This window comes from Butyrivibrio sp. NC2002 (assembly GCF_000702265.1).
Lineage (GTDB): Bacteria > Bacillota > Clostridia > Lachnospirales > Lachnospiraceae > Butyrivibrio.
The window spans coordinates 790,162-847,832 of the sequence record NZ_KL370880.1 but is presented as its reverse complement, the minus strand read 5'-3'; the positions used below and the strand labels follow the sequence as shown (position 1 = coordinate 847,832).

The 57,671-nt window shown below is 41.3% G+C and carries 38 protein-coding genes, 2 tRNA genes and 1 pseudogene; 9 read left to right on the top strand and 32 right to left on the bottom strand.

The window, feature by feature from the left end; genetic code table 11:
* Positions 1-12 precede the first annotated feature (12 nt).
* From T543_RS10660 to T543_RS15335, 14 genes are all read right to left on the bottom strand, one after another.
* On the bottom strand, positions 13-1,875 hold the full coding sequence (locus tag T543_RS10660) for an AAA family ATPase (RefSeq protein WP_035768174.1): 1,863 nt from the start codon (positions 1,873-1,875) through the stop codon (positions 13-15).
* A gap of 145 nt (positions 1,876-2,020) precedes the next feature.
* A complete protein-coding gene (locus T543_RS10655; RefSeq protein ID WP_035768172.1) occupies positions 2,021-3,286 on the bottom strand; it encodes an MFS transporter in 1,266 nt (421 codons plus the stop codon).
* Between the two features lie 1,224 nt (positions 3,287-4,510).
* A tRNA-Glu gene (locus T543_RS10650) sits at positions 4,511-4,582 on the bottom strand.
* 156 nt (positions 4,583-4,738) lie between these two features.
* The gene (locus T543_RS10645) at positions 4,739-4,990 is read right to left on the bottom strand and encodes a lactococcin family bacteriocin (protein WP_035768170.1); all 252 of its coding nucleotides are present in this window, start codon (positions 4,988-4,990) and stop codon (positions 4,739-4,741) included.
* Between the two features lie 195 nt (positions 4,991-5,185).
* A complete protein-coding gene (locus T543_RS10640) occupies positions 5,186-9,733 on the bottom strand; it encodes a PolC-type DNA polymerase III (RefSeq protein WP_035768168.1) in 4,548 nt (1,515 codons plus the stop codon).
* Between the two features lie 42 nt (positions 9,734-9,775).
* Positions 9,776-10,834: a flavodoxin-dependent (E)-4-hydroxy-3-methylbut-2-enyl-diphosphate synthase gene (ispG, locus tag T543_RS10635; protein WP_035768167.1), complete on the bottom strand. Its 1,059-nt coding sequence runs from the start codon at positions 10,832-10,834 to the stop codon at positions 9,776-9,778.
* Between the two features lie 18 nt (positions 10,835-10,852).
* A complete protein-coding gene (gene rseP / locus T543_RS10630) occupies positions 10,853-11,905 on the bottom strand; it encodes an RIP metalloprotease RseP (protein WP_035768166.1) in 1,053 nt (350 codons plus the stop codon).
* Positions 11,906-11,941: 36 nt separating this feature from the next.
* On the bottom strand, positions 11,942-13,093 hold the full coding sequence (locus T543_RS10625; protein WP_035768165.1) for a 1-deoxy-D-xylulose-5-phosphate reductoisomerase: 1,152 nt from the start codon (positions 13,091-13,093) through the stop codon (positions 11,942-11,944).
* Positions 13,094-13,120: 27 nt separating this feature from the next.
* Complete coding sequence (locus tag T543_RS10620) at positions 13,121-13,948, bottom strand: phosphatidate cytidylyltransferase (RefSeq protein WP_035768164.1); 828 nt, start codon at positions 13,946-13,948, stop codon at positions 13,121-13,123.
* On the bottom strand, positions 13,945-14,679 hold the full coding sequence (locus T543_RS10615) for an isoprenyl transferase (RefSeq protein ID WP_035768163.1): 735 nt from the start codon (positions 14,677-14,679) through the stop codon (positions 13,945-13,947). Before T543_RS10615 ends, T543_RS10620 begins: the two co-directional genes overlap by 4 nt.
* A gap of 119 nt (positions 14,680-14,798) precedes the next feature.
* Complete coding sequence (gene frr, locus T543_RS10610) at positions 14,799-15,350, bottom strand: ribosome recycling factor (protein WP_035768162.1); 552 nt, start codon at positions 15,348-15,350, stop codon at positions 14,799-14,801.
* Positions 15,351-15,375: 25 nt separating this feature from the next.
* The gene (pyrH, locus tag T543_RS10605) at positions 15,376-16,068 is read right to left on the bottom strand and encodes a UMP kinase (RefSeq protein WP_035768161.1); all 693 of its coding nucleotides are present in this window, start codon (positions 16,066-16,068) and stop codon (positions 15,376-15,378) included.
* Positions 16,068-17,012: a polymer-forming cytoskeletal protein gene (locus tag T543_RS16285; protein ID WP_035768160.1), complete on the bottom strand. Its 945-nt coding sequence runs from the start codon at positions 17,010-17,012 to the stop codon at positions 16,068-16,070. Before T543_RS16285 ends, pyrH begins: the two co-directional genes overlap by 1 nt.
* A 23-nt stretch (positions 17,013-17,035) precedes the next feature.
* On the bottom strand, positions 17,036-18,088 hold the full coding sequence (locus tag T543_RS15335) for a polysaccharide deacetylase family protein (protein ID WP_051638703.1): 1,053 nt from the start codon (positions 18,086-18,088) through the stop codon (positions 17,036-17,038).
* A 191-nt stretch (positions 18,089-18,279) separates the two neighbouring features.
* Between T543_RS15335 and T543_RS10590 the strand changes: the two genes are divergently transcribed.
* Positions 18,280-18,933 (top strand): hypothetical protein, encoded by a 654-nt coding sequence (locus T543_RS10590; protein WP_035768159.1) that lies wholly within the window; start codon positions 18,280-18,282, stop codon positions 18,931-18,933.
* 27 nt (positions 18,934-18,960) lie between these two features.
* Here T543_RS10590 and truA read toward each other — a convergent pair whose 3' ends face one another.
* From truA to T543_RS10570, 4 genes are all read right to left on the bottom strand, one after another.
* Positions 18,961-19,713, bottom strand: coding sequence for a tRNA pseudouridine(38-40) synthase TruA (gene truA / locus T543_RS10585; RefSeq protein ID WP_035768158.1), 753 nt, complete (start codon positions 19,711-19,713; stop codon positions 18,961-18,963).
* An 87-nt stretch (positions 19,714-19,800) separates the two neighbouring features.
* Positions 19,801-20,406, bottom strand: a complete 606-nt coding sequence (thrH, locus tag T543_RS10580) for a bifunctional phosphoserine phosphatase/homoserine phosphotransferase ThrH (protein ID WP_035768157.1) — start codon at positions 20,404-20,406, stop codon at positions 19,801-19,803.
* Positions 20,407-20,458: 52 nt separating this feature from the next.
* Complete coding sequence (argS, locus tag T543_RS10575; protein WP_035768156.1) at positions 20,459-22,228, bottom strand: arginine--tRNA ligase; 1,770 nt, start codon at positions 22,226-22,228, stop codon at positions 20,459-20,461.
* Positions 22,229-22,331: 103 nt separating this feature from the next.
* Positions 22,332-22,994: an epoxyqueuosine reductase QueH gene (locus tag T543_RS10570; RefSeq protein WP_035768155.1), complete on the bottom strand. Its 663-nt coding sequence runs from the start codon at positions 22,992-22,994 to the stop codon at positions 22,332-22,334.
* A gap of 160 nt (positions 22,995-23,154) precedes the next feature.
* Here T543_RS10570 and T543_RS10565 point away from each other — a divergent pair, with 160 nt between their 5' ends.
* Positions 23,155-23,622 (top strand): GNAT family N-acetyltransferase, encoded by a 468-nt coding sequence (locus T543_RS10565; protein ID WP_035768154.1) that lies wholly within the window; start codon positions 23,155-23,157, stop codon positions 23,620-23,622.
* A 30-nt stretch (positions 23,623-23,652) separates the two neighbouring features.
* Here T543_RS10565 and T543_RS10560 read toward each other — a convergent pair whose 3' ends face one another.
* The 6 genes from T543_RS10560 to T543_RS10535 all read right to left on the bottom strand — a co-directional run bounded on the left by T543_RS10560 (position 23,653) and on the right by T543_RS10535 (position 34,782).
* Positions 23,653-24,777, bottom strand: coding sequence for a glycoside hydrolase family 25 protein (locus T543_RS10560; RefSeq protein ID WP_155843237.1), 1,125 nt, complete (start codon positions 24,775-24,777; stop codon positions 23,653-23,655).
* A gap of 233 nt (positions 24,778-25,010) precedes the next feature.
* Positions 25,011-28,370, bottom strand: a complete 3,360-nt coding sequence (gene carB, locus T543_RS10555; protein ID WP_035768153.1) for a carbamoyl-phosphate synthase large subunit — start codon at positions 28,368-28,370, stop codon at positions 25,011-25,013.
* Positions 28,371-28,418: 48 nt separating this feature from the next.
* Positions 28,419-29,621 (bottom strand): carbamoyl phosphate synthase small subunit, encoded by a 1,203-nt coding sequence (locus tag T543_RS10550; protein ID WP_035768152.1) that lies wholly within the window; start codon positions 29,619-29,621, stop codon positions 28,419-28,421.
* A 112-nt stretch (positions 29,622-29,733) separates the two neighbouring features.
* A complete protein-coding gene (locus T543_RS10545; protein ID WP_155843235.1) occupies positions 29,734-33,609 on the bottom strand; it encodes a phosphoribosylformylglycinamidine synthase in 3,876 nt (1,291 codons plus the stop codon).
* Between the two features lie 67 nt (positions 33,610-33,676).
* Positions 33,677-34,267: a TetR/AcrR family transcriptional regulator gene (locus T543_RS10540; RefSeq protein WP_035768150.1), complete on the bottom strand. Its 591-nt coding sequence runs from the start codon at positions 34,265-34,267 to the stop codon at positions 33,677-33,679.
* Between the two features lie 53 nt (positions 34,268-34,320).
* Entirely contained in the window at positions 34,321-34,782 is a 462-nt protein-coding gene (locus tag T543_RS10535) for a hypothetical protein (RefSeq protein ID WP_051638702.1), read from the bottom strand.
* Between the two features lie 177 nt (positions 34,783-34,959).
* Between T543_RS10535 and T543_RS10530 the strand changes: the two genes are divergently transcribed.
* Entirely contained in the window at positions 34,960-35,505 is a 546-nt protein-coding gene (locus tag T543_RS10530) for a VanZ family protein (protein ID WP_035768149.1), read from the top strand.
* Positions 35,506-35,507: 2 nt separating this feature from the next.
* Here the strand turns inward: T543_RS10530 and T543_RS10525 are convergent, their stop codons facing one another.
* Together T543_RS10525 and T543_RS10520 are read right to left on the bottom strand one after the other, a co-directional pair.
* On the bottom strand, positions 35,508-36,344 hold the full coding sequence (locus T543_RS10525) for an HAD family hydrolase (RefSeq protein ID WP_035768148.1): 837 nt from the start codon (positions 36,342-36,344) through the stop codon (positions 35,508-35,510).
* A gap of 49 nt (positions 36,345-36,393) precedes the next feature.
* Positions 36,394-38,175: an alpha-amylase family glycosyl hydrolase gene (locus T543_RS10520; RefSeq protein WP_035768147.1), complete on the bottom strand. Its 1,782-nt coding sequence runs from the start codon at positions 38,173-38,175 to the stop codon at positions 36,394-36,396.
* Between the two features lie 227 nt (positions 38,176-38,402).
* Between T543_RS10520 and amrA the strand changes: the two genes are divergently transcribed.
* Positions 38,403-39,854: an AmmeMemoRadiSam system protein A gene (gene amrA, locus T543_RS10515; protein WP_035768146.1), complete on the top strand. Its 1,452-nt coding sequence runs from the start codon at positions 38,403-38,405 to the stop codon at positions 39,852-39,854.
* A 429-nt stretch (positions 39,855-40,283) separates the two neighbouring features.
* Here the strand turns inward: amrA and T543_RS16670 are convergent, their stop codons facing one another.
* The 4 genes and pseudogenes from T543_RS16670 to T543_RS10500 all read right to left on the bottom strand — a co-directional run bounded on the left by T543_RS16670 (position 40,284) and on the right by T543_RS10500 (position 44,008).
* Positions 40,284-41,258 (bottom strand): NADAR family protein, encoded by a 975-nt coding sequence (locus tag T543_RS16670; protein ID WP_442856093.1) that lies wholly within the window; start codon positions 41,256-41,258, stop codon positions 40,284-40,286.
* A pseudogene (locus T543_RS16570) lies at positions 41,247-41,753 on the bottom strand (macro domain-containing protein); the annotation flags it as partial. The pseudogene T543_RS16570 and the gene T543_RS16670, both read right to left, overlap by 12 nt.
* Before the next feature lie 97 nt (positions 41,754-41,850).
* Positions 41,851-42,684: a leucine-rich repeat protein gene (locus T543_RS10505; RefSeq protein ID WP_035768145.1), complete on the bottom strand. Its 834-nt coding sequence runs from the start codon at positions 42,682-42,684 to the stop codon at positions 41,851-41,853.
* Positions 42,685-42,862: 178 nt separating this feature from the next.
* A complete protein-coding gene (locus tag T543_RS10500) occupies positions 42,863-44,008 on the bottom strand; it encodes a PP-loop family protein (RefSeq protein ID WP_035768144.1) in 1,146 nt (381 codons plus the stop codon).
* A gap of 238 nt (positions 44,009-44,246) precedes the next feature.
* On the opposite strand from T543_RS10500, the gene T543_RS15890 reads away from it, so the two are divergent.
* The 4 genes from T543_RS15890 (at position 44,247) to T543_RS16045 (ending at position 48,643) form a co-directional block, all read left to right on the top strand.
* Positions 44,247-44,318: transfer RNA gene (locus T543_RS15890), tRNA-Trp, on the top strand.
* A 413-nt stretch (positions 44,319-44,731) separates the two neighbouring features.
* On the top strand, positions 44,732-46,339 hold the full coding sequence (locus T543_RS10495) for a CAP domain-containing protein (RefSeq protein ID WP_035768143.1): 1,608 nt from the start codon (positions 44,732-44,734) through the stop codon (positions 46,337-46,339).
* 128 nt (positions 46,340-46,467) lie between these two features.
* Positions 46,468-47,190, top strand: coding sequence for a sigma factor (locus T543_RS15330; RefSeq protein WP_051638701.1), 723 nt, complete (start codon positions 46,468-46,470; stop codon positions 47,188-47,190).
* 19 nt (positions 47,191-47,209) lie between these two features.
* Positions 47,210-48,643 (top strand): anti-sigma-I factor RsgI family protein, encoded by a 1,434-nt coding sequence (locus tag T543_RS16045; protein ID WP_035768141.1) that lies wholly within the window; start codon positions 47,210-47,212, stop codon positions 48,641-48,643.
* A gap of 101 nt (positions 48,644-48,744) precedes the next feature.
* Here the strand turns inward: T543_RS16045 and T543_RS10480 are convergent, their stop codons facing one another.
* On the bottom strand, positions 48,745-49,722 hold the full coding sequence (locus T543_RS10480; RefSeq protein WP_051638700.1) for a tyrosine-type recombinase/integrase: 978 nt from the start codon (positions 49,720-49,722) through the stop codon (positions 48,745-48,747).
* 287 nt (positions 49,723-50,009) lie between these two features.
* Between T543_RS10480 and T543_RS15325 the strand changes: the two genes are divergently transcribed.
* Positions 50,010-53,690: a leucine-rich repeat protein gene (locus T543_RS15325; RefSeq protein ID WP_051638699.1), complete on the top strand. Its 3,681-nt coding sequence runs from the start codon at positions 50,010-50,012 to the stop codon at positions 53,688-53,690.
* 141 nt (positions 53,691-53,831) lie between these two features.
* Here the strand turns inward: T543_RS15325 and T543_RS15320 are convergent, their stop codons facing one another.
* Positions 53,832-57,632 (bottom strand): leucine-rich repeat domain-containing protein, encoded by a 3,801-nt coding sequence (locus tag T543_RS15320; RefSeq protein WP_051638698.1) that lies wholly within the window; start codon positions 57,630-57,632, stop codon positions 53,832-53,834.
* Between the last annotated feature and the right edge of the window lie 39 nt (positions 57,633-57,671).

Sequence of the window (57,671 nt, the reverse complement as noted above, 5' to 3'; positions counted from 1 at the left end):
GGGCACATTGTTTTATTCCGTTCTTATCTTTACTCTTTTTCCTGAGAATGCTATCCCGAATTTTATAATCTGAGTTACACCCTCCTCACACATTTCAGTATCGTAGCCTTTGTCATTTATCTGATCAAGAGCTTCTGAAGATAAGGCATCCAGTTCCTCATCATTCAGATCTTTATCCCATTTTAATTCCATGATCATCCCCGGGTATTTATTTTCCCTGGGGAACAGGCTGATATCATATCGTCCGTCGCCGGACTCTCTGTTGGACCTGATCCGATACTGGTTATCCATCAAAGCGATAAGCCCGAGAACCAGACCGTGATAAAACCCCTCCGCTCCGGCATCATAGAAGCTGATGCTCTTCTTTAAGTATTCTCCGATTCCGTCCTGCAGTTTCTTTGTATCCTGTGAAAAAAGACTCTCAGCGATCTTATTGGCTGTAGCTCTCCCCATTGCGCCGATCTGCATCAGATGCAACAGGATCTCACTCTTATATACTGCAGCTATCTCGCGGTTCGGTATCGAAACCTCACACAGCCATGCTCCATCGCCCTGAAGTTCCTTCTTTGGTGTCTTCAGATATCCGGCTACCAGAAGCAGACTGTATATATTCGCAGGATCTTCTGCAAGTGATCTGTACACCACGTTCTGATCGATCCTGGCAATCATACGCTCGCCCTGAAGAAGGGAATACAGTTTCTCCGTGATATCGCCCGTTGCAGCCTTCAGTACATCTTCCAGTACTTCGTTCTTTCCGGTGTTCACCCAGTATGCCTGCGGCAGGCATCCTCTTGACAAGTAATTGATCACTGACCACGGGTTATATATTTCCTTGTTCCCGAAGAGATATCCATCATACCAGTTCCGAAGTTCCTCCTCCTTATCGGATGCTCCATAATAAGCAAGCATTTCTCTCACTTCCGATTCAGTGAATCCAAAGAAACCATCGTACTCCTCGTCCATTACCGAATTAACCGTAAGATTGTTCAGACCACTGAAAATGCTCTCCTGCGCTATCCTTAATATACCGGTCAGGAATCCATATGACAGGTTACTGTTGTCCTTGAATGCTCCGGAAAAAAAGTTCCTCATGAATCCGATTATCTCATCATAGAATTCCTTCGAATACCCTTCCTGGATCGGAGTATCATACTCATCAATAATGATGATCGGGGCTTTTTTGTAATGAGCTGCAAGCATTTTGGAAAGCCTTTGAAGAGAAGCCGAAAGCTCTACTTCATTCGCCTGTCCGTTTAATACTTTCTCAAAATAGTCTTTCTCATACTTTTCGAGTTTATCACTATTTTGCAGTTCAGAATGTCTTCCAAATTCTTCCTGCAGCAGCCCGGAGATCTTTGCAAACGTTGCTTCCCAGGAATCATATTTGACATCTTTAAATGTAAGAAATATCACAGGATACTTCCCCTGATGCTTTCTGTACTCATCCCCGCACTTCCAGATCTCTTTGTCGGTAAAATACCTGCTTGTATCTTCATCAGATATTTCAAAGAAAACCCGAAGCATATCCATATTCAGGGTCTTTCCGAAACGTCTTGGTCTTGTAAATAATGAGACAAAAGCTTTACGATCAAGAAACTCTTTGATCAGGAGTGTCTTGTCCACATAATAGTATTCTGACTGTGCACGGATATAATCCGATATTCCTACCGGAAGTGGTTTTTTTTCATTCTCTACTCCCGACTTGATATATCGTCCTGTAACGATACGCTTATCAGCCGGACGCTTTGCATCATCCGGTATCTGCCATCTTTTACCCACCTTAACAGCTCCGGGAATCATACCTTCCTTGCAGAATTCCGTCACTCTACGCTCCGATATTCCCCATACCACAGCCATTTGCTTGCAGGATTTCATATGAACATGCCCCCTTTGCATCTATCATCTCCTACAGTATAAACATTATTCGGAAGGATGTCAACGTACATTTGATATCCTTCCGAATATATTTCCGAACAAAGTCATCTTTATTTGGTTGCTCTAAGGCGACAGCCCCATATCATTACATATTCCTATTATAAATTTTTTCTACGTGTTTTTTATTTCCTCCAATAAGTATCAGCGCTGCTGCAACTCCCATAACCTCAAATAATAAGACTATTTCCCTTTGTCCCATAAACATACTAAGTACACCTGCCGAAAGCTCTGCTACCAAAGCACCTGATGTACTAAGCACCTGAAAAGCTCCATTAAATCTGCCCTTCTTTTCATCAGGCACATAGCTCTGGGTGGACGAAATTCTGATAGTGTAGCTTGTAACACCAAGAACTCCCACCATGAAGCTAAGTAGCATAGCTATATAAAATGGCAGATACAGGTAAGCTCCTTCAAATATTCCTATCATCACATAAACGAAAAGTGCAATTGAGTACTTATGCCTTGCAGGTAGCCTGTGTCTGTAGTGATACATTCCTCCAACAGCCCTTCCAATAAAGCTCATACCAAAAATTCCAATGAATATATATTCTCCATAATCATAATTGCTCTTAAAATACGGAAGTCCTATAACATTCATGGCTCCGCCTGCCATTGCACTGAACAGAAAATAAATAGCAATCGCCCTAAGACCTTTTTCAGAAACAAGATATTCAAAGCCTTCTCTTATATCCGTTAAAACTCTTGCAATTTTTCCAAGATCCTCATCGGTTGTCTCCGCTCTTTGTTTTTCAATATATTGTTCTTTAGTCTGTATCTGCATCTCCAGAGATGCAGCTATAAAAAAGCATATGCCATTTATTATCATAAGCGGTGCAATTCCCACAAGGTTATAGAAAAATGTTGCAACAGGCACCATAACTTGCGAGAGCGTTTCAAGTACACTTGCAATTGAATACGCCTTGGAATAATTTCCTTTTGTTATAAGAAGTGGATAGAAGCTGTCATAAGCTACCATGTATACGCTGCTGATACACCCCAAAAAGAACGTAAGCACTGCAAACATCGGAAAATTAAAGAGCCCCTTCCATATTGCAAGCGCCACTATGATGTATATCACTGACATTACAAAGTCCAAAGTATATATCATCTTTTTTCTTGAAAATCTGTCCAGTATCGCACCGGATATTATAGGCATTATCAGCTGCGGTATCGTATACATTGACAGGTAAATCGCATATAGCATTGTGGATCCGGTGTAGTCCAGCACCATCAGACTCATGGCAAATCCCGCCATACTATTTCCAAACATGGACACCACACTTCCAAGTGTGATTATAGTAAAATCCCTGGTCCACAAGGGATTTGAATTTGTATCTTTTTCTTTTTTCATATCTTCCTCCAGTAATCATATCAAGTTTCTCTGCGCAAATTAAAAAGTCTATTCTTGTGTACACAAAAATAGACTCATACTAAATTCCTATATGAACAGAACAGAATAACGTACGATAATCTAATTTAAGAGTACACAAACATAGCTCGGATATCTCGGCCAAGCTACTCTTAAGCGCATTTATTTCTGTCATGCATACTTTACAGCAAATCAGAAAATGCCTAATGCATCTTTTCGCGCTTAATCATTAAAGTGTTTCTCAAATCAAATTATCAAATGCTCATCGTTTCTCCCCTGTTAATTTTCTACATCTTGTATGCTATCACAGGGTTAGATGTATTACAACATTATTTTGCCCTATTACAAATTGGACACTTTATCTCATATTTTTATTCTTTAAAAATCTGATAAATCAACTCGGTTACATCCTCTTGCCTTGGGAAGCATAATAAATGACTAATACAGGGAATCCCTTGATGATTTGATAATCCTGCCACTTATATTTCGCAATTATTAATTATTTTTAATTTTGCGAAACGAGAAAGAGCAGTTATCTTGTCGTAAAAGGTGACAACTTACCATAGACCATCTAGCGAAAGCGAAAAGAAAGTTGCATTAATAAAAGCCTTGCGTAAGCAAGGCTTTTATTAATGATAAGAGGATAATGGACGTAATATATGAGTGTGCAGCGATCTTTCAGAAGCTGTTCGATATAAATGGCTATGACAATGTCACTGTGTCATAGCCATTTTTTGAATTATTTAAACAAAAAATTTAGAATGAAGGGCGTCCAATAAACCGTCTTGTGAATAGAGCAATATACAATATTTCGACATACAATTATCGTTGTAATTCAGCCATCTATCTGTATAATAATCTTTGGTGGTGCAGCCCTTCGACTTTTTGAGAATCGAAAGGAGTTGCCTATGGTATCATGGTCAGACTTGATCCAATTTGGATTGCTGATCGTAGCAATCATAGGACTCACTTACAAAATATCTAAGATGAAGTGAGTAAAATAGCTGCCCCTCCCGCAAAGATTGGCAGCTATTTTAGTCTACAATTATACGCGAGGGGTTTGCACCACCTCTTAGATATTTTGATTCTAACGCTTATTCAAGCATTTTTCAACAAAAAATATTATCTTGATAGCGTATGAAAATAAAAAACTCCGAAATGCTGATAGCATCTGGAGTCATAGGGTTGGGCTGTTTACACAGTCAGTAGCTCGTAGCGGAATCGAACCGCTGATTCTGCCGTGAGAGGGCAGCGTCTTAGCCGCTTGACCAACGAGCCATTTAGTTTTTGTTTGTCGCCTTTCGTTTGGCGACTTGATTATATTATTACATCTTTATAATTAATGCAAGCACTTTTTTTTAAAAATTTTGATTTTTTTTAAAAAACTTAAATATCCACCTCTCATTGCGAAAGGTGGATACTGTTTTTACTCGTTTAAACCCACTGTCCATCAGGGTTTACGGACACATTTGAAATTGTAGTGCTTTTTACTCTTGTAGGTGAACCAAGCTTATCAGCAGTTACTTTTTTATCTCCACTCATCAGGAGATTAGAAACCTTCTTTTTGGTCTTCCCTGAATAAAGAGTATTTTGTGTTGTCATAAGTTCATCATCAACGTATAACTGCGAACCACCACTAACCTCATTAAGTTCTTCATCCGATAGAATTTTTTCATTATTGCTCATAACTATCCGCCCTCCTATGTAATTACCATCTTGCAATACATATTTAATTGCCACAGTAATTTATGGTAATTATACTACTATGAATAAATATATTGTACCCCTGTGAATATTAAATAACTATTAACAGTAACCTATCTGTTTGCGCATTAAAAAAGACCTGTCACTTGAATAATTTCAAATGACAGATCTCTAAATTTATTTCATAAAATCAAAGATACTTATCTGGTTGGATTCCGGTATATCTCCCAAAAGTCCCATATCAGCCATTTTATCTACAACTGCCTGAGGGCATTTTGTTCGCTGTTTGAAGTCATCCTTGGAGATGAACGGGCCATCTTTACACGCTTCCACGATCTGATCCGCAGCTTTTTCACCAAGGCCGTCTATACTTACGAGACTAGGCATTATCTTGTCTCCAAATACCTGGAAGGATCTGGATGCAGCCTTGAAGATGTCAATAGGCATCACTTCTATTCCGCGCTCATACATCTCCTCAGCAAGTCTCATGGCTGCAAGTTCGTTCTGCTCAGCATTGGTCATCTCATCGCCTTTTTCCCTGTAGGAATTCATGTACATCTTGAGTGTACCTTCGCCCTGGAACATGTGCTCATAGTTAAGTGCCTTCGCTCTTATGGAGAACCATGCAGCATAAAAAGCCTGCGGCACATATACTTTGAAGTAAGCTATACGCCATGCCATCATAACGTAAGCAGCTGCGTGAGCTTTAGGGAACATATACTTGATCTTCTCACAGGACCAGATATACCAGTCGGGAACATCATGCTCCTTCATATCAGCCTTCCATGTTTCCCAGTTACCTTCCTTGCCTTTAGCAACCTTACCCTTACGTACTGCCTCCATGATCTTGAAGGATTCTGACTTATCAAGTCCCTTCTGGATAAGATAGATCATGATATCATCACGGCAGCAGATACAGGTATCGATCGTAGCTTTTCCTTCCTGGATAAGTGTCTGCGCATTTCCAAGCCAAACGTCGGTACCATGCGAAAGTCCTGAAATTCGTATCAGATGCGACAGTGATGTAGGCTGCGCATCGATAACCATCTGCATAGCAAAGTCCGTTCCAAACTCGGGAAGTCCCAGACATCCCAGCTTTGTTCCGCCTATCTGGTCAGGTGTAATATTAAGCGACTTGGTACTCATGAAAAGTTCCATTACATTTTTATCATCCAAAGGAACTGTCTTGGGATCAAGCCCGGTACAATCCTGAAGGAATCTTATCATGGTAGGATCATCGTGTCCCAGAATATCAAGTTTTAGCAGATTGTGGTCGATCGAGTGATAATCGTAATGGGTCGTGATCGTCGCCGTTGTCATATCATTAGCAGGATGCTGAACAGGTGTAAAGGAGTTAATGTCCTCTCCAACAGGAAGAACTATGATTCCTCCGGGGTGCTGACCTGTACCTCTTCTGATACCTATACAGCCCTGTGTTATTCTGTCTATCTCGCATCTTCTCTTGGAAGTTCCGATACCGTCAAAATACTTTTTAACAAATCCGTATGCAGTCTTATCCGCAAGACCTGCTATAGTTCCTGCTCTGAAGGTCTGACCGTATCCAAAAATAACCTCTGTGTACTTGTGGGCCTTCGACTGATACTCACCTGAGAAGTTAAGGTCGATATCAGGCTCTTTGTCTCCCTTAAATCCAAGGAATGTTTCGAAAGGAATATCAAATCCGTCCTTGTTCATCATGGTTCCGCACTTAGGGCATCTCTTGTCGGGCATATCACATCCGGAATTACCAGCGTATGCTTTTACCTCATCGGAATCAAAATCACTGTATTTACAATGAGGGCAAACGTAATGCGGCGATAACGAATTAACCTCTGTGATACCTGATGCAAATGCAACAAAAGAAGAACCTACAGATCCACGGGAACCAACCAGATACCCGTCTTCCACAGATTTCCAAACAAGCTTCTGGGCAATGATATACATAACCGCGAAACCGTTCTTTATGATTGAATTAAGCTCTCTCTCAAGTCGCTCGCTAACTATTTCCGGAAGTTCCTCGCCATATATTTCATGAGCTTTGTCATAGCAGATACGTGTAAGGATTCCATCACTGTCTTCAATGACAGGAGGACATTTATCGGGTCTGACCGGTGATATACTGTCGCACCTTTTCAAAATGTCCCTTGTATTATCGACAACTACTTCCTTTGCCTTAGCAGCTCCAAGGTAGTCAAATTCCTTGAGCATCTCAGCAGTTGTTCTTACAAACAAAGGCGCAGGCTCCTCATCTGCCATGCCCTTTCCTGCCATGATGATCGTTCTGTATATCTCATCCTCCGGATTCAAGAAATGAGCATCACAGGTTGCTACAACCGGTTTATTATACTGTTCTCCGAGTTTAACGATCCTTTTATTTACTTCTCTGATATCATCATCCGAATTAATATCCTCGTATTTTTCTGAGTCCACCATGAAGTGGTTGTTTGCAACAGGCTGTATTTCCAGATAGTCATAGAAATTGACAATCTTTGCAATCTCCTCTTCATCACGTCCTTCGATAACAGCTCCGTAGAGTTCTCCCATACAGCAAGCAGAACCTATGATAAGCCCCTCCCTGTATTTTATGAGTTCACTCTTGGGGATCCTGGGAAATCTGCTGAAGTAATCAACGTGTGACTTACTTATAAGTGTGTACAGATTGACTCTTCCTACTGTGTTTTTGGCAAGAATGATCACATGATGAGTTCTTAAATGCTTGACTATATCAGGATTTGATGCACCAAGAGCATTCACCTTCGTCAGGTCATCAGCCCCGGCTTCTTCAATCATTGGAAGAAACTTAAGGAATATCTTTGCCGTACATTCAGCATCATCAACCGCTCTGTGGTGGTGTTCATTTACAACTCCGAGAGTTTTGCACAAAGCATCCAGGTTATGCTTAGCCTGTCTAGGGAAAAATGCTCTTGAAAGTCCCATGGTATCAACGGTAGTATAATCCACGTCGATCCCCAGCTGCCTGCAATTCTCATTTATAAAGCTGATATCAAATCCCACGTTATGTCCAACAAGCACACATCCCTTACAGAACTCAACAAATCTGGGGATTATCTCATCCCTTGTAGGACATCCGATAACCATGTCGTCAGTAATACTTGTAAGTTTTGTGATCCTGAAAGGTATCGGCTCCTTAGGGTCTATGAACTCTGAAAATCTGTCTGTTATTATGCCGTCCTTAAGCTTAACGGCACCAATCTCAATTATCTTATTCTTGGATGGTGAAAAACCGGTTGTCTCTATGTCAAATACAACAAACTCGGTTCCCTCAACCTTTTGTCCCTTATTATTTATAACTATCTCTTTAAGGTCATCAACAAGGTATCCCTCAACACCCAGAATAAGCTTAAAGAAATCCTGTCTGTCCGGATTCTTGTCTCCGGCTTCCTTGCGCTTTGACTTCTCTGCACCCCAGAGATCATCCCATGTATGGTTAGCTTCTGTGAGAGCCTGAACTACACCGTGATCGGTTATAGCAATACCCGGCATTCCCCACTTGTAAGCCTGCTTTACAATATCCTTCACCTCTGATACGCCATCCATATCACTCATCTTGGTATGGCAGTGAAGCTCAACTCTTTTGACTTCTTCCTCATCAACACGCTTGGTTCTAAAATCAGGTATCTTCCTTATGCCGGCGATACTTTGAAGAGTAACCTCATGGTCAAATTTATCGACCATAGCGATACCTTTTATCTTAAGGAAAGCCCCGGGCTTAATATCCTTCTCCAGTTCCGGAACGTTCTCCTGCTTGGCAAAAACCTTACAAACAATTGTATCTGTAAAATCAGTGATAGCGAAGATCAGTATTGCTTTCTCTCCACGGATTTCTCTCTTATCGTAAGAGATAACCTGACCTCTAACTGTTACTTCTCCCATCTCTCCGACAATTTCATCCATGTTGATGGTTTCATCTTCGAAATCTCTACCGTAAATAATATTAGGATCATCTGATTTCTTGAAAAAGCCGCCGCTCTTTTTAGCAAATTTACTTCCCTGTCCAAACTTGCTGCCTGAGCTTTTGACCTCCTGTCCTTTGCTTCCACTTCCAAAGCTTGAAGAACTCTTTTTTGCAGCTTCTGCTTTTTCCTGCCTGGCAGCTTCTTTTTCCTGATGTTTTTTCTCTGATGCCTCTTCAGCCGCTTCAAGCTTCTTAGCAAGGAATGCTGTCTCTTTACTGTAATCCTTTTCCTTGGTTTCCTTCTCAACCTTCTTGTAGGTGACGTCCATTTTCACAGCAAAACCACAGCGCTCATTGAGTATTTTTGTCAAAATACGTACAATGTCGCTGCTCTTTTTCTCTGCTACTACGGATTCTTCAAGAACAAGCTCTACCCTGTCACTCTCAGGATAATTAAACTCAGCATTCTTAAGAACGGTATATTCAAGTTGATCATAATTTCTGAATTCCAGTAAGATACTGTCTTTGTACATTTCAAGAAGACTCTTGGGGGTGTACTGGGCTGAGAGGAAAAACCTTTCATAAATTTTGACCGTAATATCGGTTCCCTTAAAAAGCTGGTTTTTTATCTCCTTCTCAGCCTTAACAACATCCGCCTTTTCGATAAGGCGGTTACTGGACAGATAGATACGTATGAGGTCCTTCTTTTCGGTGGTAGATATCTTTTCTACATGTACATCCGACAACTCTTCCTTCGTATGTTGATCTAATTTAAGTGCCGAAAACACCTCAAGAAATGGCTTTTTCATACTGTAAAAATTCCCCTTTATAGTTCGCAGATGCACATTCTATCAAGCATTCCAATGTTCAAGCTCGTATCTAAGTGCATCCAAAAGCTCCGACTCCGGAACCTTCTTTACAACTTCACCTTTTTTGATAAGAAGACCTTCATGAAGGCCTCCTGCTATGCCTATATCAGCCTCTCTTGCTTCACCGGGGCCGTTAACAGCGCATCCCATAACCGCTACCTTTATATCAAGCGGAAATTCCTGAACCATATTTTCTACCTTATTAGCAAGTCCAATAAGGTCTATCTTGGTTCTTCCACATGTAGGACATGAAACAACTTCTATTCCGCCCTTGCGAAGTCCAAGTGTCTTTAAGATGGTCTTGGCGGTTCTTATTTCCTCTGTAGGATCACCTGAGAGAGATACTCTTATCGTATCACCTATGCCTTCATTCAGGATTATTCCAAGACCGATTGAGGACTTGATGTTTCCGCCATAGAGCGTACCGGCTTCTGTAATTCCTACATGAAGAGGATAATTTGTCTTCTCTGCAAGCTTTCTGTGTGCATCTACGCAAAGCATTACATTTGAAGATTTGATACTAATAACAAGATTGTCATAGCCAAATTTTTCAATTATCCCAACCTTATCAAGAGCACTCTCCACAAGACCGTCAGCAGTTACACCGCCGTATTTTAGCAGAATGTCTTTTTCCAACGAACCACTGTTAACACCGACTCTTATTGGAATATTTCTCTCTTTTGCTGTCTTAACTACAGCTTCTATCTTATCATCTGATCCGATATTGCCGGGGTTGATCCTTATCTTGTCAGCACCATTTTCCATAGCAGCAATAGCCATTTTGTAATCAAAATGAATATCAGCTACAAGAGGAATATGTATCTGCTTTTTTATCTCTTTGATCGCATTTGCAGCTTCCTGATTGGGTACTGTAGATCTGACAATATCACATCCTGCTTTTTCCAGAGCCAGTATCTGATTTACAGTAGCCGTAACGTCCTCAGTAGGCGTATTGGTCATCGACTGGATCATTATTGGATTACCGCCGCCTATTACTTTATTACCTATATGAACAACCTTAGTATGGTCTCTATATGTCATTACAAGCCTCCGCTTTTATTACTTCATGAATTTGGAAATATCATTAAATACCACAACTACCATAAGTGCCATAAGAAGCACCATGCCTACAAGGTGCACCATGCCTTCCTTATCTCTTGGTACAGGCTTACCTCTCACCACTTCTATAAACTGGAATACAAGTCTTCCGCCGTCAAGTGCAGGAAAAGGTAAAAGGTTCATAACACCGATGTTTATCGAAAGAAGTATCACAAGCTCCAGCATAGACATAACTACAGGTGTAACTCCATATGGGCTTGCAGCTTCATAGGTATCATCTACAATTTTGACTATTCCTACAGGGCCCGAGAGATCATTCATGGTCAATCTTCTTTGCACAAGCAGCGCAAGGCTTCTGTATGTAGCTTTGAAGTAATACAAAACATCATAAAATGCGTACTTGACCACCTGTGAAGGCTTTACCTTCTCATATTTGCCAAGGTAGATTCCCATATAATAGCGATTCGATTCTTCATCGAATGAAGGCTGAAGCTTGGTCTCAAAGCGCTGTCCGTCTCTTTCATAGACAATGTCCATTGCTCCGCCTCTGTTAAACTGGGAAATAAGTGTAACTTCTGAGGCAAGATGGATTTTTTCGCCGTCTATGGAAATGATAGTATCACCTTCCATAAGTCCCGCTTCCTGTGCCGCTGAATTCTCAGTAAGCCCGGATATAACAGGGAAATCCCAATTGGTATTGGCCACGACGATGATTGCGATAATAAAACCTGTTATAAAGTTAAAGAACGGTCCGCCAAAGAGAACTGCAATTCTCGCCCATACATTTGCATTTGGAAATGCTCTCTCGTCAAGCTCTTCCTTATCGGCATCAAGTCCGTCCTCGCCTTCGAAAACACAGGCTCCGCCGATTGGCAAAAGCTTTATGCTGTAGAGAGTCTCTCCCTTCTGCTTTTTCCAGAGAGTGGGGCCCATGCCTATGAAAAATTCATTTACCTTGATATTGTTTGCCTTAGCAATAAGAAAATGCCCCAGTTCGTGGGTAGTTACAAGCACTCCGAAAATAATAAAAAACAAAATTAAACTTACTATCATATAAAAAATTGGCCTCCTGTGAGGAATAAATTCCGGTTAAGCTTTTCTTCCTGCAAGAAACTCGTATGTCCAAGCCTCACTGCGCAAGATTTCTTCAAGGTCAGGATTTTCAACCTTCTTGTGGTTCTCCATAGCCTCTGTGATCATATCATATATCTCAAGGAACTTGATCTCGCCGTTAATGAACTTCTTAACAGCCATCTCATTGGCAGCATTAAATACTGTCGGCATACTTCCGCCTGCCCTTGCAGCATCATACGCCAATTTGAGTCCCATAAATGTCTCAGTGTCAGGTTTTTCAAAAGTTATGCTTCCAAGTTCAAAGAAATCAAGCCTCTTCTCACTCATAGGCATTCTATCCGGATAGAACAATGCATACTGAATAGGAAGCTTCATATCCGGTACTCCAAGCTGCGCCATCACTGCGCCGTCAACAAACTGAACCATTGAATGGATGATACTCTGAGGCTGAACTACAACCTGGATCTGATCAATATCTGTTCCAAAGAGCCATTTTGCTTCCATAACTTCAAGTCCCTTGTTTACAAGAGATGCGGAATCTATCGTAACCTTGGGTCCCATATCCCAGTTAGGATGTTTAAGAGCATCATGAACTGTCATGTTTACAAGTTCATCTCTCTTCTTTCCCCTGAATGGTCCGCCCGATGCTGTAAGAAGGATCTTTTCTATCTTATCAGCGGGTTCTCCGTTAAGAGACTGGAATATAGCACTATGCTCCGAATCAACGGGAAGAATACTTACATTCATCTTCTTTGCAAGAGGCATTATTATATGTCCTGCAGTAACCAGAGTTTCCTTGTTTGCAAGAGCAATATCTTTTCCGCTCTCTATAGCCGCAATTGTAGGTCTGATGCCTATCATTCCGACTACAGCTGTAAGAACGGTGTCTGCCTCACTGACTGTCGATATTTCAACAAGTCCGTCCATTCCGGAGAGTACTTCCACAGGCATGTCGGAAAGCTTTATTCTTAGATCTCTTGCAGCTTCTTCATCGAACATGCAAACGTACTTCGGTCTGAATTCTCTTACCTGCGCTTCAACCTTATCAACACTCTTATTGGCTGCAATTCCGATAACTTTAAGATCATCTGGATTGTTCCTTACAACATCAAGTGTCTGCGTTCCGATGGATCCTGTGGATCCCAGAAGAACAATATTTCTTCCCATGTAAAATTACCTCTTTTCAAAAATATCTCATTTAAGTAAATAAGTAGTCAAAAAATATATAGCCGGTGTTATAAAGATAACACTGTCAAAACGGTCCATGATACCACCATGTCCCGGAATAAGCGTTCCATAGTCTTTTATGTCGTGGTTTCGCTTGATACCTGATGCAAGCAGATCTCCAATCTGAGACAGGATACTTGCAACTGCTGTGATCAGAGCATAAACAAGGACATTGCTCACGGCAGAACCGGTATTTCCAGTTGCCATTTCTATAACATATCCGTAAATGCATCCAACGATCACACTACCTACTACGCCGCCGATTGCACCCTCCACAGTCTTTTTAGGAGAAAGCTTCGGACAAAGCTTATGTTTTCCAAGTGTGCTTCCTGCAAAATAAGCACTGGTATCACATACCCATGCTATAAATGGAATCCAGGCAACGAACTGTCCATCTTCCCTGATCCTTAACAGATAAATAAATGACAACATCATCGGCGCATAAACAAATGCATATACCGAAGCCATCACTTTGTTAAATTCATACTTCGGAAAAGAAAATACAAATATCGCAGCTTCTGCCATAAATAAGATCATAAGTGCCATTACAAAGAAAATAAGCTTTCCGCCACTAATTGCCATTAAAGCATAATGAAATGCTATTACTGCAAAACCCGCAAGTTCAAGCGTTGAGAATTTCTTATTTTTATCCTCAACTCCCAGCGCAGATACGATCTCATGATATCCGACAAGTGAAATTGCAAGTAAAACCGCAAGAGTTACATATCCGCCAAAAAACAAAGTCAAAAAAAGTAATATTGCAAGTACAATTCCGCTTATAACCCTAGTTTTCATGCTTTATCCTCTGCATCCTTTAATCCACCGAATTTACGATTTCTACCGGCATATGCTTCACATGCTTTTTCGAGCTCTTTCCTGTCAAAATCAGGCCATGCAATATCTGTGTAATAAAACTCTGTATAAGCGCACTGCCAAAGAAGGAAATTGCTTAATCTCTGTTCTCCGCAGGTTCTGATAAGCAGATCGGGATCAGGAAGGTAACAGGTATCCAGGTTCTTAGCAATCATCTCTTCCGTGATATCTTCAGCTTTGACTTTACCGTCTGCACATTCCCCTGCTATTTTTCTGACAGCTCTTAGTATCTCATCACGGCTTCCATAGTTTATGGCTATAGTAAATGTAAGACCTGTATTGTCCTTAGTAGCATCTTCAAGTTCTGTGATAGCATCGTTTATATCTTTAGAAAGTCTGGATCTCTCACCGATAACACGGCATCGCACATTGTTTTTCATAGACTTCTTAATGCTTGACTTAAGGTACTGTCTAAGCAGAGTCATAAGTGCAGTAACTTCAGTCTCAGGGCGATTCCAGTTCTCCGTAGAAAAGGCATAGACTGTAAGATACTTGATTCCCATATCTCTTGCATCAACAAGAATATCTTCCACTGCCTTTGCTCCCTGCATATGACCATAGTTTCGGGGCATTCCCTTTGCCTTGGCCCATCTGCCGTTTCCATCAAGAATAATAGCTACATGTTCCGGAATTCTACTAATATCTTCCACCATTAAATCCTCACTGTTATCATTTTTCTAATAAACAAGCTTAAATCAAACGTGAGCCTGTGTTTGGTCACAGGCTCATTTTGTATGTAAATAATATATTTACCTTTTTGCTAATGCCTGTATTATACAGTCATTACTTCTTTGCTCTTCTCTTCAACGGCAGCATCGATCTTTTTAACGAACTTATCTGTCATCTTCTGAAGATCATCTTCAAGCTCAGCTATTTCATCCTCTGAAACATCTGTGCCCTTAAGCTTTTTAAAGGAATCATTTCCATCGCGACGAATATTTCTTACTGCAACCTTAGCATCTTCGCCCTTCTTCTTGATATCCTTAACAAGCTGTTTTCTGCGTTCCTCTGTAAGTTCAGGGAATATAAGTCTGATCACATTGCCGTCATTGCCGGGTGTGATGCCGAGATCTGAAGCCAGGATGGCTTTCTCGATATCTTTTATAAGTGTCTTATCCCAAGGTGCAATCTGGATCATACGTGCTTCGGGTATGGAGACATTACCAACCTGCTGAAGAGGTGTAGGTGTTCCATAATAATCCACCTTGATCTTATCAAGAACATGGGGATTAGCACGACCTGCACGGATTGATGCAAGATCCTGGGTAAGGAAATCAAATGCCTTTGTCATTTTGTCTTCGTAAGGTTTTACCTTCTCGTTCATATCATTATCCTCCATCCCTTATTATTTAAGCTGTAACGGTAGTTCCGTTGAACTTACCACTTGCTGCTTTAATAATACTGTTTTCTTCCTGAAGTGCAAATACACGCATAGGAATATGGTTTTCTTTTACCATTATCGATGCAGTCATATCTACAACCTGAAGATTCTGTGCAACAACTTCATCTATACTGATAGTGTCGTAACGCTTTGCATCAGGATTGGTCATAGGATCACTGTCATAAACACCGTCGATGGCCTTTGCAAGAAGCATTACATCTGCCTCTATCTCAATTGCCCTAAGAGAAGCACCGGTGTCTGTTGAGAAATAAGGATGACCTGTTCCTCCGGCAAAGAATACAACCATGCCTCTTTCAAAATACTTGTTTGCTCTGTCTTTAGAGAAAAGCTTGGTGAAAGAGCCACACTCAAAAGGTGTGAGAATGTTTGTCTTCATGCCTGTACTTCTGAAAATCTCAGAAACATAGATGCAGTTCATGATCGTAGCGAGCATTCCAATCTGATCGGCTTTTACTCTGTCGATGCTCTCACTGCTTCTTCCTCTCCAGAAGTTGCCACCGCCTATTACGATACCAACCTGTGTACCTTCATCAACAAGTTGTTTTACCTGTAAAGCTACGCCTCTTACTGTCTCTTCATCAAAACCGGTTTTGTTTGGACCTGCAAGAGCTTCTCCACTAAGTTTAAGTAATATTCTCATTATTTTGTTCCTTTAAGACCTTCAAAGAATGCAGAAGGATTAACCTCAGCATAAGACTGTGAGCAGTTACCTTCGATAACAGCACCGTTGTTGATCTGTACTGACTGTGATTTGATGTTACCCATTACGATAGCAGTTGTATCAAGAACAACAGGACCGGGAACATCGATGTCACCCTTTACAGCGCCTGCTATAACTGCGCTTGTTGCAAAGATATTACCGATAACTACAGTACTCTGACCAATCTTAACGCTACCCTGGCTGCGAACCTCACCTGTGATCCTTGCTGCCTCAGCATAGATCTCTGCTGCCTTAGAATCGCCTTCAATCTCTCCTGTTACGTTAAGCTTGCCAAGGCATGTTACGTTACCTGTAATCTTACCAACGAGTTCAAGTGAGCCTGTTGTCTCAAGATTACCAACAATTTTCATACCCTCTGTAATGCTGGCTGTCTCATCTGTAGGTGTCTGCTGCTGAATGTCCATTGTTTCAAATCCCCCGTAATTTCTATTATTTTTTGTTGTTTTCTTAGGTGCCTCAACAGGTACCTCTTCTTCTTTTTCCATACTCATGGATGCTGACATACCTGCAAGTGTGTCAAGTGCTCCGACTGATGCTGTAAGATCAGCAACTGTCTCCTCAGTAGTAGTTTCCTCAATACTTGCTTCTGATTCAGCCTCACCTGCTGCAGGTTTTTCTGATGCAGGCTCCTCAGAAACAGATTCGGAAGCTTCTGATTCCTGTGCCTCGACCTCTTCGCTCAGCTTGATCTCATCAAGGTGCTCAAGCATTTCATTCAGGTCCTTCTTAACATCTGCTTCAGACTTCTTAACTGTGTCTTCCCCTGCAGTGTCATTAAGGATCTTTGCATCTTCGCTTTCCTCAGGTATGATTGTTTTTGCTGCCTGAGAGAGATCACTTTTCAGCTCTGAAAAAAATCCCATTTTCTCATTCCTCCGTTTTTTTATTACTGCGAATTGCTGATATGTTGAACCGGTAACGTATCTTCCGTTATCGGAACTATCACTGTATTTTCCATGCTCTGAACCTGCTCGATTATCTCAGGAAGAGCTTCTATCGTCGTTCTCTTATCGGGTGCATCATGTAAAAGAACAACTGCGTTCTGAAACTTGGGAATGCCTGTCATAACGTTGGCAACTATTATGTCTTTGGTTATTCCGCTTCTGTCATCACTGCTTGCAACATTCCAATCATAATAGGTGATATTTTCAAGTCCGAGATAATCAATAAGATCTCGCATACTGACTTTGCTTACCGTATTGGAGCTGCCACCGGGAAATCTGTATAACGTGCACCACGATCCCGTAGTCTCATACAAAAAAGTCTGTAATTTCTGAAGATCTGTCGCAAAGCTCTCAAGGGAGCTGTACAGTTCGCTGTACTGATGACTGTAGGAATGCATCCCTATCGTATGTCCGTTGTCCACTATTCTCTTGTAGACATCAGCGTATTTTTCCCCCTCTTTTCCGGTGACAAAAAAAGTAGCCTTAACACCGTACTCATCAAGTATATCAAGAATTTCGCCTGTTGTTGCGCTTGGTCCGTCATCAAAGGTAAGATATACTCTCCTCGTTCCATCCCATTCAGACGATTCTGCATCTGCATTTTCAAGGATAACATCTGATTTTTCGTCGGGATTACCTGCCACAACTTCAGCGTTATCTTCCTGTGCCACAGGAATATCTTCTCCGCTTCCGGTACTGGTCGTCTGCTTAGCCTCTGCCTCATCCGATGATCCATCATCTGTTATAAGAGGCTTCTCATCTCCCATGCCCTCAGCCAGTGCCGTCTCGCCGTATTGCTGTTCATACCACGCCAATTCTTCTATAGCCCTGTCAAGTTTATTACTAACCTTGTCATATTTTATAGCAAGAAGCAGGCATATACAGATTGGAACAATAATTGCCGTGGCAATCGATACAAGGATCAACCTTCTAAGGAAACGGATACGTTTTTTTCTGGACTCATCTGTTTTGCCCGGCTCCGTATTTGCCTCCATATATAATACCACTTTCTAGCTGCATAGCTAAATAGCATTATAACATATATTATCGAATACAAAAAGAAAAAATAGGGTATGCCCTTTATACATTTTTTATTTTTGCTTTATATGTGTTTAATATGCTCTTTACAATGCTTTTACCATTAAATGCTATCCTAAATATACGAAATACGAAGGAGGAAAACGGTATGAGGAAAATCGCCTACATCATTCTGTCACTGTCTATTTTTTTAGGAAGTATCTTCCGGTTACCTATTATTTCATACGCAAGTGAAGCATCAGTTTCAGACATTACAGTTGACGATGAGTATGTCATTTGCGATGAAGATGGCTATAACACTCGCTATGTAATTGTTGCCACCAATAACTCTTCAAATGACATAGTTGTCTCTGCCGTTTTTAATGCGCTATCAGAGGACGGAGCCGTTATCAAAACAGTCTCCGATTATGGTCTTGTTGTAAAAGCACAAAATGCATTTATTCTTTACGGACAGTTCAAATCTGAAGAAGTAAAAGATGCTACATTTTCATACGACCTGACCGTAGCTGATACCGATGTCTGCAGACAGGACTCTGTGAATATAGAATATGCTCCTTCTGAGGAAAACACTCTGGTTGTAACAGGAACAAACTATTCCGAGCAGGATGTTCAGGCTGTGAATGTACGCAGCATTTTCTTTAATGAAGGTGAGCCTGTGGCATTTGATACAGTTAACATAGCTGACAAGGGTTACACCCTTCACAGCGGAAGTTCCAATACACAGGAGCTCAATTTATTACCTTCCGAATATGATGACTATGTAATTACATGGTCAGCTCCTTCGGATGATTTTGACTTCTGATCAAAGCTGCTTTTCGCGGCAATAGTATCAATAATCGACTTTCATAAGACAAAGGCCCTGCGGCGGTGCTGTGGGGCCTGCTTTTTGTCTATCCATAGCCTCTATTATGTCTTTTACATCCTCAGGTTTTAGGTTGCAATAACCGACTTCGAGCAGGGTTCCGGTCATGATCCTGACCATGTTCTGTAAAAAGCCGTTTCCGTGAAAATAGAATCTTATCTGAGGAAGGCTCTCTTCTATCCTGATATTATCAACACATCTTACAGTAGACTTCTTCATCTTGCTGTTTCCGCAAAAGCTCTTAAAATCGTGTGTTCCGATAATATACTCTGCTGCCTGTCTCATTTTTTCCACATCTGGCATAGTATCTATTACTGTCACATATTTCCTGTCAAAAACAGGTTTGGTCTTGCCACAGTAACAGGTATATCTGTAGGTTTTGCCAATCGCATTATATCTGCTGTGAAATCTGTCGGCACATATTCTCACGTCGTTGATGCTTATGTCCTCCGGCAGATACTGGTTCATATATTCAAGGATTTCTTCTTCGCTCAAATCAGTATCCAGGAAAGCATTGGCTGTCATTGCTCTTGCGTGAACACCGGCATCAGTTCTTCCTGCCCCGATGACCTGGACAGTTTTTCCCTCCGGAAGTTCTGTCATTCTTGTAAGCACGCTCTCAAGTTTGCCCTGAATGGTCATGTCCTTGTTAGGCTGCCTCTCCCATCCGTAGAATCTTGTACCGTCATAGCTTAATGTAAACTTATAGTTTCTCTTCATAGGATCTCCATTGCCAAATGTAATTGGCGCTTTTAATGTGCAAAATGCATTGGTCCTAAAACCAATGCATTCATTGTGACATATTTATTATTTTTTCAGCTGCTCTTTTATAGCTGACAAGAGTTCTTCATAGGTCTCAAATGCAGGGATCTGAGGATAATCTGCCTTTATCTTATCAGTTGTCCTGAACAAAAATCCTGCCTTACTTGCCTGTATCATGCCAAGGTCATTGAAGCTGTCGCCGCTTGCAATTGTATCAAGTCCGACACTCTGGAAAGCCTTGACTGTTGAAAGCTTTCCGTTGTCGCAGCGCATCTTAAAGCCGGTAACTTCGCCGCTTTCTGTAACTTCAAGTGTGTTGCAGAAAATTGTAGGCCATCCAAGCTTTTTCATAAGAGGAGTTGCAAACTGTGTGAAAGTATCACTTAGTATGACAACCTGTGTAATGGATCTGAGTTCGTCCAAAAATTCTTTGGCGCCTTCCATGGGGTCGATGGTTGCAATAGTATCCTGGATTTCTTTAAGTCCAAGTCCGTGCTCTTTTAGTATTCCTATTCTGAACTTCATGAGTTTATCATAATCAGGCTCATCTCTGGTTGTTCTCTTTAGCTCAGGAATACCAGTAGCCTCCGCAAAAGCAATCCAAATCTCAGGCACAAGAACACCTTCCAGATCCAAACAAGTTACATACATTTTTTCATCCTCCTCGTGTATATAGTGTATTTGTTACTATGGCATGAATTCATTACATCCTGTCAGGTGCCGTGAATCCAAGAAGATCGATTCCTGTTTCAAGTACCTTAAGTGTTACATTCAGAAGAGCAATGTAGCCGCTCTTTTTCTCCTCGTCACTCTCAGAAAGGATCTTGGTTGAGTGATAGAAACTGTTAAGTGCATTGGATAACTCGTATATATATGCACATATTCTGTTAGGCATAAGGTCTTTTGCAGCGCTTTCAACCGCATCCGCAAAACGTGTAAGAAGAAGCATAAGGTTCTTCTCATCTGCTGACTCTGCATTTCTAAGAAGCGCCTCTTTAACATTTCCTCCGGCATTTTCATACTTAGAAAGAATTGACTTGATACGCACCATTGTGTAAAGGATGTACGGACCTGTATCTCCTTCGAATGATGTGAACTTGTCAATATCGAAAATGTAATCCTTTGAAGGCTGATTTGAGAGGTCGCCATACTTGATCGCAGCGAGCGCAACCTTGTGTGCCGTATCCTTAGCTTCAGCATCATCAATTTCCTGATTGCCTTCCTTTATGCGGTTGTACATCTTCTCGTCGATCTCTTTGATAAGATTCTCAAGACGCATAACGCCGCCTTCTCTTGTTTTGAAAGGCTTACCATCCTTGCCGTTCATTGTACCGAATCCTACAAAGTGAAGCTCCGTCTCAGGAAGAACAAGTTTTGTCTTTCTTGCACAGCGGAACACCTGTGTGAAGTAGAGTTCCTGGCGCTTATCTACTACATAGATAAGACCGTCGGGCTTGAACTCTTCCATTCTCTGCTGGATAGTAGCAAGGTCTGTTGTATTGTAAAGAGAAGCACCGTCTGACTTAAGGATCATGCAAGGCGGAATCTCCTTGGTATCTGTTTCTTCTGCAACATCAACTACAAGTGCGCCCTGGCTCTCATGAGCATATCCGTGCTGTTTCATGTAATCAACCATTCCGGGGATCACATCATGAACATCGGACTCACCTCTCCAGAGGTCAAAATCAACACTGAGGTTCTTGTAGTTTTTCTTAAGGTCATTGACAGAAACATTAAGTATATGGTGCCAAAGAGCACGATAGCCCTTGTCGCCGTCCTGAAGGAGCTTTGTAGCTTCCATAGCCTCTGCCTTGTATGCCTCATCTTCTTTTGACTTGGCACTTGCTGCAGGATAAATCTCCTCAAGCTCACTTATAGTAAACGGAGGCTCCTTGGGATACTGTCCCGAATGCTCTTTATCAAAATACGGAAGATCGGGCTTACGCTTTTTAAGCTCTGTTATGATAAGCCCCATCTGAAGTCCCCAGTCACCAAGATGAATATCGCCTGTAACTTTGTATCCGGCATATTTAAGGATTCTCTTGATACTCTCTCCGATAACTGCTGAACGAAGGTGTCCAACGTGAAGCGGCTTCGCAACGTTTGGTCCGCCGTAATCTATCATGAAGTTAGGTGCATGCATTGGCTCTTTTACGCCAAAATGATGCTCATGAAGCATTCTTACGATATAGTTTCTTACGAAATCTTCGCTTACTTTAAGATTAAGAAATCCCGGCTTTACGGATTCAACTGATGAAAAGATTTCGCTATCCTGAAGATTTTTTGCAACAGCATCAGCGATCATAAAGGGAGCCTTACCATATTTTTTTGCACCTGCCATAGCACCGTTACACTGATACTCACAAAGATCAGGTCTGTTTGAAAGTGTTACCTTTCCAAGCTCTGCATCGTAGCCTGCTGCCTCAAATGCAGCAGATACTTCTTTTGAAATTAACTCTAAGATTTTTTCCAAAACAATCTTCCTTCCTGAGTGAACTGTTCATATTATTAGCAGTTCCTAAATATTCAACTCTTAATTCTAATGAATTCTATCACAAATATATATAAATGTGGAATTATTTATTTTTAACCCTCGAAAACTCGCACCCGCAGAAATCCTGTCTGTACAGGCCAAACTTGTGTGACAGCTCTATAGAGCGCTTGTAGCCTTCTTTTTTCTTAAAATCAGACGGAATCCAGTTTACACCGTACTTTTCTCCCATCGCTTCGCCTATAGTATTTAGTCTTACCGCATCTTTTAGCGGAGAAATCGTCAGTGTCGTTGTGAAAAAATCAAATCCGTTTTCTTTTGCGATCCTTGCAGATTCCTCAAGTCTAAGCTCAAAACACTTTGTGCACCTGTCCCCTCCTTCAGGGCAGTCCTCAAGTCCTTTTACCGCATTCAGGAAATCGGAAACCACATAGTCGCCTTCCATGATATTTATTATCCTTGCGTTTTCATCCGAATGCATATCCTCAAAATCCCCGGTTTCTACCTGCCTGTTATACTCGGCTATGAGTCTTTTTTCCTCTTCGACTCTCTTTCTGTATTCAGGCTCTCTCATGATATTGGGATTATAGTAAAAAACCGTAATATCAAAATACTGTCTAAGATACTCAAGGCAATGCGACGAACACGGAGCGCAGCACGCATGAAGAAGTAGCTTTGGATAAATTCCCTCCTTCTGAAACTCCGATATTTTATTTTCCAATTCCTTTGCGTAATTTCTTTTGTTCATTTTCTTTTCTCCGTTTTTACAATATTACCACAACAGAATCTTTTTTCAGCTAAAATTTTTCTTATCTGCTTCAAAATAGGTTATGATATAAGAATGAATTATCAGAACAAAAAACAAGTATATATATACAAAAAAGCATACCGGAAAGCAGGATAAAAAAATGAATTTCAGACGTGCACAAAAAAAGGATCTTCCCAGGATACATGAACTGTTAAGACAGGTTAATCTTGTTCATTACGAGGGAAGACCCGATCTGTTCAAAAAAAATAATAAATATACCGATGAGGAACTCGTAGAAATATTAGGAGACGACAATCGCCCTATTTTTGCAGTTGTTGATGATAACGACCTGATGATCGGCTATGCCTTTTGCATGCACATACAGCACATAAATGACAACCTCCTGACCGACATCAAAACACTCTACATTGATGATCTGTGCGTCGATGAAAATTCAAGAGGTCAGCATGCAGGAAAGCAACTCTATAATCATGTCATCTCCTGGGCAAAAGAGCATGGCTACTACAACGTAACTTTAAATGTCTGGTGCCTTAACGAAAGCGCCATGAAGTTCTATGAATCCGTTGGCATGAAGCCCTACAAGATCGGAATGGAGACGCTGCTCTGATAAGCATCAAATATCTTGCCTATTCCGAATTCAATTTTTCGGAATAAGCATGATATCGAGATCGACTTCACCATCAACTCCCGGAACCTTTCCTGTGTTTGAATACTGCCAACAGGTAAAATCGTACGGAGTCTGCGGAGCAGGCTCATAGTCAGCATACCAGACTGGATACCTGCCTATTTTCTCCATATCAAATTGAAATGCCTCCCACATAAGGTTACTGTAAACCATGGGTTCAAAACCCGCATCCCTTATCAGCTCGCAGAACGTTATCGTATTTTCCGTAAACTGCTCCCCTGTTACATTATCTGTCCTTGCCACATCATCAAGTACATTCTCAGGATCAAAGACAACAGGAAGCTCCAGCTTATAGTCCTTTAAGATTTTAAGGACAAGCGCCGCTTCTTCCTGAGCTTCATCAGTATTTATGGCCTGTGAATAAAAATAGCATCCTACATCGAGTCCAGCCTCATGAGCCTTATCTATATACTCGCGAAACATCTTGTCTTCATTTAACGTGCCCTCTTCGCCGTATCCGCGGTATCCGATCCTTAAGAAAACAAAGTCGATCCCTGATTCTTTCACAGCATTAAAATCAATGTCACCGTTGTGATGAGATACATCAATTCCCAGTCTGTAGGTATATCTGTCATCTCCTTCGTAGGATTCATATTCACCGAACCTGTAAAAAGAAGACATGTAGTAGTCGTGTTTTTTTACATTGGGATTGACTTCCATTTGGTGAGACTCACCATAAGCATCCAAAAAAAGAAGGTAGTTTGTCTCCTGCGGCTGCTCCAAAGAGTCAATGCCATTGGGCGTCTCTTCCAAGGATTCTTTATCACTGTCTAAAAGTTCAGAGCTATCCTCAATTTCAGCCCCCGATAATTCAGAATCCGTTATTTCAGATTCCGTCATTTCTGATTCCGACAGTTCCGGCTCCGTTATTTCATTCTCAGCTACTTCTGGTTCAAATATTTCCGGCTCTGCTAATTCTGCTTCACTTTCTTTGGCAGGTTCTGATTTCTCAGCTTCGCTCTCAGTACTCACATTTTCTTTACTTGTATAATCTTTTCTCGCGGTGTACCTTGATATTTCAAATATCAAAAACGCTGCAAGCATGCACACCACCACAATAAGTATTGCTCTTTTCATAATTCCCCTATGCTTAGCAATTGGCTGCTTAATCTGTTTTTATTTATCTTAATAATATCAGTAATAGCATTAAAATCAAAAATCCCCTCACTCTATGGCACAAAGACCTCCCAAAAGCCATGCTTTTGAGGCAGATTCAGAGTACCACAAAATGAGGGGATTGTAATTTTTAATTACTAAACTTCCACAACTCGAGAGGCTATGGGAAGTTATTTAATAAACGAATACAGACATCAGATTTTTGCAATGTCTACAAGTTCAAGCGTATCTTCCTTGTAAGCATCTTCAAGGCTTGTCACAAGAGCTCTTGCTGTATCGAGGGCTGTTATTACATTTACGCCGGTCTCAATAGCAGTTCTGCGGATAAGGAATCCGTCTCTGGTCTTGTCACGTCCCTGAGTAGGTGTATCTATTACAAGGTCGATCCTGTGTCCTAAGATAAGGTCGATGACTGTAGGTGATTCCTGACTTATCCTGTTTATCTTTCTAGCCTTTACACCATTTTCATTAAGTGTATCTGCTGTAGATCTTGTAGCATAGATTATATATCCAAGCTTTTCAAAACGTCTTGCAATCTCAATCACTTCACCCTTGTCAGCATCCTTAACCGTGATGATCATCTGCTTGTGCTTAGGGAGTCTTATACCTGCTCCAAGGAATGCCTTATAAAGTGCTTCACTGTAGGACTTGCTGATACCAAGGCACTCACCTGTACTCTTCATCTCAGGTCCAAGGCTTATCTCGGCGCCGCGGATCTTCTCAAAGGAGAACACAGGCATCTTGATCGCAACATGTTCTGCCTCAGGCTGAAGTCCGGGAGTATATCCCAGGTCTTTTAACTTTTTACCCATCATTACCTGCGCTGCAAGATCAACGATCGGAATACCTGTAACCTTGCTTATGTAAGGAACGGTACGTGATGATCTCGGGTTAGCCTCGATAATATATACCTCATCGCCCACTGCGATAAACTGTACATTTATAAGACCTACTACATGAAGGGCCTTCGCAAGTCTCTTAGTGTATTCTGCAATAGTCTCCTTAACCTTATCTGAAAGTGACTGCGCAGGATATACAGATATTGAGTCGCCTGAGTGAATACCCGATCTCTCAATATGCTCCATGATACCGGGGATTACTATATCCTCTCCGTCACAAACAGCGTCAACTTCTGTCTCTACACCCTGAAGATATTTATCTACAAGGATAGGATGATCCTGAGCAATTCTGTTTATGATATTTATGAACTCTTCGATCTCCTGATCTGAAATAGCAATCTGCATACCCTGACCACCAAGTACATAGGAAGGTCTTACAAGAACGGGATATCCCAGTCTGTTTGCAACTTCTTTTGCTTCCTCAGCTGTGTAAACTGTCGCACCTTCTGCGCGCTTGATTTTGGTCTCCTCAAGGATTCTGTCGAAAAGCTCTCTGTCCTCAGCAGCATCTACATCTTCTGCTTTTGTTCCGTAAATCTTAACACCCATCTTCATGAGATCCTGAGTGAGCTTGATAGCCGTCTGACCACCGAACTGAACAACTGCTCCGTCAGGTTTCTCAAGCCTTACGATGTTTTCCACATCCTCGGGAGTAAGAGGCTCAAAGTAGAGCTTATCTGCTATATCAAAGTCAGTTGAAACCGTTTCAGGGTTGTTGTTAACGATGATAGTCTCAAATCCAGCCTTTTCAAAAGCCCATGTTGCATGAACAGAGCAATAATCAAACTCAATACCCTGACCGATTCTGATAGGGCCGGATCCAAGTACGAGAATCTTCTTTTTAGCTTCCTTTTCTGTGCTATTAGAGCTATCAGCGCTGTCATCAGCCTCATTTTCTTCATTCTCATCGCCGTAAACCGAGTAGTAATATGGAGTCTCAGCAGCAAACTCAGCTGCACAGGTATCAACCAGCTTGTAAGCAGCTTTTATCTTATAAAAATCTCTAAGTTCTTTTAAAGCATCAACTGAAAATCTTGTAAGTCTGCTGATAACAGAATCGGGATATTCAAGTCTCTTTGCTTCAAGAAGTGTGCTGTATGTGATAAGCTTCTTTGCCTCATCAAACTCAGCCTTTGAAAATGCCTTGTTTGCATCAAATGAAGCATTGCCTTCAGCTGTAGCACTTATCTCATCCATTGTTTTCTTAAGAGAAACAGTATTCTTCTCACCGATCCTCAAAAGCTTGAGCTCCATCTTTACAAGTGTGTGGAGCTTATCTATGAACCAGTGGTCGATCATAGTAATTTCATGGATTTCGTCGTGGCTCATACCGCGGCGAAGTGCTTCTGCAATAACCCATATTCTCTGGTCATCCACAACCTTGAGACGATCTGTAAGTTCATCATCATCAAGCTCTGAAAAGTCATAGCTTGTAAGGCAGTCCACATGCTGTTCCAGTGAACGAATTGCTTTCATCATTGCACCTTCAAAATTAGTGCAGATTGACATCACCTCACCGGTAGCTTTCATCTGTGTGGTAAGTGTACGTTTTGCCGTAATAAACTTATCAAAAGGAAGTCTGGGGAACTTAACTACGCAGTAGTCAAGCGCAGGCTCAAAGCTTGCATAAGTTTTTCCTGTAATGGCATTTTTTATCTCATCAAGTGTATAGCCAAGAGCAATCTTAGCAGCAACCTTGGCGATAGGATATCCTGTTGCCTTGGATGCAAGAGCTGAAGAGCGGCTTACACGAGGGTTAACTTCTATTACGCAGTACTCAAAGCTTGTGGGATGAAGTGCAAACTGTACGTTACATCCACCTGTTATCTGAAGCTCATCAATTATGTTAAGTGCAGCACTTCTGAGCATCTGATACTCTTTGTCGCTAAGTGTCTGAGAAGGTGCAACTACGATACTGTCACCTGTGTGTACGCCGACAGGGTCGATGTTCTCCATGTTGCAGACAGTGATGCAGTTTCCTGCACTGTCTCTTATTACTTCGTACTCGATTTCCTTCCATCCGGAGATACATCTCTCAACCAGTACTTCGTTTGCTCTTGAAAGTCTAAGACCGTTCTCAAGGATTTCCTCACACTGAGTTCTGTTGTAAGCGATACCACCGCCGCTACCACCAAGTGTAAAAGCAGGTCTCAAAACTACGGGATAACCGATCTTATCTGCAAAAGAGACACCGTCCTCAACATTGTGAACAACAAGTGATGCTGCGCAGGGCTCACCGATCTTTTCCATAGTATCTTTGAATTCCTGACGATCCTCAGCTTTTTTGATGGTCTCTGCGGTTGTTCCAAGAAGCTTTACGCCATGCTTTTCCAAAAATCCTGACTCGGCAAGCTCCATACCCAGATTAAGCCCGGCCTGACCTCCCAGTGTAGGAAGCACACTGTCAGGCTTTTCCTTCTCTATTATCTGTTCAAGAACCTTAACTGTAAGAGGCTCTATGTACACTTCATCTGCTATATCTTTATCAGTCATGATGGTTGCGGGATTGGAGTTTACAAGGACAACCTCGATACCCTCCTCTTTAAGAGAGCGGCAGGCCTGTGTTCCTGCATAGTCAAACTCTGCTGCCTGTCCGATAACTATAGGACCCGAACCTATGACTAAAACCTTTTTTACATCTTTATTCTTTGGCATTTGTATATCCTTCCTAATTTTTTAGTTGCATGTTTTTCACAGCAAAAATCACTTTTCGCAGATCATGTTTATGAATCTGTCAAACAAATATCCGCTGTCCTGAGGACCGCAGCAGGCTTCGGGATGGAACTGAACTGTGAAGATGTTCTTTCCAACATATTTGAGCCCTTCGTTTGTCCCGTCATTTACATTTACGAATGCAGGAACAGCTATGTTTTTGTCGAGTTTATCAGTGTCCACGACATAGCCGTGATTCTGCGAAGATATATATACTCTGCCTGTCTCAAGGTCTTTTACGGGGTGATTTCCTCCGCGGTGACCATATTTCATCTTGTATGTATCAGCACCTGTTGCAAGTGCCATGAGCTGATGTCCGAGGCAGATAGCGAAAATCGGAACATCAGAATCATACATTTTCTTTATCTCTTTAATTACGCCTGTGCACTCCTTCGGATCTCCGGGGCCGTTACTAAGCATAATTCCGTCAGGCTTTGCTTCAAGGATCTCTTCTGCTGTAGTATCAAAAGGATAAACCGTCACATCACAGCCTCTTGCAGCAAGTGAATCTGCAATATTATTCTTGGCGCCAAGATCGAGAAGTGCTATTTTAAGGCCTTTTCCATTCAGCTTCTTTATAAGGCTGGGGCGCTTTTCTCTCTTTGATAAATCGCCCTTTAAAGAAGCTTCGTAATCAGCTTTGTTAAACACTGCACTTCCGGAAATAGGACCATTTTCCGCAAGATCAGTTGTCCCTTTTATGAACTTCTTTTCCTTGCAGGAAACCTTCTCAACCACGTTGCCTGTTGTGTATTCCTTAAGCTTTGGAATGATCGTATCCAAGTTGTAATTTTCATCTGTTGTTATCATTCCGTTCATGGTTCCCTTTTCACGAAGGATACGCACGAGTTTTCTCGTGTCGATTCCTTCGATTCCGGGGATATCATATTCTTCCAAAAATTCCTGAATTGTCAGATCACAGCGGAAGTTTGAGGCAACAGCTGACAGTTCTCTTACGATAACTGCATCGAGCCAGATGCGCTCTGATTCCATATCCTGTCTGCATACACCGTAATTACCGATAAGCGGATATGTCATGCAAACCGCCTGTCCTGCATAAGAAGGATCAGTAAAAACCTCCGTATAGCCTGCCATAGATGTATTAAAAACAATTTCACTTATGACTTCTTTTTGAGCACCTATTGCTGTGCCACAGAAAACGGTTCCGTCTTCCAAGATCAAAAATGCTTTCATTAACTCCTCCTCTATAAACGCCAGTTTATAGCTAACTTAGTCCGGTCGGATACGGATACCGTAAGCGCCCCAAAAACATGCGCTAACGGTAACCAGCTCCTAAAATTGCGCATTATTTAAAGTAATCTACACCACTTTCAAATATCTTCATATCCTGCTCGCCAAAGATGTTTATGGCAACATTGTCGCCTCTTCTCTCTGAGTGGCACATCTTACCAAGGCATCTTCCATCAGGTGAAGTTATGCCTTCAACAGCCATGTAAGAGCCGTTGATGTTCCATCTGTTATCCAGATGAACCTCTCCGTCAGGATCGCAATACTGTGTGATCACCTGACCATTCTCAAACAATTTTGTAAGAACATCTACAGGCGCAACAAATCTTCCCTCACCGTGAGAAGCAGGATTTACGTATACTCCGCCAAGCTCTGCCTTCTGCATCCAGGGTGACTTGTTACTTACAACCTTGAGATAAGCCATTGTTGAAATATGACGTCCTATTGTATTGAAGGTAAGTGTCGGGCTCTCAGGATTCTGGCCTGTGATCTGTCCGTTAGGAACAAGGCCAAGCTTGATCATAGCCTGGAAACCGTTACAAATACCAAGTGCAAGACCATCTCTGTTCTGAAGAAGGTCATTTACCGCTTCCTTTATCACTTCATTCTGGAAAGCAGTTGCGAAGAACTTAGCACTTCCGTCAGGCTCATCACCTGCTGAAAATCCGCCGGGGAACATGATGATCTGTGCTTTTTCAATGCTCTTCTTAAATTCATCTATTGATTCTAAGATGTCGTTTGCATCTCTGTTTCTGAAAATCTTAACTATCGTATCAGCGCCTGCTCTCTCAAATGCTGCAGCGGAATCGTACTCGCAGTTGCTTCCGGGGAAAACAGGTATAAATACTGTAGGCTTAGCTGTCTTGTTTTTACATACATAGACAGAGTCAGCCTTGTATTCTTTTGTAAGAGCTCCGTCTCCGAAAATGCTCTTCTTATCAGGGCTCTCAGTATCATCCTCAGATACGGGCGCAACTGAAGGGAATACCTTTTCAAGTTTTCCTGTCCACTTTTCAAGAGCCTCATCAAGTGCTATCTCAACATTTCCAACTGTAAACTTATTATCAGCTGTAACTACACCGATCTCTCTTGCTTCTCTAAGAGCAAGAACTTCTCCTGCCTTATCTGCAGGAACCTCAACAAGGATGTTACCGATCCTGTTTGTGAACAGATCCTCGTGCTTTACGCATTCTGCGATCTTTACACCGAATCCGTTACCAAATGCCATGCGGCTTATTGCTGCTGCAACGCCGTAAGAATCGATAGCATAAGCAGATACAACCATGCCCTTCTGCATGAGAGAGTGTATCTCGTCATAGCGGGCCATTACCTTTTCATAGTCGGGAAGATCGTACTCATCTCTGTCTATAGGAAGCTCTATGAGCATGTTGCCTGCTGCCTTAAGCTCAGGAGTGATAACATCCTTGCCCTCTGCTACGTCAACCGCAAAAGATACAAGTGTCGGAGGAACGTTGATCTCGCCTGATGCTCTCTTCTCATCACCTTCATAGAAGAATGAACCTGACATTGAATCCTTACCGCCTATTGAAGCAATGCCGAATCTGAGCTGTGCTTCAAATGATCCAAGGAGTGCACTAAGGGGCTGGCTCCATCTGGTCTTGTCGGCAGTCATTCTCTGGAAGTACTCCTGGAATGTAAGGTGGAGTTTCTTGTAATCACCACCTGTAGCCACTATTCTTGCGATAGATTCTGTTACAGCATAAGCTGCTCCGTGGTACGGGCTCCATGATGAAAGGAACGGATCAAATCCATAAGCCATCATGGTTACTGTATCTGTTTTTCCGCCAAGAACAGGAAGTTTTGCAACCATTGCCTGTGTCTCTGTAAGCTGATATTTTCCGCCGTAAGGCATTGTAACTGTGCCTGCTCCGATCGATGAGTCAAACATCTCAACAAGACCCTTTTGTGAGCATACGTTGAGGTCAGCCAATTCAGAGAGCCATGCTTTCTTTATATCATTTTCTGCAAGCGCATCTGCTGCACCCTTGCATGCAATCTTATCAAAATAGTTGTCTTCCTTTTTAGGAGCAGCAACTTCAACCTCAGTTTCCTGATGAGCTCCGTTTGTATCAAGGAATGCACGCTTAATATCTACAATCTTCTTGCCTCTCCATGTAAGGACAAGTCTGGGTTCTTCTGTAACTACCGCAACCTTTACTGCTTCAAGGTTCTCTTCTGCAGCATAGGAAAGGAACTTGTCTACCTGTGAAGGATCAACAACAACCGCCATACGCTCCTGAGACTCCGAAATAGCAAGCTCTGTTCCATCAAGACCTGCATATTTCTTCGGAACCTTGTCAAGGTCTACAAGAAGTCCGTCTGCAAGTTCACCGATTGCCACGGAAACACCGCCTGCACCAAAGTCGTTACATTTCTTTATAAGCTCACTTACTTCAGGTCTTCTGAAAAGTCTCTGAAGCTTACGCTCTGTAGGAGCATTACCTTTTTGTACCTCAGCGCCGCAGGTAAGGATTGAATCTGCTGTGTGAGCTTTGGAAGAACCGGTTGCACCGCCGCAGCCGTCACGTCCTGTGCGTCCGCCAAGAAGTACGATGATATCTCCGGGATCTGAGCTCTCTCTTATTACATGTTCCTGAGGTGCAGCGCCCATAACTGCGCCGATCTCCATACGCTTTGCAACGTAGTTTGGATGATAAATCTCTTTTACATAGCCTGTTGCAAGACCAATCTGGTTACCATAGCTTGAGTAACCTGATGCTGCGCCGCGAACAAGCTTTTTCTGTGAAAGCTTGCCCTTAAGTGTTTCTGCAACCGGAACTGTCGGATCAGCCGCACCTGTAACTCTCATTGCCTGATATACATAGCCTCTTCCTGAAAGCGGATCTCTTATAGCACCGCCAAGGCAGGTAGCTGCGCCACCGAAAGGCTCAATCTCTGTAGGATGGTTATGAGTCTCGTTCTTGAAAAATACAAGCCAGTTTTCAGTTTGAGGTCCTTTGCCGTAATCAACTTCGATAGGCACAACAACTGTGCAGGCATTGTTTTCCTCAGACTCTTCCATATCTGTAAGCTTGCCGTCTTTTTTGAGCTTCTTCATGCCCATAAGTGCGATGTCCATAAGTGAGATGAATTTCTCTTCTCTCTTCTTGGGATCAGCATATACATCCTCTCTTGCACTAAGGTATTTGTCGTAGGAAGCCTTGATAGGTGCCTGATAGAAACCATCTTCAAAGCTTACGTTCTTAAGCTCTGTGCCGAATGTAGTATGACGGCAGTGGTCAGACCAGTAGGTATCAAGAACACGGATCTCAGTCATTGAAGGATCGCGATTTTCATCGTCCTTAAAATACTGCTGGATCCATTTGAAGTCATTAAAAGTCATGGCAAGTCCGAATGAATCGTAGAGCTTTTTGAGTTCATCCTGTGCCATATCCTTAAAGCCATCAAGGATCTTAACATCCTCCGGCTCTTCAAAATTGTCAACAAGTGTTTCAGGCTTGTTCTCGTCTGCGATTCTGGAATCCACAGGATTCATTGTGTATTCCTCGATCTTCTTAAGCTCATCCTCTGAAACATTGCCGATGAGCATATATGTTACAGCTGTGCGGATCACAGGCTGCTCGTCGCCCTTAATGAATCTTACGCACTGCACAGCAGAGTCAGCTCTCTGGTCGAACTGTCCGGGAAGTGCTTCAACGCTGAATACTTTTGCTCCTTCAGGGATTTCGATCTCTTCACGATACAAAATATCTACAGGCGGCTCTGAAAAAACTGTTGTCAAAGCTTTTTCAAATACTTCGTCCGAAACATTCTCCACATCATATCTGATAAATACTCTTACCTTAGATACACTTGTTATTCCAAGGTAACTCTTGATCTCGGAACGCAGCTCCTTCGCTTTTCCTGCATAAGGTGCTTTTTTCTCCACATAGATTCGTCTGACTTTGCTCATAATCTCCTCCATATAAATATATTATTTCAAAAAAAATCAGTGAATTAATAATAATTTCACTGATTAATTAGCTGGCAACAGGGACAAGTCCCTCCAATATATATAATAGTTCACGGTCCACCGCGGCTTCATTAATACCAAAAGTTTTTGAAGATACCTTAAGACCCTCAACCACGTACATGAGGTTGCGGGCACATCCGTGAGGATCACTGCATTCAAATTCGCCGCTGCGAATACCGTTTTCAATCAAAGTTTCAACAATCTGAACACCTGCTTCAAATTGTTTATAGAGAGGGTTATCCTGAAAAGGAATCTCCCTCGATGAGAAATACTCATATGTAGCAATCACAAGACTATTCTTCTTTCGAAGAATTTCTTTCTTTTGCTCTTTCAAGAAAAGTGCCAGCATTTCGCCGGCAGTAGCATCGTTATTTAATGCTTTTTCAATAGCGTCATCATCATCTGAATCAGAATCATCAGACAATACGGCAAGGAAAAGTTCTTCAACACTTGAGAAATAGAGATAAAGGCCTCCACGACTGATGTCACAAGCTTCTACGACATCTTTCATGGTGACGCTCTTAAAACCTTTTTCTGCAAAAACTCCTCGAGCTTTTTCCAGAATATATTTTCTTTTCTGAGCAGACTTCTCACTCATTCGAAAACTCCTGAAAAACTATTGTTGATACTCTTCTCTCGCAAAAAGTGTTCTTATAATTCACCCCAGAAATGAAGCAAATCTCTCATCTTCTCAACTACATTGTAAAGGACTCCTGTGTAAACGCCCTCTGCCCAGACCGTACCCTTGGTCTGACCTTCAAGAATGTACTTGCTCAAAATACCGGCCAGATCATCCATATTCATGATGTCTGCGTCGTCGATAAAGGCAAGTTCATCTTTATAATTGTTCAGATGATTTCTGACAAGAACATAACTGTAATTGCGATTCATCATCCCGGTCTGCTGGCACTGCTTCACAAAATTAAGAAGCATGGAATCATAGACCGGAAAAGGCATGGAATTCGAAAGCTCACTGTTTGAATAGCTCTCTGCTACCTGCTGACTTGTGTGTTCCTTAAGCCAATCAATATAAGGCACAAGCGATTCAACATCACTTTTATATCTTGAAATAATGTCTTCTACGCTGTTTTCGCCATCTTTTCCTTCAAACATAATTTAGTCCCTCACTCATAAGTAATGCCCAAAAGAATTTTATCTCAATGATTATATCAATAAGAAATAAAAATGTATAGAAGTAATTTAGACAGAATTTGTGAAAAACCATGATATGGTTTATACTTGTTGAAAAATGCGGATAAATACTGCAAAAAATTTTTCAAGGACAAATAAATGAAATATTTTCTTCTATATATTAAGCAGACACTCAGATTTGTATTAAAGCCATTATCATTTGTACCTGCCATAATCATGATGTGTCTTATATTTACTTTTTCAAGTCAGGATGCAGACACAAGCAGTGCCTTAAGCTACAAGGTGGGCGTCGAAGTTCTGACAGTGACAAATGACGTCTTTGACCAGGGCTGGACCATGTCTCACATCGCGGCCTTAAGCGAACAGTATCAGCACTATATAAGGAAGCTTGCGCACTTTACCGAGTACCTGATCCTTGCGATAACTGTTGCTTTTCCTCTGTATGTATACGGCGTACGGGGTATCCCGCTTGTATTCATGGCCGGTGTTATATGCGTAGGTTATGCCTGCCTGGACGAATATCATCAGTCCTTTATTGCAGGCAGAACTCCTATGAAAAAAGATATTGCAATAGACAGCATCGGATCATTCATCGGTATCATCATGACCAGGGTCCTTGGTTTTACCGGCAGAATGACGATCTTCAGGCCACTTGCATACAAGGAAAGTGAACGGGGATACTAAACTTACTTCATCAGGAAGCCAATATCTCCGTTTTTCACTATCGTAATATCCGCCAAATCCGCATTTGGGATAAGTTTTCTCTCTTCTTCTATCTTCTCATCATCCCATCCAAAGGTATTTAAGAAAATCCCGGGGATACCGCATGCAGACGCTATTCCCATATCACTCTGCATATCATTTCCGACCATAACAGCTTCTTTTGTATTCACATTAAACTGCTCAATAAGGGATCTCAAAAATTCCGGCTGAGGCTTTCTTATCTGCTTATCCGAAGAAATATAGACTCCGTCAAGGTAATCAAGCACACCTGTCATTTCAAGTTCTACTCTCGTAAAGCTGCCCTGTGCGTTTGACAAAAGATAAAGCTTGCAGCCCTTCTTTTTCAGGAACTGCATAGTCTTAATAGTATTTGGATATGCGCTAAGTCTCTCTCTTGATAAAACCCTGAACATGTTGCTGAGCATATAAACCCACTCACTCTGGGCTATTTCCTCGACAGATAAAAGTCTTACCTGTTTGCCGTCAATAGTAGCCTTGGTCTCGTGATGCCTTGGCGCCTCAACAAGAAGTCTGGCAAAGACTCTGTCAAGCTGGATCTCCGGAAAATCGAGCTGCATATCCGGGTGCCAGACACCCATAACTTTTTTCACATGATTGGTCTCATCAGCACACAGCCTGTCGTAAAATTCATGTATTTCTTTTCCGGTATAATCTGCACCGTAAGCTGCATAAATTCCCGCAAGCTTTTTCCACAGGTCCTTTTTCCCTTCATCAGTTTTGATATCTACAAGAGTTCCGTAGTAATCAAAGATGTATGTTCCGTACAGTTTTCCTGTCATTATTCCTCCCGCAAAATCTTCGTTATTTTGCAACATAATAATCTTAATTTTAGTCTGCTTTTTTCAGAATGGCAATGCTGCCACCCGGAAGTGTGAGCTTATCTTCATTTAAAACAACCTCATCATCGCCTGTCACAAGCATATCGCTTAGTATTCTGTAGCCTTCTGCACCCTGATCCTTTGTAAGGTCAACTGTTGTCTCTTCATCCGAGTTATTAAGAGCGATCATGATGTCGTAGTCTGTATTTTCATCCCAGCTCTTAATCCACACTGCGCACCTGTCAGCGCACAGATCATTTAATATGGTGATGTCTCCCCTTGCAATTGAAGGGTAAGTATTTCTTAATCTTATCGCTTTTTTATAGTAGTTGTAGATTGATGAAGGGTCATTTTCCTGATCACTAAGTGATCCGTAGATCATGTCGATCTTCTCCATGCCTGATGGACCTTTGCACATTCCCTCTGCCTTAGCATCGCTATCCCACTGCATTGGCGCTCTCTTATTTTCATCTTTTCCTGAGCCCTTCATTCCTATTTCTTCGCCATAATATATGAAAGCGTTGCCGTTCATCAATAGGTTGAGCGCACCCGCAAGCTTGACGCTTGAAAGTGCATTTTTCCCTGTATAATATCCTGCACTTCTTGCCATATCATGGTTTGTATAAAAAGGTGCATTCACATAATTTTCATTATAGGAAGAATAAAGCTCATCCTCTTTTATCTGCTGCTCAAGATACTTAACAGGTGACATCTTGCCCCTTGCGCATTTTGCGATCGTTCCTTCTTTGTCCGCAAAGTCAAAATCAAAGAGGGAATCTATTCCGCTCGCATAATAGCGCGAATACTCTCTTGATGTGGTCCAGGCTTCACCAACGATGTAGGCATCTTCTTTTATAGCTTTTACATCATCCACAAAATTGCCAAGAGCTATGGTATTTTGATCAATATCATCTGAGTAATACTGCGTTACCGCATCCATTCTAAAGCCGTCGCACCCTGCATCAAGCCAGAACTTTGCTATATCCGCAAACTCTTTTCTTACTTCCTCATTTGAAAGGTTAAGATCCGGCATTCCTGACCAGAATCTCGCTTCATAATACCAGTTTGTTCCGGGAACCTTCTCGTAGCCTTCACCTCCCTGCTCTGTAAAGTTGTAGTAAAGAGCATACTTGCAGTCACCTGCGTTTATTTCGCCGCCTTCCGGAAGATTTTTCAAATACTTAGTAGCTTCCTTAAACCAGGGATGCTCGGATGAGGTATGATTCATGACCATATCATTTATGACTTTTATGCCTCTCTTGTGAGCTTCCTCTATCAGCTTCTTATAGTCATCCATCGTGCCGTACTGCGGATCTATGTCGCAGTAATCAGTCACATCATACTTATGATATGTAGGTGACGGGCAAACAGGCATAAGCCAGATCTCGTTGCAGCCAAGATCGGTATCTGTCGCATCATCACCATCATTTATATAATCAAGCTTGTCAATCACGCCCTGCAGATCACCAATTCCGTCACCATCGCTATCATAAAACGAATAAACAAATATCTCATAGGTTGTGCGGTAAGCATCATCTATTACATTAAGTGGTGTCAGAGCTGTTACAGTATCTGCCTGTTCCGCTACATCAGTCTGTTTCTCTGTATCAGTCTGTTCCGCTAAATCAGTCTGTTCCGCTACATCAGTCTGTTTCGTTGTATCAGCTTCTTCTGTTTTCTCTACTTGTTGCGTGGTTTTTTGGGCGCATCCGGCGCCTGTCATCATCAAAGATGCGCATAACAGCGCACTCAGCGGCTTTTTGATCATCCCGAAAACGATTTCTTTTTTCATTACAAATCTCCTTTAAAACTACAGTATAGATTACCACTATTTTCCAATCAGTTCATCAACTTTTTTATATTGATCAGTAGTTTACGCAAAACATGATATATATGATAAAATTTACATGTCTGATATTACGATAACATTTATGGTCATTATCTGAATGTCACATTTTGAACATTATAAGTTATCATTAGTTTTTAATAATTTCAGTTATCAGTTAAGGGGGAAAAATCATGCCAATTCTAGGTGCATTCATGGTACCACATCCGCCTATCATCATGCCGGAAATCGGATGCGGTGAGGAAGAAAAAATCAGCCAGACAACAAAAGCATACGAGCAGGTGGCTTCTGAAATCGCAGAGCTTAAACCTGATACAATAATCATCTCAAGTCCGCACAGCATCATGTATGCTGACTATTTTCATATATCTCCGGGTGAAGGGGCATCCGGTGATATGTCTAAATTCAACGCACCGGAGGTTTCGTTCGATGCAGAATACGACACTGAACTTGTAGAGAAAATCTGTGACCTCTGCAAAGAGGGCGGTCCCGATTTCGAAGGCAAAAAAGCTTCTCACGAATTCCCTGCAGGAACTATGGGCGAGCGCGACAAAAACCTGGATCACGGTACACTTATCCCGCTCTATTTTATATGCAAGAAATATACAGATTTTAAGCTGGTAAGGATCGGCTTATCCGGTCTTCCGCTTCCTCTTCAATATCAGATGGGACAGATAATAAAGAAAGCTGTGGATGAGACTGGCAGACGCGTAGTATACGTTGCCAGCGGCGATCTGTCACATAAAATGAAAGAAGACGGAGCCTACGGTCTTTCAGAGGAAGGGCCTATTTATGATGAGCGCATTATGGAAGCGTGCGGAAGCGGCGACTTTATAAAACTCTTTGATTTTTCAAGTGATTTCTGTGAAAAGGCTGCTGAGTGCGGTCACAGATCCTTTGTGATGATGGCAGGCGCTCTAGACGGACTCTCAGTCAAAGCAGAAGCTCTGTCCCATGAAGCACCATTTGGAGTTGGCTACGGAATCTGCCGATATGAAGTAGGTGGCCCGGATGACAACAGACATTTTCTTGAAAAATGGCGCAACAGGCAGCTTGATGAGCTAAAGAAAAATCAGGCAAACGAAGACCCCTATGTCAGACTTGCGAGACTAACAATAAACACTTACATAAAAACAGGAAAAACACTGACAATAGATGATTTCATAGATGATTTTAGAGAAAGTGCTGCGCCGGTATTCCCCAAAGAAATGCTGAGCAAAAAGGCAGGTTCATTTGTTTCTCTTCACAAAAACCATGCTCTAAGGGGATGCATCGGAACAATAGCGCCTTGTTTTGACTGCGTTGCCGAGGAAATAATCCACAACGCAATAAGTGCCGCCACAGCAGATCCCAGGTTCCCGATGCTGACAGATGATGAACTCCCGTGGCTTGAGATAAGCGTAGATGTCCTTGATACTCCTGAACCAATTTCATCTACGGATAAGCTTGACGTAAAACGCTATGGCATTATCGTAAGGAACGGAATGCGTCAGGGTGTTCTTCTTCCAAACCTTGACGGCGTCGACAACGTAAATCAGCAGATAAACATAGCCTGCCAAAAAGCCGGCATTGCTCCCGGCGAAGAAATAGAGCTTCAGCGCTTTGAGGTAGTGCGCCATAAGTGACAGTTGGGGCTTTTTGCCCTTGTCACAAGAGGAATTCGTTCAGTCATCGCATCTCCAAATTCATAAAAAGCAACAAGTCCCCTTGATTTCATGGCAACTTGGGGCTTTTGCCGCTCCGAGATGCTGTGGCAAAAAGTGCAAAAGCAACAAGTACGTCCGTTTTCCTATATACTTGGGGCTTTTTGCCCTTGTCACAAGAGGAATTCGTTCAGTCATCGCATCTCCGAATTCCTAAAAAGCAACAAGTCTCCTTGATTTCATGGCAACTTGGGGCTTTTGCCGCTCCGCGACGCTGTGGCAAAAAGTGCAAAAGCAACAAGTCATGCTGTTTTCATAGGGCCTTGGGGCTTTTCACCTCTCCACCATCACTGCTAAAGAAAAAGCAACAAGATGAACAATTTTTCCCATCTTGTTGCTTTTTTGGGGTTTCTACATGCCGGTCTTCATGAAGTATTCGCGTACTCCCATGAGCACGAAGCCAAGGATGTTCTCAGCCTGTTTGTCGCTGCCATCCTTGTGCCACATATCAGGGTCAAGGATAAGGAGACCGCTTCCGTCAACGAGTTTGTCCTTGCTCACTCCTGCTCCGTAGAAATCATCATCTACGTCAGCATTGATGAGCACGCAATTTCCCGTTTCAAGGAGTGTTGATTTAAACTCCTCATCAGATAAGCATTTTGCGACATTTCCTCTAAATAGTACCTCTCTAAAGACCTTGCTCCAAACCTCTGCGTCAGCGCCGACTATCTTATCTCCAAGCTCAAGCAGGGTCTGAGGGTCAGATTCATTCAAAATGTTAGCGTAGGAATTGATATCGCCAAATAAAAGTGCTTTTTCAGACATCATGTACTGAATCACACTTACGTATTTTCTTCCGTTCACATACAGCGGGTTCTTGGCATACTCAAGAGAAAAAATCTCGCTTGCAGCATCTCCTCCAAAACATACATAAATATTGATTATAGCTTCATGCACCTGTTCAATGAGCTTATCGATTGTATATCTATTCCACAACCCCTGAATGTCAGGCATATCAAGGCTCACAGGTATGGACGGCAGATTGTATGTGCCTTCGCTTTCTTTTCCGGTGTCAGCTTCTGCATTGCTATCCTTTGAAGCATCTGCATTTTCCGGATCCTCTGTAGCAGCTTCTGCACTACTATCATTTACAGCATCTGCATTTTCCGGATCCTCTGTAGCAGCTTCTGCACTACTATCATTTACAGCGCCTGCATTTTCCGGATTCTCTATAGTAGCTTCTGCCAAGCTCTCTTGAACTTCGCTCTCCTGCTTTTCTTCCCCTGCCAAAGCCTCGTGATCAGCATTGCCCGCTTCACTCTTCTTGCTCTTTCTTTTACCGGGGGCCTTCTTTGGCGCAGCCTTTTTAGGTTCGTACTCCTTAATCTCTTCTAAATACAGAGCAGTCTGATGTTCATCCTGCAGCACAAAACAAATATCATCAAAGGCATCAGGATGTTTCTCCATAAATGCAGAAACAGTAGAGACCGCAATTTTTGCCGCCTCATCAACCGGATAACCGTATTCACCTGTAGAAATAGATGGAATCGCAATAGTTCGAATGCCCTCATGGAGAGCTATTTTAAGAGCACTGTTATAACATGAAATCAAAAGATCCTCTTCGCCTGAAAAGCCGCCGTTCCACACAGGGCCGACACTGTGGATCACATATTTGCAGGAAAGATTATATCCAAGGGTAAGTATGGAATCCCCCGTTTCGCAACCATTTAGCCTGCGGCATTCGGTTTTCAGCTGTGGACCGGCAGCCCTTTGAATGGCTCCGTTCACGCCTCCGCCTCCAAGCAGACTGTTGTTTGCAGGATTAACAATTGCTGTAAAACCGGTTACTTTTGTAATATCTTCCTGTATAGCTCTAAGCATCGCTTCCCCCTGAATGTTCAGATTTATTCCGGTCAAAACACCGGTGAAGGTCCAGATCATGGCGTTCATCTTTGATCAAATCCCGCAGTACATAGATTTATCTGGCCTTTCTGTAACTAACATCACTCTTTACTGTGGATGTTTTGTCTTCACTCACTTTCTTTAAAAAAACAACTACTTTATAAGTATAGAACGAGTTGCCGCATGAGGCAGTAATAGTTGAAACGCCTTTCTTAAGTGCCCTGATCTTACCGTTTTCATCAACACTTACTACTGAAGGATTACTGCTCTTCCATGATTGAACACTATCATTCAGATTGCATACCGGCTGTGCATACGAATATCCTCTCTGAATGTAAACTGTCTTCTTGGAAAAAGCTGTAGACTCAGATCTTGCAACGGCAATTTTATTATTCTTGCCATAGTCGTCAGCATAAGTCCCCTTGTCCGCTACAAAGTTCACAAGACTGTCGCAGCCGTAAAAAGCATTATCCTCGATAGTGGGATTACCGTAAAATACAACCCTTTTCAGATTGGTAAGTTCGTAAAACGCGCCCGCTTCGATATTTTCTACAGAAACGGGTACCCTTATTATTCTGATCTTTTTATTGGAAACAATCGTACCTCTATTTATCACCTTGCATGAAGCAGGTATTGTCACATCTGTCTCAGAACCGGAATACCGGAAATATGTTTCTCCGGAAAAATTGTATCTGCTCCATCCCGGAGCTACATTTGATTTGTAAATATTGGTATAAGAATAGATCTTAGTCTTGGCGCTACAGGAAAAGCTCAGAGGAAAAGCTAATGTGATCATCACAATAAGAAGGCATACCATGGCTGTTTTAAATATGCCTTTTAAAATACTATATGAAAGCCTATCATTCCGGGTGATAAGCTTGTTTTTGTGACTATTTAGCTTTTTCAACATTACGATACCCTCAAAATATCACATAGCTGTAATATATTATATCATTTTGCTAAAAAAGACTGATGGAAATAATTATAAACTTTTTAGAAAAAGTGGCTTAAAATTTTATGACTCCCATCATGCCGGAAGCTCTTGCCCCTCTGCAAGGCTCTTCCGGTATGCGAGATATTAGAATAAATTAGTATTCATCAAGGAAATTATGCTTTATGCCCTTCTGTTTGTAGGCAATTACCGTGTCGAGATTTACATTTTCAACACTCTTAAAAATGTTGGATTCAACAAACGGATTCTCTTCTTTTAATCTGGCTATGAGCTTTTTCGTCTCAAGTCTCTTTGAGGAAGTAGTCCCATCCTCGTGACAGGTAGAGCACGTCTCTGTAAAATGGCATGCGCACTGCAAAAAGTGCAGATCATTATAATCTCGCCATGAGCATATATCGCTCTCTCTCACAAAATACAAAGGTCTTATTAGTTCCATTCCCTCAAAATGGATGCTGTGGAGTTTGGGCATCATCGTCTGCACCTGTCCACCATAAAGCATTCCCATCAGGATCGTCTCTATCACATCATCATAATGATGTCCGAGCGCTATTTTGTTGCATCCAAGCTCCTTTGCCTTACTGTAGAGATAACCTCTTCTCATTCTCGCGCAGAGGTAGCAGGGATTTTTTTCTATGGTATCGACCGCATCAAAAATATCACTCTCAAATATCGTCACAGGAATACCAAGCGCCTTGGCATTGCTTTCTATAAGAGCCCTGTTTTCCTTATTGTATCCGGGATCCATAACAAGAAAAGTAAGCTCAAAATTACACTGTCTGTGTCTTTGGATCTCCTGAAACAGCTTAGCCATAAGCATAGAATCTTTTCCGCCCGAGATGCATACAGCAATGCGGTCTCCCTCTTCGATCAGGCGATATATCTTGCATGCCTTTGCAAAGGGTGAAAAAAGCTGCTTATGATATTTCTTTTGTATGCTCGACTCAGCTTTTTTGCGTCTTTCATCCAGGTTATCCGTATCTGATATCTTAGAACACACATATCCTGTATATCCACCTGCTAAGCTATAACAGTCGCGGCTCTTAAGAAAATCAAGGCCGTCCATATCCGCGGTCCTTCTTCCAAAGTCACAATAAAATATCAGTTTCTTATCTGCAGGGATCTGAGCTATCTTTTGTTCCGCTTCGTCCAGATCATTATCAAAAGAAATAGCTACCGCGCCGGGAATCATACCGTAATCCCTGACATGCTCATCTCTTATATCTATAGCCACATATTCATCTTTATTTAGCTTCTCAAATTCTTCTAACTTAATTTCCTTCACTTACATTTTCCTTTCTAAATACAGCACATCGTTGAAGGAATGTCTTCATGTTAATGGAATCAATGCCTGATGATTCCATCGCCTCTGATAACCTAAATAATATACAGTCTGTTCATCTTGAAAACAATAGGCGCTGAAAAAATTTATAAATTTTTTAAAAACTGTTGCTTAACATTTTATGCTGTGATATAATTTCATTCGTTGACGGCATTGAAGTCAGCAAGCAAAAATCTAATATAGAGGAATCATACAATGGCTAGTATTGCGGTCTCCAAAACCGTTCATGGGGGTTCGAGTCCCTCTTCCTCTGCTAAATACGAAAGGCTTTGAAAGCAGTGTATATCTGGGTTTCAAAGCCTTTTTTTACATTTAACAAACATATCTAGTAGCAATAAGAAAATATGCTATCACAAGTCTAAGTATGATACTATAACTATTTTGCACACAAAAGGGATTAGATACTTTACAAATCTAATAAAGAAAACCGCCGTATCTCTACGACGGTTCCTCCGCTATGCGTCCATAGCTTTGAAAGGTTTTTATGATGAAGTTTTTTCCTATAATTAATGAAGTTTTTCTTCACAAGATTAATTATATTCTACTTCTCTTTATCAGTAAATCAGATTAATCTAAACATTTTATAAATTATTAATCTTAAATTTCTATATATAAATAGAAATATCATCCCCTCACGAGTATAATAATACCTGTGAGGGGAACTTTATGAAAAAGATTATCAGACATCTTTTATTATCTTTATTTTTCATATCCATTTTTAACATAAAAGTATATGCACAGGACACTGTTACTCTGCCTGTGACAGGTACTTATAATGAGTCTGCCGCAAGAGGGCTTCTTCCACTGATTAACTCATATCGAAGTGACCAGGGAAAAACTGCATATATCTACGATCAGGAGCTTGAAGATGCTGCCATGCAGAGGGCTATGGAGATATCTGTATATTCAGATAAAAACAGACCTGATGGCAGAGACTGGAAAACCGTATTGTCTACATCTGACTATGCCAATCAGCTATATGCATATGGTCAGAAGGATGCTGCTACTGTTTTTAATGCATGGAAAAAGAATGAATCCAACAACATGGCTATCTCAGCTTCTGTATACAAGTACATGGGAGCTGCGTGTGTAAACAGGGAAGGTACCAATTTCTGGGTAGTCCTTCTATGTGAATCTGCGGGTAGTGCAAGTCCTGAGCCTGCTCTTGTTTCTGTAAAAACTGTGAATATCGTTATCCCTACGTCCAAACTCAACTCATACATCTCCCCTTCTGTTCTTGAACTCTCTTATGGTGATACTTATGACATTTCAGACATAAAAGAATACTGCAGCTATTCTGGTGCTAGCTCCTGTAATAAACAGTGGAGTTATGACATATCTGATTCTGTAACTCTTTCTGATGATGATGTCCTTTTTCTTGATGACAAGAATATAACGGCAAGGCGTGCTGGCTATTCTTCCCTTACTGTTACTTTGTTTTCTGATACATCTGAAAAGAAGATACCTGTCAGTATCGGAAAAAAGGTCATCACAGAAAGTGACATCACGCTCTCTTCAAGGGAATTTGTATATACCGGGGGAAGTCTTACTCCTTCGGTAACGGTAAATATTGATGGGAAGACATTAACCGAAGACACCGATTATTCATTGATATATACGGACAATGTCAACGTATCTTCAAAGGGTGGATACGTTACTGTAAGCGGCATAGATAACTATGATGGCACCGTCAATGTCTATTTCATGATAAACAGCAGAGACTTAAGCAGTGGCAGTATAAAGCTTGATTCAGATACTTATGAGTACACGGGTGATCTTATCATACCTGCATGCACATTCACACTTGATGGAAAGATTCTTGAAAATGGCAGGGATTATATCATTTCATGCAGCAACAACACTGACGTCGGCACTGCTACTTTATCCGTATGTGGTTACGGGAATTATAAGGGGCGCCTGGATACAACATTTTCCGTTGTAAGAGGTCCTTCAAGTCCAAGGCAGGAAGAGATCATAACCTCATCTGTCAAAAAAACAAAGATAACAGACTATAAAGCTGTCAAAAAAACAATAACAGTCAGTTGGAAAAAGATTAAAAACACTGAGGGATATGAAATCCAGTATTCTCTGAATAAAAAGTTCAAAACTTCCAAGACCACATCTGTTGAATGCAGGCCGTCAGTAAAGAAGTATACTATCAAAAAGCTCAAGAGACATAAGACATATTACATAAGGATCAGAGGGTACAGAACCTCGGGCAACACAAAGCTATGTGGTGCATGGAGTAAGACATTAAAAGTCACTACAAAATAATATGGCGGTTTATAAAGTGATGATAAGAAGATGACGATAACAATATTAAATCGTATGTTGAATTTTTGTCACATAAACCCCGTTATTCTTTAATAAAAATTTGAATAAATAGATAGGATGTAAAACGTATGGCATCTGAGATTCTTGCAACAGAAGTACTAGCAGCAAAAAATGACAACAAGGCTCTTACCGAGCTGGTACGCAACAATGATAAGTTCATAAGGAAATGTGCATATTTTTCTGTCCACCGGTTCATTACCGAGCATGACGATGAATATTCGATAGCACTCTCTGCTTTTCTTGAAGCGGTATCTGACTATGATTCTGATAAAGGTGAATTTTCTACTTTTGCCCAGACTGTCATATCAAGAAGGCTTTATAATTATCTGCGGACTGAATACAGGTGGAAGCCTGAGATAAGTGTCAATCCGACCATAATAGGGGGTGATATCCCTGAAGAAGAAGTCTCCGAGATAGCTATTGAACTCAAACAAAAAAATGCTGAACTTGGCAGAGAAGAAAGTGCCATGTCTTCTGCTGTGACCGTGAGTGACGAGGTTAATGCTCTTACGGAAAGATTACAGATATACGGGATCGAATTTTCACAACTTGTAAAGAGTTCTCCCACTTCCGGTAAAACAAAACTTGCATGCAGGACTCTGCTCAATACCATGATGAATGACGATGAATTGCTTGCGAAATACAAGAAATCACATACTATCCCTGTGATGGCACTGGCGAGTGCTTCGGGGATAAGCAAAAAGATAATAGACAGATACAGACGTTATCTGATAGCTTCACTGGAAATACTTTTAGGAGACTATCCTCTCCTGTCCACATATCTAAAATGATCAAGAAAGGGAATGTTTTATGAAAGCAACTGTCCTGGATTCCAACGGACGTGTAAGTTACGTTCTTTGCGATGACGGAATCTTCAGACAATTAAAAGGGGTATACGAAAAGGGGTGTACTCTCTCAGTCGATGCAGGACCATTTAATTCCTGTATTATACATACGAACGCGAAGCGCGGACGTATATTACGTTTTGCTGCTCCCATAGTTGCTGCAGCAAGTATGATGCTCTGCGCCATAACCGGTAATGAGATTGCAGAGGACAGAAAAGACTGTTCGTATGTGACTATAGATGTCAATCCATCCATTGAGTATGCACTTAACAGAAAAGACAAAGTAATATCTGTAAATGCCCTGAACGATGATGCGGTGCCTATTGTTGAAGAACTTAGAAAACAGAAGGTTGAAAGTAGAAGTGATATATCTTATGCCATAGAAAAAACCATTACAATATTAAAAGATAGTGATTACCTTGCTGATGACGAGAGATCTGTCCTTATAGATGTTGCTAATGATGATGAGGACTCTTCTCTCCAGATAAAAGACAGTGTTACTGCTGTTATAAATGATAAAGATCCGGATATCAATCTGTGCATACTTGAATCGAGCATGGATGAAAGAAAGATTGCAAACGACAAGGGTATGAGTGTCGGAAGATATGCAGCACTTGTCAAGGACGTTAATAAGAGTGAGAAGAATGATACGGATGTTATTGAGTACTCTTCTCTTCCTGTAAAGACCATCGTAAAAAACATCACTGAGCCTGTGGAAGAGATTGTTGAACCTGCAAAACCTGATACAATTGCATCTGTCCAGACTAAAGCTGATGAAACTTCTGCTTATAAAGAAAAAGATGAAAGCGCTTATACCAGGATGACATCAGAAGTGGCAAAAACTTCTTCCAAGAAAGAGCAAAAATCTTCTTCTGATAAAGCTGAAGTAAAAGAAGAACAGATAAGAAAAGAAGAATCTGTTCCTGTGGAAAGTACTCCTGCGGCTCCTCAGGTTGTAGTTACTCCTACTCAGGAAGTACAGCCTCCTGCAAACGATACGACTGATAATCAGCAGGCAAGTCCTGAACCCGAACAAAACAGTAAGGATAACGAAAAGAAACAGAGCGAAACAAAAGACACTGATGAGGCAGCAAGTGTAGATATAACTCCTCAGACTCCTGAACCGCAACCCGAACCTGAGCCTGCACCTCCTCAGGATGAAACTCCCGAACCTGAACCTACTCCGGCTGAACCTGAACCATCAGAAGGTACGGGGGATGCGGATGTGATAGAACCTGATAGTGGAGTTGGTGAAGCAGATGTAGTTCCTGATATACCTGAAGAATCGGCTCCAGCTCCTGAACCGGAACCTTCACCGGTACCAAGTGACAATTCTGCTGAAGTGATCAGCGTTCCTGTTACTATAGACGAAATATCTGTTGAAAATATTGGCGAATAAGTTTAATACTTAAGATATAGTAAAACTCCAAAAAATAGCGGAACAGTGACCCCCAATTCACTGCTCCGCTATTTGTATGTCTACAAATAGTTTACAACAAATTATGCAATAAAATATTTTGCTAACACTTCTGCAGCATTACAATCATTATATACTTCAACCATTTTTACAGACTCCCACCCAAAATACAACTGAATAACATCAGCAGGTACGCCTCTTCTTTTAAGTCTGCTACACAATTGGTGTCTCAGGCAATGGAAATAAAATGGCTTGTTTACGTATCTGCTTATAGTATTTGAACATGATTGTATTTGTGAATCGGTAGCTTTAGTTCCGTTTCTCCCTACAAACAGATACTCACAGTTAATGTTGCGTCGTTCTCTTTCTGCCATCCAAAGGTCATAATATTTCTTAAACTCTTGAAGAGTGAACTTATATATTGGTTTACCAAGTTTTCCTTTACCTTTAGTACGTATTTTCTCAGGAGTTACATATAATGATGTTCCGGGGATGATGTTATCAGAAGAGAACCAATTAACCTTAAACTGTAAAAGTTCTGCTCTTCTGCTCCCGGAAAAAGCTGCAAGAGCAAACATGCATGCAGCTTGATACTTATGATCTGCGACAAGCTTGTCTAAGGTTTCATCGATTTCTTTGTCACTGATAACAGTTGGTTCCAAAACATTTTGAATAGGTGGTGAAGGTATTTTATTAACAACGGGATGATAGTCTTTAATCTCATCATCAAGAATATTTTCAATGTAATTACTAAGCGAACTTAATACGCTTTTGACTCGTGCGATTCTGTTGGGACTCCACTGCCATTTAGTAAGCGCATAGTTCTGAAATGCAGCTATTTCCATTTTTCTTAATCTGGTGAAAGACTTGTTCCTATTACATATGTAATTCCATGTGAAGAATATTTCGATGTCGTTTTTGTATCCTTTGATGGTCCGTTCACTTCTGTCGATAGAATACAGATATTCTATGAAACCTTTAAGAAACATTTTATTCTTTCTGTTGAATTTGCTCGATACAGCACTTTCAACTATTTTGTGATTAGTTTTTGTTCTGTTCATTTTTACTCCTCCGTAATTGATTATTAACATGAAATTTAATAATACTACGAAGTAAAAAATTATTTAGGCATAACTGTTAATATTAGACAAATTTTGTTTTGTTACATGTCCTCTTCTAAACCGCTTGATTACTGAAGTTAGACGAATTTGTCTATGTTCAAAATGTGATTTTAACGTCTGGTTAAGCCAGCGTGAAACCACGTCGTTTTGACCAGACGCTAAACTCATACAGCGTCTGACTTTGTCGCGACAAAGGACGAATAATTTCATATGAAAGGGGACAATTTATGAAGAAACTAACAAAAGGTAGACTTCTGTCAGGTGCATTGGCAACAGCGCTGACGGTAGCGAATATGGGCGCTCTGATGCCCATGACAGTATTTGCAGCTGACCCGCAAAAGTCAACAGTACCAAATATCCTTACTGCTGCGTCAAAATGGGATATATCATTTAAGAAGATTGACGATCAGTTTTATGATAAGGATGAACAAAATAAAGAAGTAACGTTTGTATTTGGCGATGATTTGAAAGCAAAAGATCCAAATGTTAGTAAGGGTGCCGAGTGGTCAGTAGAGGTTAAGAGCGGGGACATCGCTTTTGATTCAGGAGCAACTACGGTGCTGAAGTCTAACGATTGGGTAACTGACACGGCAGACACAATTGGTGGAAAACTTGATTTAAGTGCCATGACAACACCAGGGGAAACGACAACCTTTGCACTTATGTATGATCAGGATGGTGCAACTGGTAAAGATTATCTGCCGGTTGAAGTTTCTACAATCGATTATACTTTTAAAACCAAGGCTATAGCTTCTCAATTAAAAGGAGTTGTGACTATAGAAGGTGCTGATGCAGTGTATTCGGGCAACAGTACAGACCTTACACTTAATATCGGTGATGTGCCTGATGGATACTTTGTGGATGCAGATACAAAATACATTATGGGTATTGCATCAGGTAGTGAAATAAAATCTACTGCTCTTACACTTAGTGGTGATTATGGTACATCAGCATCCACTTATGGTGAAAATAAAAAGGGAGCTGTAGCAATAGATGATCTTGCAGCTGAAGGACAGGCAAAGATTGGTGTTTGGGTAGATACAGTTGGGTCAGATGCCGATGCACTTGATATCAAAGAAATAAATGTTACAAAGTCAGCCATAACAGATATTTCTGCAACTGGAACAGGTAAGTATCTTGGGGTGTATGATACCGATGTAACAAGTGACGGGATTACTGTAGAAGCTACAGAGACATATAATGACCCTAAGGGCGGAGCTCAGATAAAATGGGCAGTTGTTAAAAATTATGGCAGTACAGATGCGAGCGCTGTAGCTGCAAACGCAACTGATGATTTCACCATTAAAGTTAATGATGGATCTGATTCTACTACAAAGGCAACTAAAACACCATTTACAGGCACAAGCTTTACAGACACTGCTGTAATTAATGCTGGTAGTGGCTTAAATGAAGAGTCTGATGCTGGAAAGTATACTGTGGTTGCGTATACAGGTGCTGAGAATGCAAAAACAGCTACAACTTTCGCTGATCCTGTCGCTACGTATGATTTTGAAGTTGTAGATGTTACGAAACCTGCAATAATAAAGGATACTGATACTAATACATCAAGTAGATTATATGTTGGTAAGAGTGTTGAACTTGGACTCTATGCAGGAAAAAACCTAAAGAAAATATCAAATGCCACATTTACACTGGATGATAAAAAGGATGCAGACTATGTTACTATCGAAGGTAACAAAGTTACTGTAAATAAGGTAAAGACAACTTCTTCTGGTGCGATCAAGATCAATGCATCATACGATATTGCAGATGGCGTGTCTTATAAGACACCTACAAGTGGGCAGTATACTCTCACAACAATAGCGAACGGTTTTACCATAGAAACAGGCAAGAATGCTGTTAAAGGAAAAGACCTTAATGCTAATGGAGAACTTGAGATAGGTAATACCACTACAGTGGTTGCCAAATTTGCAGGCAATGAAGTGAAAGGTGCTGATGGTGTTGAATGGAGTTCCAGCGATGAGAAAATAGTTAAGGTGGATAATGACGGAAATGTTACTGGTGTAGGAGCAGGCACGGCGAAACTAACAGCAACATATACAGATGAGAACAATGTTGTATATGGATCTGAGCCTGCATTTCTTACAATAAAGGTAGCTCCAGTTACATGTTATCTCGTTGATGAAGATGGGTATTCTGTAGGAACCTCCGATTCAGTAGATATTCTGATTGGTGATTCTAAGACATATTCACTGGCAACATCTAATGGAAGTGATATTTCTAATCTTACATGGACTTCAAATAATGAAAACATCACAGTTACAGATGGAACTATAACTGTACAGGATGGAGCAAAATCAGGTGAGAAAGCAACTATAAAGGCACTTGTTAGTGGGTCCGATGTGGCAACGATCACCGTAACAGCTAAGGATGTTATATATTCAGCAGTTGATGAAGATGGCGATATTGTAACTGCACCTTCATTATTCAAGGGAGAATCTATAACACTTAATGCTCTTCGTAATGGAGAAGCTGTAGATGGAGAGTGGAAGCTTGTTACAAGTGTGGGAGCAACTACGGGTCTGACTAATGAATCCATTTCCCTAAGTGGAAATGTAGTGACAGCGACAAAGAGTGCTGATGATAATAAAAATGGTGTAGCATTCTTTGCTTCTACAAACAAAACTACAACACCTGATTTGGCATTTGTTGTAACTGTTAATGCTAATGTATACGAATTGTATATTGATGAAGTTAAGAAGAATGCTGACTCGGGCACTTGGGCAGCTTCAACTTATGCTCTGGCAATAACAGATATGGAAGTTGGAGAATCTCATACATTCAGATTCATGAATGGTGCAGAGGATGTCACAACTAAGGGTACAACTTACAAGTATGATGAAGAAATCTTCAGCATTGATAATGGTGTGCTTACTGTTATTGGAGAAGGAACAGGTGCAACAATAACTATCGAAAACAAGACTGGTTCAACTACAAATGCAAAAGGCGTAATTACTGTTGGAAAAATCTACGCAGGTAACGGCGCTGCTGAAAAGGCAACAACAGCAATAAGCTCAGCTAAAAGCGCAGGGCTTGCAGCAAGTGACGCTATTGACAGTGCTGCTGCAGCTACTGAAGCAGCAGAGGCAGCAAAGGCTGATCCCACAGCAGAAAATCTTTCAAAAGCAGAAGATGCACTTGACGAAGCAAAGGAAGCTCTTGATAGTGCGAATAAAGCTCTTAAAGTAGCACAGGATGCTCTTGCAGAAGCAGAAGCAGCAGGTGCAAAATCTGAAAGCGCTGTAGCTGCAGTTGAAGCAGCAGAGGCAGCTGTAGAGCAGGCTGAGAAAGATGTTGCGGATGCAGAAGCAGCAGTAGCAGATGCCCAGACAGCATTTGATGAAGCAGCTTCAGAGGTAGAAAAGGCTAAGAAGGCAGAAGAAGAAAAGAAAGAAGAAGAAAAGAAGCAGCAGGAAGAGCAGAAAGCCGCTGAAGAAAAAGCAGCAGCTCAGAAGGAAGGTGCTACAGGCACAGACGCTACAGCTAATGCTAACTTCACAGTTACAAGCACAGCTGACAAGACAGTTGCTTACACAGCTCCTGCTACAAAGGCAAAGAAGGTTACAATTCCTTCTACTGTAACAGTTGGTGGTGATCCGTTCGCAGTTACTGAGATTGCAGCAAATGCATTCAAGAATGACAAGACTGTTACAACTATCACAATCCCTGCATCCATCAAGAAGATCAATTCTAATGCATTCAAGAATGCTAAGAACCTCAAGAAGATCAACGTAAAGGGTGCTAAGCTTACAACTGTTAAGAAGAACGCTTTCAATGGCATCAAGAAGAACGCTACAATCAAGGTTACAGGCGCTAACAAGAAGGCCAACAAGAAGCTTCTTAAGAAGACAACAGCTGTTAAGAAAGGCAATGTAAAGGTTAAGTAATTAACGGTTTATACAAAAGTAAAAAGAGGTACAATTAACTACTATTTCAATGAAAAGAGGCTTGCAGTCAATTCGGCTGCAAGCCTCTTTAATTGAAATAGTAGTTAACGCTTAATACTGTTTGTTAAACCTTATTCAAGATTACTTTACAGTTGTCTTGGAAGAAGTTACCTGCTTCTTAACCTTGTTGACAACCTTGGTCTTCTTAGCGCCTTTAACGCCCTTAACTACAATCTTGGAGCCTTTCTTCATTCCCTTGAATGCGTTCTTACCAACTGTAAGGTTACCCTTGGTCTTGATTGTAACTTTCTTGAGGTTCTTGCAGTTCTTGAACGCGTTCTTACCAATCTTGGTAACTGTGTTAGGAATTGTAAGGGTCTTAAGGGTTGTATCCTTTGCAAAAGCACTAGGTGCAATGGATGTTACTGTGTAAGTATTTCCACTGTGATCCTTAACTGTTGCAGGGATTGCTAGTTTTGTAGCCTTCTTGTCAGCATCTGTTCCCTTGTACTCAACTGTAGGAGCTGAAGCTGTTGCATCTGTTACAACAAATCCGGTTGCATTTCCGCTTGCATCCTTGAGCTCATTACCTACAGGTGCAGGTGTATTAGCTGCTGAGCCGTCAGAGTTAAGCTTTTCCTGAGCATTTGCTGCTGCAGTTGTTGCTGCAGTTGCCGCATCAGTAGCTGCCTTAGCTGCATCAGTTGCTGCTTTCTTAGCTGCTGCATCATCTGTAGCTGCTGCTGCCTTTTCAGCTGCCTCAGCTGCTGCTTTAGCTTCTGTTGCTGCATCCTGAGCTGCCTTTATGTTTTCAGCTGTAGGATTAGCCTCTGCTGCCTTAGCTGCTGTATTAGCCTTCTCGGCTGCTGTATTAGCTACATTCGCTGCATTCTCTGCTGCTTCCTTGGCATCAGCCTGAGCTTCTGTCTCTGTTACTGTAACCTTGCAGGTTGCACTGTAATCACCAGATGTCGCTGTGATAGTTGCGGTTCCTGCTGCTACAGGTGTGACTGTTGCTGTTCCGTTACCATTATCTGTAACAGTTGCAATCTTCTCATCAGAAGACTTCCATGTGAGTTCTTCCACTGTTGTAGAAGGCGATACGCTAGCTGTTATAATCTCACTATCTCCACCAACTTCGAGTGAAAGCTTTGTAGGATCAATATCTACTGATTCTGTCTTTATAGTGCCTAAAACTTTAACTTTAAGTGTCTTGGCTGTAGAAGTTCCTCTAGTAATAGTAACACTTACATCTTTGTCAGTAGCCTTGATACCACTGATAATTCCTGTTGTCTTTCCAACACTAATATACTCAGTGTCTGTAGTAGTATATGTCGCTGAATCTGTAATATCCATGCCACTTGTTGAATCTATTACTGAAAGTTCTAATGTTCCACCTACAGCTACTGAAACACCTTCTCCGTCATCGTATGAACCAACAGTACCAGTTTTAGCATCTATAAACAGTACATTAGATTTATCTGTGATAATTCCTTCATCTACTGTTACTTTAATGTCTGCTGCTGCGACACTTACAGTAAATGTCTTTGGTGCTATCGAAGTATCAGCAGGAGTAAATGTAATACTGCTTGTTCCTGCTGTCTTAGCAGTCACCAATCCTTTTGTATTAATTGTTGCTGTAGCAGTAGTAGCGCTTGACCACTTACCATCTATGCTTTCTCCATTATAGGTCGCATAAAACTCTCTTGTACTGTCTGTTACCATACTAACTGTACTGCTTGCTGCCACATTTACTTCGTTTCCAGTATATTCATCTACATATGCAAATCCCACTGTATCCTTTGCCAGAACATCGTAACTAAATGTAATAGGTCCGAGAATTGTCTTTCCGTCAATCTTGATATTTGATGCTGTAGCAGTTTTATTATTTTCTGCTGAAGTACTTACCGACAGAACACCTTTGCTTGTTACTGAAGCTCCGGTACCATTTGTCGCCCACGTTACACTGTCTGGATCAACTAGTTCGCCATTAACATATACTCCAAGTTCAACTTCATCGCCAACGTAATAAACGCCGCTGCTATTTAATGAATTCTTATCGTACACTGCATATGTAACCGCTTCATCACTAACGGTAACAACAATCGTCTGACTGTTAGAACTATCTGCTCTGCTGATTGTAATATTTGCGACACCGCTACCAACTGCATAGATGGTTCCGTTCTTCATATAAGCAACATCTTCATCATCACTTGCATAAACAGTATCTTTATCACCAGACACGTCTACACCGTCCAGTTTCACTACAAGAGCTGCGCTGTCACCAACAATCAGGTCTGCAGTAGTAACTGCGGCCGCATTATCAAGTGCAGTGTTATTATTACCAACTTTTCTTGTTCCACTCTTAGATGCAACGGATAATTCAGCCGCATTAACAGTTATGCTTATTGTAACATCATCAGCAAATTCATACTTTGCTGTAACTGCATATGTGTCAGGTTTTGTGGCTATGAATTTTCCACCTGTAACAGTTGCGCCTTCCTTGTCAACAGACCACTCTACATCTGCTGTTATATCTACTCCTGCCTGATTCTTTGCTGTAAGCTGATTTTCAATATTAAGGTAGCTGTTTGCATTTGATTTCGTAATTGCTATAACATCTTTAGCTACATTTGTTATTGTTACAGCTGTTGAATCAATCGGCTTACCCTTATCAGGAGTATACGTTGCAGTTATCTTTGCTCCTGCGTTACTCTTAGCCTTAACTGCATGTACTAAACCAGTTTTTTCACCAACTGTTACATATGCCGGCTTATCAGATGCCCATTTTACCTTCGAGCTGTCCGCTTCTTCAAATGTTATTCCATCTGAGCTCTTCACATATGCTTTAAGCTGTACATCTGTCCCAAGATAGAGATCAGTAATTGTTCCTGCTGTGCCAGCTTGTGTAATTGTTGTTTTATCAGTACTGAGACCTGTACCAATTGCAAAGCCATTGCCTTCAATATTCGTTACATCAAATTCGTAAACACCGATAACAGGAGTAACCGTAAGATCATTGGTTATATCAGTCTCAGATGCCACCAGATAATAAGTTCCTGCTGTCACACTATTTCCAGAATCCGGGAGCGTTATCTCGACTTCTTCCGTTATATACTCGCCATTCTTCTCATCCTTCACCACACCTGCAGCAGCAAGAGTAAACAATGTATCATCATTGCTTATTTTATTTCCTTTTTTAAGAATATCTTTACCTGATTTTGTAACTGTGTTATTTGTCACTTCATCAAGGTATGAAAGATAATCCTCTTCTCCAACAACTACATATTTAAATGTTGAAGAATCAGTCTTGTCTTCAATATTTAAATCGCCTTTTACAGTGGCAGTTATTGAGCCCTGATTCTTTGCTATTGATGTATCGTCAGAAGAGATAGATACATCACTAACATGTCTGTCATAGACTGTGAGTTTATCGGATGCTGTACCAAGTAGCTTTACAGCAGTAACTGCGTCGGGCTTACCAGATACTGTCTGCTTATCTTCCTCTTTGTAGTTCCATACCTGGACGATATATTCCCCTTCGGTAAGACTCGACAAATTAGCATCAATTCCTTCATACGTCTTATTTGCCGTAGCTGCTACATCCTTTGCAAACACATCTGCAGCAGAGACATTATTTCCTACTGTAAAAGTCTTTTCGGTTAGTTCGGTCTTCGATACAGTAATACCAATTTTTTCATAATCCTTAGCAGCATCATTATCATCTGCATCAAGTGCTTTGGAAAGAACTACATCAAACTTTACAGAAGTATCGCCTTTGTAAATTGATGCCTCATTAAGAGTTATACTGCTTGTCACTACTCCGGTTGTGCTTGCTGCAAATGCAGTAATAGATGTAAACGGTGCCGCCACCACACTCAGATTACTCATAGCTAACGCACACGCGAGAGCATATGACCAAATCTTTTTGTTTCTCTTCATAAAATTTTTGTCCCCTTTCATATGAAATTATTCGTCCTT

Coding starts and splice junctions, on each gene's coding strand:
- T543_RS10660 (WP_035768174.1), bottom strand. CDS start 1,875: ATGAAATCCTGCAAGCAAATGGCTGTGGTATGGGGAATATCGGAGCGT.
- T543_RS10655 (WP_035768172.1), bottom strand. CDS start 3,286: ATGAAAAAAGAAAAAGATACAAATTCAAATCCCTTGTGGACCAGGGAT.
- T543_RS10645 (WP_035768170.1), bottom strand. CDS start 4,990: ATGAGCAATAATGAAAAAATTCTATCGGATGAAGAACTTAATGAGGTT.
- T543_RS10640 (WP_035768168.1), bottom strand. CDS start 9,733: ATGAAAAAGCCATTTCTTGAGGTGTTTTCGGCACTTAAATTAGATCAA.
- ispG (WP_035768167.1), bottom strand. CDS start 10,834: ATGACATATAGAGACCATACTAAGGTTGTTCATATAGGTAATAAAGTA.
- rseP (WP_035768166.1), bottom strand. CDS start 11,905: ATGATAGTAAGTTTAATTTTGTTTTTTATTATTTTCGGAGTGCTTGTA.
- T543_RS10625 (WP_035768165.1), bottom strand. CDS start 13,093: ATGGGAAGAAATATTGTTCTTCTGGGATCCACAGGATCCATCGGAACG.
- T543_RS10620 (WP_035768164.1), bottom strand. CDS start 13,948: ATGAAAACTAGGGTTATAAGCGGAATTGTACTTGCAATATTACTTTTT.
- T543_RS10615 (WP_035768163.1), bottom strand. CDS start 14,679: ATGGTGGAAGATATTAGTAGAATTCCGGAACATGTAGCTATTATTCTT.
- frr (WP_035768162.1), bottom strand. CDS start 15,350: ATGAACGAGAAGGTAAAACCTTACGAAGACAAAATGACAAAGGCATTT.
- pyrH (WP_035768161.1), bottom strand. CDS start 16,068: ATGAGAATATTACTTAAACTTAGTGGAGAAGCTCTTGCAGGTCCAAAC.
- T543_RS16285 (WP_035768160.1), bottom strand. CDS start 17,012: ATGGGATTTTTTTCAGAGCTGAAAAGTGATCTCTCTCAGGCAGCAAAA.
- T543_RS15335 (WP_051638703.1), bottom strand. CDS start 18,088: ATGGAGGCAAATACGGAGCCGGGCAAAACAGATGAGTCCAGAAAAAAA.
- T543_RS10590 (WP_035768159.1), top strand. CDS start 18,280: ATGAGGAAAATCGCCTACATCATTCTGTCACTGTCTATTTTTTTAGGA.
- truA (WP_035768158.1), bottom strand. CDS start 19,713: ATGAAGAGAAACTATAAGTTTACATTAAGCTATGACGGTACAAGATTC.
- thrH (WP_035768157.1), bottom strand. CDS start 20,406: ATGTATGTAACTTGTTTGGATCTGGAAGGTGTTCTTGTGCCTGAGATT.
- T543_RS10570 (WP_035768155.1), bottom strand. CDS start 22,994: ATGAACAAAAGAAATTACGCAAAGGAATTGGAAAATAAAATATCGGAG.
- T543_RS10565 (WP_035768154.1), top strand. CDS start 23,155: ATGAATTTCAGACGTGCACAAAAAAAGGATCTTCCCAGGATACATGAA.
- T543_RS10560 (WP_155843237.1), bottom strand. CDS start 24,777: ATGAAAAGAGCAATACTTATTGTGGTGGTGTGCATGCTTGCAGCGTTT.
- carB (WP_035768153.1), bottom strand. CDS start 28,370: ATGCCAAAGAATAAAGATGTAAAAAAGGTTTTAGTCATAGGTTCGGGT.
- T543_RS10550 (WP_035768152.1), bottom strand. CDS start 29,621: ATGAAAGCATTTTTGATCTTGGAAGACGGAACCGTTTTCTGTGGCACA.
- T543_RS10545 (WP_155843235.1), bottom strand. CDS start 33,609: ATGAGCAAAGTCAGACGAATCTATGTGGAGAAAAAAGCACCTTATGCA.
- T543_RS10540 (WP_035768150.1), bottom strand. CDS start 34,267: ATGAGTGAGAAGTCTGCTCAGAAAAGAAAATATATTCTGGAAAAAGCT.
- T543_RS10535 (WP_051638702.1), bottom strand. CDS start 34,782: ATGTTTGAAGGAAAAGATGGCGAAAACAGCGTAGAAGACATTATTTCA.
- T543_RS10530 (WP_035768149.1), top strand. CDS start 34,960: ATGAAATATTTTCTTCTATATATTAAGCAGACACTCAGATTTGTATTA.
- T543_RS10525 (WP_035768148.1), bottom strand. CDS start 36,344: ATGACAGGAAAACTGTACGGAACATACATCTTTGATTACTACGGAACT.
- T543_RS10520 (WP_035768147.1), bottom strand. CDS start 38,175: ATGAAAAAAGAAATCGTTTTCGGGATGATCAAAAAGCCGCTGAGTGCG.
- amrA (WP_035768146.1), top strand. CDS start 38,403: ATGCCAATTCTAGGTGCATTCATGGTACCACATCCGCCTATCATCATG.
- T543_RS10505 (WP_035768145.1), bottom strand. CDS start 42,684: ATGTTGAAAAAGCTAAATAGTCACAAAAACAAGCTTATCACCCGGAAT.
- T543_RS10495 (WP_035768143.1), top strand. CDS start 44,732: ATGAAAAAGATTATCAGACATCTTTTATTATCTTTATTTTTCATATCC.
- T543_RS15330 (WP_051638701.1), top strand. CDS start 46,468: ATGGCATCTGAGATTCTTGCAACAGAAGTACTAGCAGCAAAAAATGAC.
- T543_RS16045 (WP_035768141.1), top strand. CDS start 47,210: ATGAAAGCAACTGTCCTGGATTCCAACGGACGTGTAAGTTACGTTCTT.
- T543_RS10480 (WP_051638700.1), bottom strand. CDS start 49,722: ATGAACAGAACAAAAACTAATCACAAAATAGTTGAAAGTGCTGTATCG.
- T543_RS15325 (WP_051638699.1), top strand. CDS start 50,010: ATGAAGAAACTAACAAAAGGTAGACTTCTGTCAGGTGCATTGGCAACA.
- T543_RS15320 (WP_051638698.1), bottom strand. CDS start 57,632: ATGAAGAGAAACAAAAAGATTTGGTCATATGCTCTCGCGTGTGCGTTA.